Below are 54,184 nucleotides of genomic sequence, written 5' to 3'. Positions count from 1 at the left end.
CGGTCGCGGATTTCGCCCAGCCGGTTGAAGAACACGGCGCGGGCCAGCGCGTTGCGGGCTTCGCCCTTGTTCAGCCCAGCGTGCACGCGACGGCGCAGCTCCACGCTTTGCAACCAATCCAGGATGAACAGCGTGCGCTCGATACGCCCCAGCTCGCGCAGGGCCACGGCCAGGCCGTTCTGGCGCGGATAGCTGCCGAGCTTGCGCAGCATCAGCGAAGCCGTCACGGTGCCCTGCTTGATCGACGTGGCCAGCCGTAGAATTTCATCCCAATGGGCGCGAATAGCCTTGATGTTCAGTCTGTCGCTGCTAATCATCGGCTTGAGCGCGTCGTAGACAGTGTCGCCCTTGGGGATGAACAGCTTGGTGTCGCCCAGGTCGCGGATGCGCGGCGCAAAGCGGAAGCCCAGCAGGTGCATCAGGCCAAATACATGATCGGTGAATCCTGCCGTATCGGTGTAGTGCTCCTCGATGCGCAGGTCGGACTCGTGGTACAGCAAGCCGTCGAGCACATAGGTCGAGTCGCGCACGCCGACATTGACCACTTTGGTGTGGAATGGCGCGTACTGGTCGGAGATGTGGGTGTAGAAAGTCCGCCCAGGACTGCTGCCGTATTTCGGGTTGATGTGGCCAGTGCTCTCGGCCTTGCTGCCGGTTCGGAAATTCTGGCCGTCCGACGATGACGTGGTGCCGTCGCCCCAGTGCTCGGCGAAGGGATGCCGGAACTGCGCGTTGACCAGTTCGGCCAGCGCCGTCGAATAGGTTTCGTCGCGGGTATGCCAGGCTTGGAGCCAGGCGAGCTTGGCGTAGGTCGTTCCGGGGCAGGACTCCGCCATCTTGGTCAGGCCCAGGTTGATCGCGTCGGCCAGGATCGTGGTCAGCAGCAGGTTCTTGTCCTTGGCCAGGTCGCCCGATTTCAGGTGCGCGAAGTGCCGGGTGAAGCCTGTCCATTCGTCTACCTCCAGCAGCAGTTCGGTGATCTTGACGTGCGGCAGGATCATTGCTGTCTGGTCGATCAGCGCCTGCGCGGTGTCGGGCACCGCCGCATCGAGCGGCGTGATCTTCAGGCCCGACTCCGTGATGATGGCGTCCGGCAGCTCGTTGGCCAGCGCCATGCGGTTGACGGTGGCGAGCTGCGTTTCCAGCAGCGTCAGCCGGTCATGCAGGTACTGGTCGCAATCGGTGGCCACGGCCAGCGGCAATTCGCTGGCCTGCTTGAGGCTGGCGAATTTCGCGGGCGGCACCAAATAGTCCTCGAAGTCCTTGAACTGGCGCGAGCCTTGTACCCAAATGTCGCCGGAACGCAGCGCGTTCTTCATCTCCGACAGGGCACACAGTTCGTAGTAACGCCGGTCAATGCCGGTGTCGGTCATGACCAGTTTCTGCCAGCGCGGCTTGATGAAGTCGGTCGGCGCGTCCGCAGGCACCTTGCGGGCATTGTCGCTGTTCATGCCGCGCAGTACCTCGATGGCGTCGAGCACGTCCTTGGCGGCGGGCGCGGCCCGCAGCTTGAGCACGTCGAGGAATTCCGGCGCGTAGCGGCGCAGCGTGGCGTAGCTCTCGCCGATGCGGTGCAGGAAATCGAAATCCTCGGGCTGTGCGAGTTTCTGCGCCTCGGTGACGCTCTCGGCAAAGGCATCCCAGGACATGACGGCCTCGATGGCAGCGAACGGATCGCGGCCAGCTTGCTTGGCCTCGATCAGCGCCTGGCCGATGCGGCCGAACAGCCGCACCTTGGCGTTGATCGCCTTGCCGGACGCCTGGAACTGCTGCTGATGCTTGTTCTTGGCGGCGTTGAACAGCTTGCCCAGGATGCGGTCGTGCAGGTCAATGATTTCGTCGGTGACGGTGGCCATACCCTCGATGGCAAGCGCGACCAGGGTCGCGTAGCGGCGCGGCGCCTCGAACTTGGCCAGGTCGGCGGGCGTCATCTGGCCGCCCTCGCGGGCAATCTTGAGCAGCCGGTTCTGGTGAACCGACCGCTCGATGCCGGAAGGCAGGTCGAGCGCCTGCCACGCCTTGAGGCGTTCGATGTGTTCCAGCATGTGCCGCGAGTTCGGTTTGACGGGCGACTGGCGCAGCCAGGCCAGCCAGGTCGTTTTGCCGTTGTCCCGGCGCTTGAGCAGATCGTCGAGGCGGCGGCGATGCGCGTCCGATAGCGGTTCGGCCAGGGCATCGTAGATGCGCCGGTTGGCGCGGGTAATCGCTTCGGTGGTCGCTCGTTCGACGGCGTTGATGGCAGGCAGAATGACCGACTGCCGCCGCAGATGATCGACCAAGGCGCTGGCCAGCACGACGCCCTTGTCGGTTTGCATGGCCAGCTCGGTCAGCCACTGGACGGCCTGCCGGTAGTGGCTCATCGTGAAGGGCTGGAAGCCGAACACCGTTTGCAGTTCGACCAGGTGCTCGCGCCGGGTCTGTTCCCGCTGGCCATACTCGCCCCAGCGTTCGACGCCAACCTTGAGCTGGTCAGCGACCAGTTTCAGCAAAGGCGGAAACGGCGGCTCATCGACGCCAAGGATGACACCGGGAAAGCGCAGGTAGCAGAGCTGCACGGCGAAGCCCAGGCGGTTGGCCGGGCCGCGCCGCTGCCGAATGATGGACAGGTCGGTGTCGCTAAACGTGTACTGACGAATCAGTTCTTCCTTGGTATCTGGCAATGCCAGCAGGCTGTCACGCTCGGCAATGGACAGGATAGAACGGCGTGGCATGACAAGGCTTCCCTGAGTGCTTTTGATCACCTGATCCGAGCGTAAGGCCTGCAACTAATAACCCATGAGCAATCATGGGTTATTTTTGGCTGAGTGCTGCTACCGAAAGCCCGGACGCGACGAAGGTCAGTCCGGCGCCGACATTCAGGCCGTTGACAACTTTTGGCTTGCGCTGCAGCCAGGTCGACAGGCGCGTTGCAAAAATTCCCATGAGCGCAAAGCCCAGGGCGGTCAACGCGGCGAACCAGGTGCCGTAGACCAGCATCTGCACAGTGACCGAGCCCAATGATGGGTTGACGAACTGTGGAATGAACGCAAGCACAAACAGTCCCGGCTTAGGGTTAAGCGCCGCAGACAGGAAGCCGGTGAGGAAGATGCTTTTGAGCGATTGCCGTGCCGCCGGTTTGAAGTTGATCAGGCTGCGCGAACGCAAGACCTTGATACCCAGCCACACCAGGTAGCTGGCGCCGATCACTTTTACGACCCAGAAGGCCACGGCGGATGTCTGCATCAATAGGGTCAGGCCCAACGAGGCGGTGGCTACGTGAAACAGAATCCCGGTGCCCGACGCAACCCCCGAAATGGCCGCCGCCATGCGCCCCTGGCTCAGGCCCCTGGCGATGGCCAGCAGGTTGTCCGGCCCGGGGGAAAGCACCAGCAACAGGCAGGCGGCGGTATGCCCTAACCTGACGTCAGGACAGCCTACCCAGAAACGTCCGGATAGACTCCATCGCTTAATTTATTGACACAAGCTACGCAAGGTCATAGATTTATTCCTGACACTTTTCTGTTTGGGGGCATCTTGCAAGGTCAACGTATCGGCTACGTCCGGGTCAGCAGCTTCGACCAAAACCCGAAGCGGCAACTGGAACAGGTCGAAGTCGGAAAGGTATTCACCGACAAGGCATCGGGCAAGGACACCCAGCGCCCAGAACTTGACTCGCTGCTGGCCTTCGTGCGCGAAGGAGATACGGTGGTGGTGCACAGCATGGATCGCTTGGCCCGCAACCTCGATGACCTGCGCCGCCTTGTGCAAAAGCTGACCAGGCGCGGTGTGCGCATCGAGTTCGTCAAAGAATGCCTGACCTTCACCGGTGAGGATTCGCCGATGGCAAACTTGATGTTGTCGGTCATGGGCGCGTTCGCCGAGTTCGAGCGAGCATTGATCCGCGAGCGACAGAGGGAAGGCATCGCGCTCGCCAAACAGCGCGGAGCATACAGGGGCCGCAAGAAAGCGCTTTCGCCCGAACGCGCCGCTGAACTTCTGCAACGCGTCAAGGCCGGCGAGCAAAAGGCAAAGCTGGCCCGTGAATTTGGCATCAGCCGCGAAACGTTGTACCAGTACCTGCGCGAAATTGGAGCTTAACGTGCTTTATTTTCCGTTTTCTGAGACGACCCCGACGAGAACCAGGACACGGCAAATCCTCATACTGTACATGCGTACAGCTTGGATAGATTTTTAGGAATTGTCTACCGTGGTGTATCTGCACAAAGCACCGGTTATCAAAAAACTTTCCTTCAAGACTTCAGTTATCGGCCCCAACTTTTGGGGGCAAGGCTTGGGGTTCAGTTGAGTTTGCCGAGCCCGGTCAGCTCTTCCTGGAAGGCATCGAGCTGGGCCACTGTGGAGATGTCTGGCACAGCACCTGGCTCCATTGAAAGCTGCACAGCTGTGTAAGCTAGAGCCTTTATACGAGCCACTGGGATATCCAATTCGGCTGATAAGCGCTTTGCCGTACGCGTGTCGTTTAGCGCGAACTGGGCGGCTTCAAGCAGCTCTGCTAGCAGTTCATCATCGATTTGGGCGAGTGTGCTTTTGAGGTTGTTCATAATTCACCGGGTTTATTGGTGGGTTCAGAAAAAAATGCGCTCAAGCCATGCGGCGTCAGCGGTTTCTACAGTGGTTTTCCCGTCACCTGCTAGGATCGCTCTCATGATTTTCTTTGCCCAAACTTCGTTGGCAGCAATCTGTGCATGAGCTGTTTTAAGCGCTTTTTTCCCTTCAACAACGTTATTGCCGGGAAACATCCGCACTGCAGCACTAGCCTGTGCCTTGAGGCCTTCAAGCGCTGCGTAAGCACCTTCCGGCAACTTGATTTTTGCTTCCATGTTCACGCCCTCAAATCAACGGATACGAAAGCCGCATCGCTCTACTACTAGAGCCCAGCATTGCGCTGGGCCTCTGGTATACCTGGTGCGATTCTCCCTTAACTTTCGGTATGGTTCAGGTCAGTGGCCGATTCCTAGCAAACCCGCAACCTTCCTGCCTTCAGGCAGCAGACGCGCCATCACGCACACTGAGCCTGGAAACAAGGATCAGAGGATCGGGCATAGAGTTCTCATCCCGTATTAGAAGCGTTTTTTTCTGGGAGAATTCTGCCATTACCAGTTTCCGTTTTTTGAGCATCGACGTAATGCTGGACTGAGTAACTTGAATGGTTTTGCCATTGCAGGGAATCAGCAAAGACTCACCTGGCTGTAGCTCTGCGAGAGCTTGCGAAATATTGCTGCAAGGAATTTTTAAAGTCATGTAACGCTCCTAGACATTTCTGAACCGGGGTAGCCGCCCCGTCGCGCCGCCAATATGCGTACGTACGTACGTATACTAGGCTTTAGCCTTCAACTTGTCACCCCAAAAGATATCGATCAGCAGTTTGATTCCCAACGCAACAAAAACCCAATTCAGGGCCGATTCCATCAGGCCTTGCTCTAGCTCTTTGCCGCTGAATTGCAATGCCATTCCGTAGAAAATGAGCCCGAAAATGACAACGTAGGTCACAACCATACTAAGCCGACGAATACTGCGCAGAAAGTTCAACAACACTGGGTTCATAGCGACTTCATACCTCGTTTAAAAGTGAATTTGGCGGAAATTTGCGATCTGGCCTTTTTCAAGCATGCGTACCGCACCGCTTGTTTGAGGCCTAAGGTACTTCAAATCTTTGATATCGATCTTCAGTTTGCGTGCAGCCTCATCCCAGTCAGCAGTAGCGAGGTTGAGCAGCAAAAGCGTGCCGGCATTTTTGATGAAGTCGGAGCTGAAGTGCGCAGGGGACTGGCCGGCCAGAAGTATTGCAAGCCCAAATTTACGCATCTCAGTAACGACAACGTTGATTGGGTTCGAGGCGTCTTCGTCATTGAACTTCTTTGACTCATCCAAGACGATCAAGCGGCGAAGTTTTCCATGGGATTCCCCACGCTGCATCATCTCCCGGATGATTGCGCGCATCCGGAACCTGACGAACATCTTCAATTCATCTTCGGACTGGGCAAGAGGTTTGATGTTGTGCCGACGAATCCGAGCGTTCCCAAACGGCGGTGGATTGGGATTGAAAATCCCTGTCGCGATCAGGTTCTCCAGTCGAGTAATGACGCTCAGCATTACATCCTTGCTGTGATACTTCATTGCATCGTCAAACTCGCGCCCAGTCTGTAGATTGCTCAAAAACGTTTGGTGAGCATCTGCAGCTTTGGTTTTTGCCGTATCGAGCCGTTTTTCAAGAGCCTCAATGTCGGAGTCGTCATTCCGACCCTGATACTTGGCGAGATCCGCACGCCGTTTGTTCATTGCCGCCATAGCTCTGCAGTAGTCTTCAAAGCAGCTCAGGGCCTGTTTGCCGTCATCCTGATCATCAATTCCCATCCATAATGCGCGCAGCTTCCGTTTAGCCAGGCGCACAACGTCGGATAGGGTAGGGTAAACGGCCTTCAGATCTGCCCAGCGTTTGTGCTTAATAATCTCTTTGATTTCGTCATCCGACGCTTCCCGGCGCTGCCATGTGTGAGGCTTGTCCACATAAATTCCGCGGGCGGCGTAGGCGTCTGTTAAAAGGTGGCGCAGAACACCCTCCTGGCTCCCACCAAGCTTCCTGGAAGTACTGTTCATTGCTTCAATCACATCATTAACAGCCCTCCGAACACCACCATAATGAGGATCAGTATTCAGCACTAGCGGATTGAAACCGTAGCGTGTCGCTTCGCTGAAAAGGACTGTTTCTGCACCAGGTATCTCGATGTCGCCGTGATAGTCGAAGATATCGATCTCAACCTGTTCGTCCATGTTGGTGACGAACTCCCTGATCCAGTGCGTCTTGCCGGCACCGGAGGTTCCTGCAACTCCAACGTGGTGGTTCGACACTGCATCAGGACGCCAATAAATAGGCAGCTCGATCTGATCCTTGGTGAATTTCCAAAAGTCGTTGCCCAGCTTGATTGCTGTCATCGTGCCCCCTTATAAATCATATGCATCTTCTGGAATCTCATAATCCTCCCCATCGTCGCCGAGCATTTCCTCAGGCTCCCGATCAGGTTTAGGTTGATGAAAATATCCAGTGAGGCCCTGAGCTTCCGCTTCATGTAGTGCTTTTCTTGCTGCTTGAAATAACGCAATACCACGTTGCTCAGCAGGTACGTCGAAGCGCTGGATACTGTCCAGGTGTCGCGCTGTAGCTACAATCTGATCGAGGATCGGGTCATCCAAGGCTGGGTAGTAGGGTTTTTCAACCCTACGAAGTTGAGCCGATATGTAGTCAACTGAGTGGGTGTCCTGCTTACTGATCCGTTCAGCGCTTTGGGGCAAACGGCTGTACTCCGGCCGCTCGACCTGCAGGAATCGATTGATCCGGGCAGAAAGCTGACTGGTTTTTTTGTGATCGTCGGGGATGTAGAAGCTTGATGCTGGAATTACGGCGTCCTTGAAAATCAGCATTCCCTCGCCGGCCTGTAGCTTTTTCAGTTCACTAAGCTCGATCTTGTTACGACGCTCGATATTTGCCGCACCCTGCGCTTGGTATGCCCCACCGGTGTTCTGGTCGTACCCGGTAAGTACGCTGTAATAAGCCTCCCCGCCTGCTTTGCGAATGTAATCGTATGTATCTTCAGGGTCTTCCAAGGCCAGCACCCATTTCACTTTTGTGTTGGCTAGCATCGAGGGCGCTTCGTCGGCAGCTTCGCCGCGTTTGAGCCCCTGAATATCCTGCACGGCGGCGACCATCATGAAACCCAAACTTCGCGCTTGAGCAAACATGACAGCGATGCCTGCGGCAAAGTAGTAGGCCAGCTCATCACTGATGATCAGATACGGATTAGGGGCGGTGGTAGCCTTGGTATCCAGGACGTCTGCCCGAGTACCTTCTAAGCGGTAGCCAAGGTTCTGGGCCATCATCAAACGGATTGAAGAAATGTAAAGCTTGCCCAGCGACGCAGCCTCAGACGCTGATTTTTCGAGAGTCGGGATCATGACCGCAATCAGCCGGTCATTGAGGAGCACGTCGAGCATGTCAATTTCGGGGAATTTGTCCGCGAAAATATGACCGTACGTATCCATCATCATCGACAGAGTACGAGCAAACTGCCCGGTCAAATAACCGTGCTGGTTGAATACTTCTGCGTCCCACTTCGATGGGTCACCAGCGAGTTGCGGGTTGAAACCTGGTAAGCCAGTTTCAAAGTAGGCTTTGATCGGTAGGTAGGCCAGCTCAGGGATCAGCCCTTGCTGGCCCTCGATGTAAAACTGGACAAGGTTTTGTAGTGCGAGGTAGTGGCGGATCACCCCGATGGAGATTTCAAGCTCACCCTTTGCACGTTTGTAGCAGAGCGTACGTAGGAGGGCATCGATCATGTTGAGCGCTTTTTGCTGCCATTGAGCACCGTCACCGCTAGCGACTGGTAGTAATGAAGCCATCAACTGCAGGAGGAAGTCAGCCGCTGCGTCCCCGAACGGGTTCATGGAGTTCGATTGAGGCTGATTCATTGCATGAAGACCAGACTCCCTGGCCACCATGTGTTCGAAAGGATCCATACCACCTGTGAGGTAGTTGAGGATTAGGAAGTCGTCCTCTCGGCCATGCCTGCGAGCTAGCGACCAAAGACAGAACGCAAGATTGGAGTCAGCCTTCCCGTCCCCGTACGATGCTCCAGTCCCCCAGCAAATAGCGTTGTAGTACATGCCCATCAGGGTTTCACTTTTCCCCGAACCTGTGGTGCCTGGTAAAAATAGGTGGGTACGACAGTCTGAGTTATTTAGCCAAAGTTCACGGCCTTCGTCAGCGCTCGCAGCAATACCGTCTGTGTTTGGCGTACGGAGGAACCCGAGGTACATGATGCCCCCGGCTGCTAGCAGCTTGCGAAAAAGCCTTGATTTAGTGAGTAAGCCCCAAAGGAAGTTTTCCTCTACCAACTCCTCGTAATAATCAGTTCGATCCAATCCTCCGATGTCTTTAGGCATCCGGATAGGCATACGAAATTTCTGATCCTTGAAGGCCATGATCAGCATGGACAAGAACAAGATCCAGACGGGCCACAAGACTGGTTGATAGAACAGAAGACCCGCTATAGCTAAAAGTGCCAACTTGAAATTGTTCGGGCGATACAGTGCAACATTGAACCTGGTCCAAGAGCTGCGCACGTCCCTTGATATGCGGCCTGGCTTGATCTCGTGTTGTGAGTCGAGAGACATTTAATGATCTCCTAGGCGGGCAACGCCATACCGATCGTTCTTTCAAACTGAGCGGTAAGAGCCTGTTTATAGAGGGCTGCCTCACGTACGCGGGCGAGTATTTTGCGTGCCTTCTCAGCAGCGCGGACCTGCGATTCAGGTACGTCCATGTCCAGGCCGTGTTTGACGTAATCGGCTAAAAATCGGCTCAAGGGATACGCGGCATCCAAAGCATGGCTCCATGCATCCAAGCCATATGTCCTGATCAGTTGGTCGGGGTCACTGCCTTCGGGGAGAAACATAAATTGGACCGTTTTACCATCGCGCATCTCCTCAAGAACCACTGCAGAAGCTCGTAACGCAGCAGATCGGCCAGGCTTATCCCCATCAAAGGCAAATGTCACAGTATCGGCATGACTGAAAAGCCTTCTAGCCTGCGTATTTGTTAGGGCGGTCCCCATAGGGGCGACGACTCTGCAGTCTCCGGCTTGGTGAGCGGTAAGCACATCGAAATAGCCTTCAACCACGATAGCGTGACGGGCGCTGCGAATGGCCGGCTTGGCAACGTTCAATGCGTACAACTCGTTGCCTTTATGAAAAAGCTCTGTTTCAGGCGAATTCAGATACTTGGGTGTACGGTCGGGCTTTTCGATCATCGAGCGGCCTGCAAACCCAATCAAAGCGGCACTTTCGTTGTAGATTGGAATCATGATCCGGTTGCGGAATCGGTCAAAAAGACGGCCGTCTTCTGCACGGATGGCGAGTCCACTATCGATGAGTGTTTCTGGGTCGTGACGTTTCGCTAACAGCTCAACGATCCCCGTCGCGACGGTACCCAACTGGTAGGAAGTAATCGTTTCTACCGATAGCCCACGGGTGGTTGTGAGGTACTGGTGGCCGTTTGGACTGCGTTCGATCCCTCCCGCGTACAAGCGTGCAGCGTCTTGCAGGGCTTTATTGAGGGAAGCCAAGCGATTTCGGCGAATTTGCGCTTCGGCAGAATCGTCGATCTTGGATTCAGGGACTGAGATCCCTGAATCTGCCGCCACAGCTGCAACGGCTTCTTGGAAAGGGAGTTTGTGGAACTCCACCATCCACTTAATTGCATCGCCTTGCGCGGGGCACCCGAAGCACTTGTAGGTGTTCCGCTCAGCCGATACTTCAAAAGAGGGTGTTTTCTCTCCATGAAAAGGGCAGCAAGCCTTAAAGGCCTTTCCTGCCTTTTTGAGGGTTATGTCTCTTCCAATGATTCCCACCAGGTCTGCGTCCTCACGCACACGGGCAAGGAACTCATCGGTGTACCGGATGTACTTGCCCATGAATATCCTCACTGCGCCTTTGTTTGATCCAACCATTGCGAAATGGCCCGAGCGGTATTCGGAAGGGTCAGCGGAGTTTGTTCACCGTTGGTGTTCACCACTGTGGGGGTGCCCAAGAAATTCAGCTTGCGGAATATTTGGTCATTGGCCGCAACTGCTGCTTCGCCTTCGGGACAACTGACTGCGTCGAGGCGATCACCCTTAACGATTTTCTTCCAATAGTTGGCACGGTCTTCAGGCTTGGCGCAAAGCATCTGTGCAATCGCGGCGCTTGAGTCTGGCCCGCCTATTACCGATACCGGGAAAAGCTGGATGGTGTAGTCAGTAGCAAGCTTTTCAAGTTCTGGTTCAAAATTGCGGCAATGTGGGCATGACGGATCAGAGAATACGTAAACAGTCCCCTTCTCCCCCTGAGAAAGCTGTACAGCGTACTTACCAGCTTTCGTGCCTGCATTGATGGCTTGCTTAACGATTGATGGGTCAGCGGTTGGAGGAAGCCCGGGGATATTGCCAAGCTGCATATTCTGGAGGTTCTGAGCCTGTTGCGGTGGTGCCAAGCCAGGCTGCTTTGCACTTGGGTTGTAACCAGGCTGCTCATTCACCTGGCCCGGGGTACCAGATGCTTGAGAGGTGATACCGGTCATTCGGGCTGCGTACATGTTCAGGCCAAGGGCTAAAATCAAACCAAACGCCGGTAGTAACCCCCACTTAACAGCTCCTTTCACGCGGCTGAATATCACACGACGCCGCGAGAAGCGGTCGAGGGCATGTTGCATTGCCTCAAAAGCATTTCCAGCCAGCGCCTCAGTTCCGAACTCTTCAAGCAGGGACTCTTGATTTGCACCTTGGGCATAGTTGGACCAGAGCAGACGCTTTCCATCCAGGCGAACCTGAAGGCTATCGTTCAACGAGAGTGTTGTAACAGCGCGGCGCTCGCCGGTTGATCCAAAGTGGACGTGAAGAGAAGTATCGTACTGGCGAATTCTGTCGCGGTTTTTCATTGTGGTTCTCCTTGTTGGGTAACCAAACCAAGTTTGGCGAGATATTTTTCGACGCCATTTATCGCGTCTTCAATTAAAGGCTCAGTAAGGCGATAACCAACGTTTTCTGCATACTCTTCCCACTGCATCTGGGTAAAAACAGAACTCTGCTCAAGAAATGGAGCCTTGCGCAGGCCGATGTTCAAGGCATAGAAAAGACTACGGTCCATGCCCTTCAACCATCGGAACTGGGAGGAAGGCAATTTGCCGCTTTTGGACGCGAGCTTGTGCATGGCGAACAGCATCGTTCGGGGGTAGGGGTGACGGAGGAGAAATGCCTGGGCGTCAGGGTGAACCGAGTATTTTTTAAATGCCGCGTCAGTTAGACCGAGATTTGGATAACCTTTCTTCCCTTCGAACGTACCCGTGTGACAAGAGCGGTTGAGGTCGTCCAAGAGTTGCTGGGCAACGCTGATATCTTTTCCCTCTGATAGGAGGCGTGCGCCAAATACCGCGAACATGGCACGCTCCGTAGGGCTCAATTCGTTTAGTGATGCGACTGGCTTACCTAAAGATTCGATCATGAGTTGACCGCAGCGCTCGCGATCAAGCTTGTTATTAACGATAAGTCCATGCTCCAACGCCCACTCTTGTGGGTGCACAGCACTCCGATGCTCGACCGGATCATCATTTAGCAAAAGAGTCTGGGGGTTGCCGTAGTACAGGGAGGGAATAATAGCGGGGGAGTGCTTGGACATAATCCAAGGTAGAGTTTCAACCGTAACCTTTCGGCGCGTCTTGTTCATCGGGTGACGGTGAGCGGTAAGAAAGCCACGGACGATGATTACAAGCGGAATGATAATGTAGAAATACCCAGCTTTGTTGAGCATGCTCAAAAGCTCGGGGAAAGTAACTTTCGAAGGGTACATGGCCATGCTTGCGGCCTGAGCCCGCCACTCCCTAATTGCTTCAGGCATAAATGGCCAATCGAACATGGCAAGCTGGTACCAAACCCATTTCAAGGCCCAATAGCTGATAGTTCCGTGCCACCGATGCCAAAACATCCATCCGAATGCGATTGGTAGAGCGATCAATACAATCCACACAACCCCCATACCCTCGGATTGATTTTGTCCATGCCTAGCCATAAATCCTCCTAGAACTTGAGCGAGTTGTTGTAAACGCGCTGGATGTACGGGTATTTGTACTTCGGTGTCCTGGAGTGGTAATGCCCAACCCCATCCCAAAAGCTGCCATTTGCCTGATTTATCTCGTAGCGCAAAATGTATGCAGCGGCGCGCGCAGACCAGCAAAAGTTCTTCGTGATCATCTGAGGTGAAACGCCGAATTCGCCCTGTAATTTCTGGGCCCACACGGTGTTGATCTGAAAAGGACCGTGGTCGACCGTACCATTTGTATTTGGGCTCAAAGTCCCGGTACTGCCTCCCTCTGTCATCCAAAGCGCGATCATTACCCTTAGGGGCAAACTGTAATCTCGCGCCGCTTCAACCATACAGACCGGTACAGGCGGCTCAGCCACTGGTAATGGAATCATCGTTTCGTCCTTTCTCGATCCCTAGCAATGGGCTATAATTTTCCGTATGGTAGCCATTCTACGGAATCAAGGCAAGTTGAATCAGCCTTATGCAAATCCGCCAAATTGCGGATTTCAGCCTCGTTCAGGAAGGAGTTTTTAATGGAAAGGGTATTGTGGATTGCTGAGAAAGAATCTCAGCTTTCTCAGGGTATTTATTCGGCCATCCCGGGCACCACCGAAGATCGAGGACCAGGCTGGGCACGCAGAGGCGAGCAGTGGTTTATCTGGCTTGATGGCCATGCGTTTCAACAAGCTCCACCAGATCACTACCTTCCTGACAATGTGCCTTTGACGACTGGTAATAAAAAGGTCTGGCGGATGGCTGATTTGCCCATCATCCCGGCAGTTAGGGCTTGGAAGCTTTTACCAGACCCTCGCAAGAAGCCTCGTATCGCGAAGCTTAAAGAGTTATTGCAGTGGTGTGATGTAGTTCACCACCTCGGAGATCCGGACGAAGAGGGACAGTGCCTCGTTGATGAAGCGCTTGAGTATTTTCAGTTCGATAAGCCTGTGCGGAGGGTGCTGATCAACGACTACAATGCCAATAAAATCAAAGAGTCGCTCGCCAATATCCGTGAAAACACTGAGCCATTGTTCACAGGCTGGAGACGGTGGGGGTTGGCTCGTAGTCGCTACGATTGGTTGCTGGGCATGAATGGCACCCGAGCAATGACCTTGCGTGGCCGTGAAGTTGGGCAGCAGGGGTTACTGCCGGTTGGGAGCGTACAGACGCCACTGCTCTATATAGCCAGGGAGCGCGACAGGCTGATAGAAGAATTCCTGCCTCATGCCTATCAAGTAGTTACTGTGCAACTGCAACCAGATGAAGGAACGTCCTTTCAAGCTCGGTGGACACCTCGGTCAGATCAGTCTGGCCTGGATGGAGATGGACGTGTAGTAGACTCTAGAGTGGCACAATCAATTGCAGAACGGATGAAGGGCCGTAATGGCTCTGTTACCCAATGCGCTGTCACCGACAAAAGCAAGAAACCCCCACTACCGCTCTCAATGAACGAGCTGCAGATGGAAGGTTTCAGCCGGTATGATTATTCCGCTCAGGAAGTCATGGACGCAGCTCAGAAGCTGTATGACACATACAAAGTCATGACATATCCAAGGACGGATGTCCGGTACCTATCAGAAGCCCATCACGATGAAGCTGCTGCAGTGATCGCGGCTGTACTGCAAATTCGGCCTGACCTGAACCAAATCGCTGACCTCATTGATCCCTCCCATAAATCAGCAGCCTTCAATGATGCGAAAGTTCGCACGCCGACCGGCGAGCCGACTCCCCACCACGGGATAGTGCCTTCCATTCCGGAAAAAATGGTGAGCCCGGCAGAGTGGACAGAGTGTGAGCGAAACGTTTACGAGCTGGTCATTCGTGCATACCTGGCCCAATTTGCGAGCTACTACACATACCGGGCAGCATCTCTGCAGGTGGATATAGAGGGTGAAACTTTCTCGGCCAGCGGAACCACACCAGTGCAAATGGGTTGGAAAGCAATCTATCAAGAGCCGCCACCTTTGGACGGGGCAGAAGCTACAGAAGACAACCTTCCCACACTGACGCTACCTATGCTGAATGAGGGGGACAATGTTGCGTGCTTGTCTTGCGAACAAGTTGAGCACATGACCACGCCACCACCACGCCTCGATGACAATATGCTGCTGGATGCGATGAAGAACGTGCACAGGTACGTGGTCGATCCGGAACTTCGTAAACTGCTCAAAGAGGGGGAGGGGATAGGAACAACCTCGACACGTGCTGGCATTATTGCGGACATGAAAAAGCGTGAACTTTTCATACCTGCGCCGAAGGGCAAGAAAAAGCTCATGACAAGTGCGCAGGCCAGAAACCTCATCGACGCTCTACCGATGAAGGTGAAAGATCCTGCACAGGCGGGATACTTCAAGCAATCACTGGATCAGGTTGCAAGTGGCACACTCACTCATGCAGCCTTCATGGAGTATGCCGAGAGCTTCGTTCGTGACGTCGTTGAAGTTGCGAAAGTCGCTGAAATGTCAGCCCTACCACCTGCACCTGGTGAACAAATCCCTTGCCCCAACTGCGCAGGCGAACTACAAAACAAAGGTAAGCTTACTGCTTGCAGTCAGTGCAAATTTGTTCTTTGGCACGAAGCATTCGGTAAGCTGCTCGGAGCAAAGGATATTGAATCATTATTAAAAAAAGGTGAAACGCGCACTCTTCAAAATCTAGTGGGGCGTGAGAAGCAAAAGAAATTCTCGGCGCGTCTATCCCTGGATCGCATTACTGGAAAAACAAAGCCCCTATTTGATCAACCCGTAGTATCAACTTCTAAGGTGCAACCAGTAATTGCACCGCTTAACTGCCCTCGATGCCAGACTACTCTTGCCCTCACTGGGAGAATACTAGAATGCCCTTCGTGTCAATTCAAATTGTTTTCAGAATTGCTTGGCAGAACATTGAATGACGCTGAATTAAAAGCATTAGTTACAGATGGTATAACCGAAAATCTGAGCGGATTCACGAGCCAAAAAACCAAAAGAGCTTTTTCTGCAAAACTCAAATTGAATAGAGAAAGCTGGAAGGTGGAGTTCGAGTTTGAAAAGAAAGGTGCTGACCGTGCCTAAGTCCAAACATCCAAATCGACCACCTAGCTGGTGAGTAAGGAGCAATACATGTTTATACGTCTATTCCCTTTAGTTCTCGCTATTCTGATTGCAGGTTGCGATATGTCAGAAAAATCGCATGAACAAGAAGGTGTTCAGCGACAGCTAATTCAAGGTATGCACGCAGAATTCTTCAAAGTCACTGATGGGAAAACCAGCTGGTTTGAAGTTTCTATATCGGTCGACAGCAGTAAAACATTCAGGATGCCTGTTTTTTTCTCTCAGAATGGGAAGCTCGTCAAAGTTACTGATTCACAGGCTCAATCAATTTTTGACAGCTGGCTCAAAGAGCGCGCAAAAAATATTGCTGCATTCGGCTCGCTTGATGAGCAGAGTGGCATGAATGATCCATTCCTTGCGCTCGATGTGAAACGCTGGGAGAAGAAATGATGTTTAACGAAGATGACATGAAGTTTGTTCCTGCGTATTACGCAGCGAATGGAAAAGGAAAACTTGTACCCTTCATCGTGTCCTTGATGATGCTAGACGATCAGAATAAGCCTGCATTACCACCGGCCGTTACAGCCTCGATAGACAGAACCCTAAGCATCACCGGTACAGAAGGGGTGGCTTTCGCAAACGTCTACAACATCGAACGGCTTGAAGTGGTTGTACCGGCTCATATTGACCGGGCAATGAATATTCCAAGGGCTCTGGTGCTATTCCGTTGCGAAAGCCCTGAGACAGCCGAAAACCTGATGGGGGTTATGAATGAGGCCTACACACTTACGTTGGTCAAGGATCAGGGGGGCAAGCCTGATGAATAGTCAGAGGATTTGGCGTACAACCGTAGGGAGCGGCAGTTTACTAATCGGCCTTTCCTATGCAGTGTTGTCAGTCCGCCACGGGTTCAGTGTCGCCGGCGAACTGGTACACGCAGCTCTTTTTTTCGCAGCCGGTATTGCTCTGATTTGTCACACAGTTAAGCCACAGCGTGAGGGTTCGCAAATGCCAGGTCCATTGACTAGCCAGCAAGTCGCCGAATACGAATGCGCGATGGAAACCATCGGAAACGCACTCGCAGTACGATCTCAGGCAATCCATGAAGAGAGGGCCAAACCTGAGCCCAACAAAGAGCGCCTGGATCAATTGCGTCAGGAGCAAGCTGACATTGTTATTGAGAGAAGCAGAATTTCGATAGATGACGTAGACACCGTGCGCCGTGTCATTGCGAATTATGGCGCACAGGTACGGGCTCAGATTTAAGGACTGACCATGGATGATCAGAACATGGGTATGAGCGTTGATGAGGCACAAGAGGTCGTTGATCGCTTCTTGGCCGACTACAATGGAAATATCCCCCTGAGGAGTATTGTCAGGGCGAAACAGGAGGACATATATGGGCCGCAAGCATCTCGCGAAAAAATCGGAATCCGAATTGACGGAGCGTACCATCCAGGAAGTGGACTCATTGCCATTGTCGCTTCCAATATGGGTGACGAAGGGGCCATCCTCCGAACCTTGCGCCACGAGCTCCTCGGACATTATGGGCTCAACACCTTCAATCCCGAAGAAAAAAGGGCGCTCTTGGCTCGCGTTCTTGAAACGCGCAACGAACCAACGCTAAACCATATCTGGGCTTATGTTGACCGTAATTATGGTGACAAGAGTGAAATGTACCGGGCTGAGGAAGTATTTGCGTTCGTAGCCGAAGACGAACGATCGTTCCTAGGGTTGGCCTGGGACAGAACACGCGCAGCCATACAGAAAGTACTCAAAGTGACGGGGCTCGTCGACGACAAGTCCCTCACGATTCATGAGCTGCGTTTCGATGCCCTGGCCATCGCTAAAGGAATCAAAGCCGGCGAGAGGCTTCAACAGACATTCCCTAAAGACGATCAGTCTCAATTCAGGCTCGAAGAAGATGAGCATTGCCTTATTTTCGAGGATATCGCTAAGCACGCAATGATGCTGAGCAAACCAGTCCAGCAGCCGGTGGCAATCATCCTTGGTGGTCAACCTGGTGCTGGAAAAGCTGCACTCAGCAACTATGCAACCGCCGAGCTAGGTGGGAATGCAGTCAAAATTGATGCTGATGAACTGCGCAAGTATCACCCCCATCTCTTAAAGCTCATGCGCGAAAACGACCGCAGTGCAGCAGATCTGACACACCGTGATGCTGCAGGCTGGGCGGTGAAGCTTACAAACCTCGCAATTAAACAGCACCGGAACCTGGTTATCGATGGAACGATGCGCGATCCAGATAGCCTGGCCAAGCTCTGCAGCAAACTTCAATCCGCAGGATACCGCGTCGACGCCCGGGTACTGGCCGTCAATGACCTGGTGAGCTGTTTAAGCATCCACCATAGGTACGAGCTGCAGCACGAGGCTAATGGCTTTGGCCGTTGGTCCAACCGGGTCAACCACGACCTAGCCTTTGTCGGACTTCCCGTCACTGTTGACCGATTAGAAACCGGCAACTTGGTCGACCGAATGCACGTGACGAACCGCAGCGGTACAGACATTTATGATAACACCCGTATGGCTGCTGGCTGGCAGCAAACCCCCGTTCAAGGCCGATTGCGTGTAGACACTGAGCGTTCGAGAGCCTGGACGCAGGCCGAGCGTTCGTCCTTCGAGCTGACCCTTGATCTCGTGCAATCCAAAATGCATCGCCGTCATGCCGGTGAGGGGGATCTCGCGGAGCTTGCAGCTATCCGCGCGGACTACAACAGCACACTCACACCCTCCGTTCGCACCAATCTCACAAACCAAGTCAAACCACGATAAAACCATCAGTAGGGAATGTCATGAAAACAGACGAAACACTACCCAACCAAACTGTCACCTGGGCCAACCTCAGCGGTGTCGTTGAAGAGTTTTCAGACTGGCAGCTACGCACTGATCGGAAGTTTTCTGATGAACACACCGAGCTTCTGGCTTACCTGATGGACCAGTTGCAAGCGGAAAGCGAATCACTGACTGGCAGTCCACTTAACCATCCGGTACTCGGGCTGATCAGCCACATGAGCAGTAAAAATAATCGGATGAGGGAGCTTTTGTTCGCCTACCTCGCGATTGTGCTGTCTCAAGATCTTGAACCCGCCCGAAGGCTTACTGCTGGACAGCGACTACAGCTCTATCTACACCCGGAATATGTGACTGCGACCTGCTGCTACGGCGCCTCTTACAACGCTTAAATCCTCACTGAATTCGCGGACGGTCACCCTCAAATACCGGTAAGAATTGTACTCTGTTACGCATTTTGTATAATGACTATGATACGAACTAATCGGAGTGTTATACGATGCGTAGGAAAAGGCCGTCCAACGATCAAACCCAGTTGGGCTTTGATTTCGCCTTTCAAGAAACCGTAGACGCAATAGAAACCCTCGAAGCCGGTCTCAACATCGATGACGAACAAGGAGAGCACCATGATCACAAACCAAACCCAACCGTTGGAAATCGCAACCCGGGAACTGCGCCCGGAAACGATCAAGGCCATTCGTCAGTCTCCATCCTTCGGTCCACAGTCTTGGAAAATTCTGGATCGTTGGGCATTCAACAACCCGACGCAATTGAAGCAACTGGAGAGCGAGGGGGAACTGGTACTGTTGGGGAAAGTCTTGGAACAGCAGCGCTTGGAGCTGGAAGCACTGCACAGCCTTCCAACGGAGCACAAGGCCGGCCTGACCGAGCACGAAGTGCTGGTCCTGCAGGAAGTGAATACCGAGCTTTAACACCTACCAATTACACGATCAGTGCCGCCGACTCGCTGGGTTCGGGTGGAGCAAAAAGCAAGTTTCGGGAAAACGTAGCAGCGATCCATCTTCTGCAACACCTACGTGAGGAGAAGCGTGCAGCGGCACCCGAAGAACAGGCAATTCTGGTCAAATATGTTGGCTGGGGCGGCTTGCCTCAAGCCTTCGATCATCGCAACCAGGCATGGCAGCGTGAGTACCAGGAACTGGGCGCGCTTCTAAGCCAGGATGAATTTGAGAAAGCTCGACGCTCAACTCAAGATGCCCATTACACATCGGCTGTAGTCATTGGTGGGATCTACGAAGGCATGCAGCGGCTGGGATTCCCGGGCGGGAAGATCTTCGAACCAGCAGCCGGCACTGGAAACTTTATTGGCTTGATGCCCGAAGCCCTTCGGAAAGAAAGCCTGTTCACAGCTGTGGAGCTAGATCCTCTGACCGCTGAGATAGGGAAGCACCTTTACCCCACCGCCACCTATCTAAACCGCGGCCTGCAGGATGTAGTTGTTCCAAGCGGATACTTTGACGCTTGCGTGGCCAATCCTCCATTTGGCTCGCAATCGCTTTACGATCCCCACCACCGCGAACTTAGTGGATTCTCCATCCACAACTACTTTCTCGCAAAATCTCTCGACAAGCTCAAACCAGGCGGCGTAATGGGGGTTGTCGTCAGCCGCTACTTTCTGGATGCAGCGAACGGCAAAGCTCGTGAGCACATCGCTGAACAGTCGCACTTCCTTGGCGCAATTCGGTTGCCAAACACTGCTTTCAAAGAGAATGCGCTGACAGAAGTCACGACCGACATTGTGTTTTTCCAGAAAGCGCTACCAGGTGAGGAAACTGACAAGCGCTGGGTAGATGTCGGCGATATACGAGACCGTGAGACAGGTGCCCCCATCACCATCAACCAGTACTTCATTGAAAACCCGGGGCAAATGGCCGGTCGCATGGTCATTTCTCGAAACATGCATCGAGACACTGCTGATTTGATCGCGGAGCCTGGTCGAGATCTGGCCTCTGAGATCTCCGTTCGGTTGGAAGCACTACCTCGTGACGTTTACAGGGCCAATCCGTCTCCGGCCACGATTGAAGCAGAAGATGAAAAGCCTGAGCTGGTCCTTCCTGAGAACCTTAAAGTCGGTTCTTACTTCATTACCGAAGCGGGGCTAATCGCTCGACGCCTTCCTGACCAGTTGGCCAAGACTGATTATCAACTGATCACACCCAAAAACGAACGTGCAGGCGACCGCATCAAGGGAATGATTGAGGTCAGGAGCGCTCTTCGGATTTTGATGGCTGCGGAACAATCTGAGGATCTTAAAAGTGACCTAGATCTGCACCGCGCTCGACTCAACACGGTTTACGATCGGTTCATTCGCAAGCATGGCCATATCAGCAGCCAGGCTAACCGTTTGGCCATGTGCGACGATCCTGAATATCCACTGTTGAATGCACTGGAAAGCAATTACGACCGGGGCATTTCTGCTGACATGGCCCGTAAACACGAGGTGGCCGCACGACCACCAAACGCTGATAAAGCTTCCATTTTCAGCCGTCGGGTGATGACGCCTCGACAGGAAGTCCGGCACGTAGACTCAGCGAAGGATGCCTTAGTCGTGTCTATGAACCAGGTCGGCCGTGTGGACCTGGAACGCATGGTGCGCCTATGCGGTCGATCCGAAGAAGACATCATTGCTGACCTTCGTGGTTTGATTTATTTCAATCCAGGTAAAGATCGCTGGGAAACAGCGGACCAGTATTTAACCGGAAACGTGAAAGCTAAGCTTCGTGGTGCCATCAAGGCTGCAGAGCAAGACCCACGCTTTTCGCATAACGTTGACGCCTTACGTCCGGTTCAACCTGCCGACATCGATCCTGTCGATATCTCCGTCCAGCTGGGCTCAACCTGGGTACCAGATACCACCGTCGACAAATTCGTGGTGCACCTCCTTGGTGATGTACATCGACGGATCAGCTACCAGGCCGCGCTCGGGAAATGGATTGCTGATATTGGTCAGGGCGATAACACCACTTGTCGTGTGACTTGGGGTACCGAGGCGTACCCGGCAAACAAACTGATTGAAGCGGTACTGACCAACCGATCAATTCAGGTTAAAACCGAAGTTGGCCGTGATGAACGCGGCCAGCCCATCATGCAGGTAGACGAAACGCAAACCGCTGCAGCGAACCAGAAGGCGGATGAATTACGCCAGGCATTTGTAGACTGGATCTGGGAGGACAAAGAACAGCGAGTGGAGCTGGCCAGGCTTTACAACGACCGGTTCAATACCAACATTCCATCGCGGTACAACGGATCTCACCTCCAGTTGCCTGGTGCATCACTCGATATCACGCTGCGTCCACATCAGAAAGATGGGATCTGGCGAGGCATTCAAGACGGTACAGCGTTATTCGATCACGTCGTCGGCGCCGGCAAGACGCTGGTGTGCGTTGGGACCGTAAGCGGGGCTAGATTTCCGGTTGATCGATCCTGATTCTGACGACTTCATAGGCAGTAAGGTGAATGCCTGTGTGGAGAACGTACACCGCATCTGGGAGGCCTGGGACGCCCGACAAGGCACACAGTTGGTATTTTGCGACCTTTCTACTCCTAAAAGAAAAAAGCGACAGGAAACCACTCCAGAAGCCTCCCAAGATGACGATGAGGACGGAGATGTCATCTCTATGGACGAAATTTTGGCTGGTAGCGCATCCTTTAGCGTGTATGAGGAGATCCGAACCAAGCTCATCAACAAAGGCGTACCGGCGGATCAGGTGAGATTCATCCATGAAGCCAATACCGACCTGCAGAAGTCGAAACTCTTCGACGAAATGAACCGCGGCGAGATTCGGGTTCTGCTTGGCTCCACTACTAAGATGGGTGCAGGAACCAACGTCCAGCGCAGACTGGTTGCACTCCACCACGTCGACGCACCTTGGCGACCAAGCGATCTTGAGCAACGTGATGGTCGTATCGAGCGACAGGGCAACATGTTTTATGAGCAGGATCCAGACGGTTTTGAGATCGAGATCCTGCGATATGCAACTAAACAGACCTACGACAGCAGGATGTGGCAGACAATCGAGTACAAGGCTGCCGGCATCGAGCAATTCCGGAAAGGGGATGGCCTTCAGCGTGTCATAGACGACGTGGCCAGTGAAGCTGCGAACGCTGCAGAGATGAAAGCCGCTGCGACCGGCAATCCGCTTATTTTTCTCCAGGTCAAGCTCGCTGCTGACCTAAAGAAAGTTGAAGCGTTGTTCTCCAACTTCAAACGGAACCAACACGCCCTTGACAGCCGAATTGCATGGCTTGAGGAAGCAGATATACGTGCTGACAGATCGGTCGCACGTTGGAACGGCGAGATCGCGAATCGCAATGCCGGCACTGGTACAAGTTTCGTGTTCAAAACAACAGCAAAGACTTACGGTGAGGACAATAAAGATCAGCTCCTGGGCGCAATCCTGGGCAGCATGAAGGTAGCTGTTGACCGTAAGGCAGAGGACACTTTCCAACGTGCGGCAATCATTCGTGTGGGCACCTACAGGGGGTTTGAGATTGATGTCTCCTGCAACCGGCACAAGATTCAGTTCACGCTTACAGGCAACGATTCGTACGAACCAGATAACCTGATATATCGGACCGACGACAAGTTCAGCCTGCCAGGCTTCATCAACCGCATAGATAATTTCCTTGACCGGTTTGAAGGGTGGCGCACTGACGCTGAAAATTCGAGGACCAGTGAAAGGGATGAGTTGACCAAGGCCAAAATAGAGAAAGGGAAGCCATTCCAGCAGCAAAGCCGTTTGGAAAACCTCAGGGATGACTCACGTGATGTGATGACAGAGCTCAAGCTGATGCAAGCTGACGATAACCACATCTCGACTTGGACACCCAAGTCGACGGTTCTGCAGGCCAACGCTGCACCAGAAGCGAAAAAGATGCGCGCTTAAACAAAAAAACCCCACTCCAAGGAGGAGTGGGGTTTGTGCGGACACTTTGTGTTAAATGAGCTGTTCCTGATCGATCTGATCGGGTTCAACAAGGTGCTTAAACGGCGCTGTGAGCGTCATGTGTGTGCCGGTACTAAAAAACGTGCTGACCTGTACGTGACAATCAGGGGTATGGCATTCCGCGAGATAGATCGATTTTTCTATATCGACGTAACCAACATGGATCATGACTTCGCCATGTAACGGGCATTTACCAATCTCCAACCGCGCCAAACGCTCATGTTGCTCGCTCCATTGGACATAACGATCTGGATAGAGGTAATGCAGAACATCGTCAAAATTAGTTTTGCAGTAGTCCAGCAAGGCGCTTTTGGTTGAGTACGCAGGACTTACGAAATTCAGAAAGTCCTGTTGGTTTGGCTGCTCCCGAGCCAGTACGTACACCCCTTTGTCCACCTTGAAAACATCTACATCGAAATCAATGCGCAAAGCGGTGATGTCTGCTTTTAACTGCTTCATGCTTCAACTCCCTGTATTTCGTGGACGCGAAAATAGGCGTCCTTCTGCGTCCTCGGCCCCGGTGCTAGACCGGGGTTTTATGTGTACCTGGTGCTTTGGGATTTTCCTCGGTTGCCACCTGGTTACTTCCAGATGTCATTCCAAAATGCCGAGTCCGTCGAACCAGAGCTCTTAGTGTTCTGCACTGACGGACCGCTGATGTGAGTGTCGCCGCTTCCGATAACAGTCCCCATTCCAGTGTCGTTGACGCCGGTTCCATTGACTGCGTCGGTTACAGCACCGTTCACTTCAGACATGACACCATTAATTTCGCCCTGCACTTGGGATACCACACCGCGCACTTGAGAACTCGCGATTGAACACACCTTGTCTTTAATCATCTGCCAGATTGCAGAAAGATCCGGAAAGGCCGTTGTGCCGAAAATGCCGGTGATACCACCGATACATTTCCCCAAGATATCCGACGATAATTTCTCTGCTGTTTCGGTTGAGTCAGCAGCGTCCTGGTCACGAGCTAGACCTGCTTCGCCACCGCGCATTGCTGCTTCACCGCTGCGACAAGTAGCTGCATGTACGCCAACGGAAGAACACATAAGAAGCACAACAAGTAGTGTGCGAGTGAGTGATTTCATTACAGGTCCTCTCGTGACCAGGAAGCGGGCAAGCATTAAGCTCGGACTCGTTTTGTAGTAGGTAGCACTGCGGGGGTTGCCTTGTTTACGGGAGCAGCGCCCAGTGCTTCATCTTTTGGGGAGGAGGTAGGTTTCTCGCGTTCCTTGCGAGCCTCAAGGAACCCCAGCTTCTTGTGGAGATCCTCATCGGCATGTTTAGTCACCTTCGACCTAACAATGGTCCCTCCGACGTTGAAGAGGACCTCATCAAAATGGACGTCCTTACCGTCACCGCGGCGATTCACGGCATTGCCGTACCCGATTTGGGTCCACTTCGTTTCATCACCAGCGCCTGTAATGCTCGGTTCTGAAAGGGTAATGAAGTTGGGTTTTATCTCGCCTGTCTTTGGGTCTGGATGGCGTTCATTTATGAAAGCAAGAACCTGGTGCTTGATCCCGCCGACCTTCACAAAACCCTGCAAGTAATCACCTTTACCTTGGTAGAGCAGGACCGTGGTATCGAATGAGTCATCATTGAGTTTGGAAACACCACGCAGAATGAGTTTGGGTTCTTTCTCAGTATTGGAGTCTGACTCAGCCATATCGGCCTCCTTTGGATTGAGTTCAATCACACCGTCTGTGCTAGGGGATCTGCTTGCCGCGTCGCGCTCGCGCAACTGTGTGTTGTCGCCACTGACAAAACCATTGGACTCATCGTTCTGCGTGGCCATTGATGCCTGTTTCTCAATCCACACCAGTTCATCGATAGGCGCAGGCATTTGACGGCCAGACTTGTCGAACCAGATGATTTGATCCAGCTTGGGCTCCGTCCCAAGAATCTGAAGATCAGCCTCCATCTCCTCCAAAGACTTGCCCCAAGACTCGATGGCGATTCGTTGAACTGTCCACCAGGAATGGGCTTCGACAGGGACCAGATTATCTGCGTACTGCAGTTCCCGCTCAGAGAAGGGAACGCTTGAACTATCACTTGGGACCGCAGGTTCGTTGCTGATAAAGGGTAGGCATTCATGCGCTCCCGATAATTCAGTTACGGAGGGCTGCGAAAAGCGGCTGAGGTCGATTTCTGCTGGCTCACCGTTGTGGGTGAAGTACAGAGGCGATGCCGAATTAAGATGTTGCTCAGCAAGCGCATTGACCGGGTGCTCAACATCATCCGGAATGGCCGGCTGAGGCGCGTAACGGGTCAGATCAATCTCGGCTGGCTCACCATTGTGAATGAATTGCAACGGCTGCTCAGTCAGCGGAAGCTCTGATTCGATAGCTTTTTCTTCGACGTCAGCGACTGGTTCGACTGAAGGCTGGACCGATTCAGAAAACCCATCATTAACCGCATGGTGATCGTTGTTACTTTCAAGGGTTTGCCGGTGTTTTTCGAGTGATGACATGTATTGGCGATCGACTTCTTCAATACCTGCGATAACTGCGTCCAAATCGCCTATAGATAAGGCTTCTTGGATGAGAGCTTCGGCGTCGATCTCTGCCAAAGGGATCGCACCATATTTGCTTTCAGCATCAGTCAGTATCTCCTTTGCAACTGAGTACCCCTCAGAATCCGCAAGCTGCTTTTGGAAATGACTATTGTACCGTCCAAATTCAGACTCAAATGAAGCTGCGAACGCAGTCCTGTAAGGCATCTGAGCCATCAGTTTTTCGATAGTGGAAAAACCTTCAGCTGTGGTCTCAACTCCGTTGAGTAGTAGGACAGCATGATCCTCGCCACGCATAGAAAGCATTTTCGGATGGGTATCAAACGTTTCCGCAGGTATACCTATATCGTCCAGCCATTTGGCATCATGTGCCTTGATTGCAGATTCGCCATGCTCCAGTGGGGTAGGAATTTTTACATCAACCGATGCCGTGCCTATCACATCAATACCCCACTCATTACGGTGGGTTTTCCGTTCTTCATAGCTAAGAACTTGTCCTGATTTATCTCGGACAGGCACCTCAATCATCACGTCCTTGCGACCGAGGTTCTTAAGCTCCACTTGATCGCCACGGTTTACGCTCTGTTCTTCGATTACTCGCTCCAGATCCACACCCCAAGTGGTCCTCGATTCACCGTCGGAATTTTTGAGCGTGACGTAGAAGCTGCGGCTGTTTGAGATATCGAACTGATAAGGCGCAGAGCCAAACTCTAAGACTTCCCCCTGATAATGATTGACTGGTTCAGGTGCGGGCGCTTCAGCGGCAGGGGCATCAGCTGGTGGAGCTGATTCTGCTAAGTCTGATGTTCCTGCCTGGGATGACTGCTTGCTCGTGGCCGTTGAACCAGGTGCTGGGGCTGAGGCCTGTCCGGAAGATGCATCCCCGATAGGTGCTAGCCCCATCAACTCGCGGCGCAGTGCATCTTGAGCTGAATTCTTCAGTTCAACCTGCACGTTATGTTTGATCATTACCTCAAGAGCCCGGCGCTTAAATTCGTCTGAGCCAGTCAACTCTATGGATCCGAATTTTTGCTTTGCCATATGAAGCGCTGCAAGAATCGCCATCTCGTCATCCTGCGCGGACGCCTCCATGAGGATCTGCTGCCCGTGATCAACAAAAATTGGCTTTTCTTTGAGAAGGTAGAGAACGCTGCCATCACGTTGCTCCCGGTAGGTAATTTCTTTCAGCAGTTCACTGAGGATTACTCCAGGATCAGTTTGCGGGGGCTCCTCACCAGGGGCAGAAGCCGAACTGAACCCATTAATCGATTTAGCTACCTCAGAAAGCGAAATAATTTCGTTGTAAACCTCCCGGTGTAGTTCCTTTAGTAATTCCGCATATGTATCGTATGCAAAAACATTGCGATGCAATGCAGCGGCAGCATTTTCTGCTGTACTAGGATCTACTGAGCGCCAAGACGTGATGTCAGCGACGACCCAGTGCCTGAGTAAGGTATCGGGAATTGTGGAGGTTTCACCGTCAGCGTGGCTGCTCTGAAGCCATGTCTGATACGCCTCTGCACGATGCTGAATAGCGGCACCCGGAGTAGATTCCATCGCCGTCTGCGGCGAACTATGTTTTTCGTACACCGCGTGGTGAAACGCTTGCAATAAAGCTTCAGATTCAACGCTCATGGGCGCTCCTGCCTCGGTGGAGGTGATGGGGAGTCCTTTGCCCGCTTCGCCGGAAGCTAAGCTTGAGATTGCGAGCTTCCCATGGGTTGCTTTCGGGCTGGACCGCGGCTGTTTAAATTTCGTATTGTGTATACTATTCAAAATAACACAGTTTTGGAAGAACGGTGTATAGAGGCCGAGGCAGGCGCTTTACAGCTTCATTCGAGGGGAGCAAATGTCTATCGACACTAATGAGATTCACCCGATCTGTGGGACAGATTTAGAGCGGTGGCGGATCGAGAATGGTCTGACCAAAGTCGCAGCAGCGGATGCTTTTGGCCTACAAAAGGCCAAATGGGAGGAATTGACAAATCCTGAACATTCAGCAGAGCAAATTAGCGATCCTGTTATCGCAATGCTTCTGCATCTTTATCGTCAACATCCAGAATCGTCACCTGTTCAACCACCTCTGGATATCAAAGAGTTTTATGAATTTTTAGGATTACAGGATTCTCCGCAAGATCGAGACGCATTCGCGACTATGATCGGAAGATCACCACCCTCGGTTTATCGTTTAATGTTGCATGATGGGAAACCTGGTAGGCCGGTGATGAGATGGATCGAAGCGCTTAAAAGACTTGCGCTCACACCAAAGCAATGCAAACGCTTGATGCAGGATGTAGCAAGCAACGTAGGAGATCGCCAGAAGGTTGAAAAGGTCTTGATTCAGGGTTGGTCAAAACAAGGTGGCGCAGGTGAGCACGAGTGATAAGCCAGACTCACATATTATTGAGTTATCGAGCGTATATTTTTTCTCTGGGCCGGCCCCGAGAGCAATTGCTCTCAGGGATTGTGGCGTGCCCACTGACGCCCCGATTTCGGGAGCTTTTCCAGCACTTTACGGTTATCAAAGCAAGCAAGATGGTTTCATGGCTGCACGAGCATACGCGGACAAAAACAGGCTCCAATTCACGGTTGTTGATTTCCTAGTTGAACTGGATCAAAAACAGAACCCGAATATGATGCGGCCCGATGACATTCCGAAACACGATTTTATATCGTTCGCCAGAATGTCCAGAAGCATGATGGATAACATCCAAGCAGTGCTTCATGAGCGCCTTGCCAGTGAAGGGATTACCCCAAGTAAACTGGAGCTGGCCAAACCCCATTTATTGCTACAGCAACGACCGGATTTAGTGTCATCCCTAATTGAAGCCCCGGGGTGGGAGCATATGAAGGTGATTGCCTATCCAGCTAAACTAACTATTCGCGAAAAGCCTTTGACCGTGGGTATCGTCCCCCACTCTCATTGGGACTCGATCAAAGAGGCTTCATGCCGGCTGAATCCAGGTATCCGAATTACTCTGGAACCGCCGAATCCAAGCCAGGTGGATTCCGCTAGCGCATCGGTCGGCTCTCCGTCATTGAAAGATAGAGCCCCCCGGAGCAGGTGATATAAGTCCCCCACCCATTACAATAAAAAAAACCGCCCCAAAGAAGGGCGGTTTTTTTTAATCTCGAAAACGCTTCCTGAACCACCAGGGACGGGCGTAGATGATTCCTCCACGTAAAAACCCCAGCAGCTTGTTCCAGCAAACACTCAGGGTCCACCCGAGCTTGGCCAAAATCCCAAACATAATGATCACGCATACGGCCATATAGAACGTCGTCCAGCTCGGAAAATACATCCAACCGAACAACGGCAAGTACGCTGGAACCGGAATGCCAAATGCGGTCAAGGGTTCTGAGGCGGCTCTCCAACTGGAAGGCATATGTCTAATTCTCCTGCGCGCTTAGCGAGCGTTTTCTGAACTCTTTCATACCTGCAATGCCGATAAATTCGTCCTTCAGGATCTTTCCGTCTAGGAACAGCTTCCAAGCTTTGTCATCTAGAGTGGCTTCGGCCACCTCAAGCTTGGTGCGAATCAACATTGCCCATTCGTTATAGGGAAGGCTCTGCATCTCAGATCTGAATTCACGATCAAAGACCAGGTACTCACGGATCGCAGCGCGCTTACCATCAGTCGTTTTAAGCAGTCTTTGCACAATAATCACCCGCAACGCACCAGCGAGCCGCGAGGCAATCCCCGACTGTTGTTCGGGGGGGTAGGTCTGGATTGCCCGGTTAATCGTTTCTGCTACCGATTCAGTGTGCATAGTGGCGTAACACGTGTGGCCTGAGAGGCTAGCCTCAACCATTGCCTCGATAGACACACGGTCCCGCGCCTCACCGATACCAATGATGCTGGGTTTTCTTCGAACGGCATTACGCATAGCTTTAGGGAAGTCGGCAATATCGCGTCCAATTTGTGACTGGGCCGGTTGAGGCCCTTTCCAGTGAGCCCCCCCAAGCACAAACTCAATGGGGTCATCAAATGTGATTACCTTGCGATCAGGCATCACAGTCCCGATGTGCCCATACACGCCTGCTTGCAACGTTGTTTTTCCAGAACCTGTGGGCCCACAGACAATGACTAATCCAGACTCAGGAAAAAGCTCCTCGAAAAGATCAGGGTCAATATCCATTTTATGGATGTCCGGCAGATCAACCGGAATCACTCGCATGGTGATCGAATACGCTTCATCCAGGTTGCCGATTCGCGCCTGAACGAAGTTGGTACGAAAACGTAGCATCATGCCGCGCTCAAGCCCGATATCGCTTCCAGTAACTTCCAAAGGCCGGTCTACGCCTTCATCGCCACGCTTGATGAGGCTCTCTATCTCAGGGGACCACAGTGACGCAATCAGAACCGAAAGCTGCCCTTGTTTCACAGTAGAAACTGACGCTTTTAACTGCCTGCCATGCAGCTCGGCCCAAATGTAGTCGCCGCCTTGCACCAAGATGTCTGATACACCTTGATCCGCGCAGTACTTGAGGAATCTTCGGAAACTATGTGGACCGAGATCACCCTCAAAATTAAAGGGTTCCAGAAGCGGTTGTGTCATTGCGCGGGTACCGGGGAGGGGATCGCGGGTGCAAGTTTCGGTTTTGGCGTTTCCTTTTTAACGCTTGGCCGCCACTTTCCGGGGTCCGTAACGAACTTCGCTTTATCAGTAACCCGACGCAGCTTGTCACCCAACATCATCTGTTTGCTATCCCCCGTAACCGTCTGCTGAGATTCAGCAACAAGAGTCGTAGTGATCATGTCAGCCTGGAGCAAGGTTGAGTAAAGGTGCATGCCAGTATAATCGCGAGTGAGGCGATGAAAATTCGCTTCAAGGATCGCATCGGCTTGCTTGTACCCATCTGCCCAACCTTCTCGGACAGATTTTTTCCAGATCTGGTCCTCAGCATCGTCCTGCGGTCGCGCCTCGAAGGCGGGTAGCTCAACTGACTGACGTACAGGCAGACCTACATAAAGGTAGTCTCGCCACGTCGGAGGTACGCTGACAAAGCGCTCTTCGCGTTCAATTTTGTAAACGCGATTAGCTGTCCGAATCTGGTCCGGGGAGAAAGCAGCAAGGTCACGAGCCTCGACAATAACCGGTGGTAAAGTGCCGTTTTTCGCAATCATCGGGCCAAATTTGAACATGGCATCCAACGCTGATTCGCGACCGTTGAGGACATCAATAAGCTCATGACCCCGAGCAGCCATACCACCACGGAAGCCTACCGTGTGACCCACACCCGACAAAAGCTGCGAGCGAATATCTGTGACTTTGGTCGTGGCTTGGGATTGGGGATTTAGCAAAGCGTCTAGATTTGGAGGCGACGTTTCAATAGACGATTTTGCATTGTTACTCGACGGATCGAGCACAGGCTCCTCGGCTGCTTGCGCGGCCAAAGAAATCATCAACGGGAGCACAGCGAACATAAACCGTTTCATGTGAATCCCCCTGATCAGCCCTGGGGCCGGTTGTACTGAAGAACCAGTTTGCCTGGGGTCTCAGTAATGGCAGCGCGGTAGCCGATCTGTGCACGCAGCATGGACAGCACTGCTTGATACTGCACACCGTTTACCTTGATATTCACCGGCAGTGGCAGTCGTAAGCCCATGTATTCAAATCGCTCGCCACGGTCCTGTGCGAGTTTTGTGAGGAGTTGTACAGCATCACCTTGCCAATCGATCGTAACGAACTGTTTGTCGTCCAGATTAGTGTTGGGGTAACGCATAACAACGCGGCTATTAAGCGCGCCGGCCTGGTACAAATCGACCTGCGCAGCTTCAATTTTCTGAGAGGCTTCGAGAATCTGCTGATCGATCAATGCCTGGGCGCTGACATCAGGCTGTTTAGATGCACAACCTGTGAGAGCGATTGCAGCTAGCAACGCGACAAAAGGGTATCGGTTCAGGTCCATAGGAATTTCTCCGTTGATTTCGTATGCATACTACAATACGGAAATGAGCATAACAACGACTGTTATCCACGTGGACCGCGTTTAACAGGCCGAAGCTTCGTGGACGCCTGCTGCTCAGTAAGAGACTTGAGGCGCGCCATATGCGATGGATCAGCAAGGGTGCCGGTGTAGCCACGCTCAATCAGAGCGTTTAGTGCCGCATCGATAAACTCAGGCGTTCCCTTTAAATCCAAAGGACGTTCCCATCGAGAACGAGTTTCGTCGAGTGCGTGAGCTAGTAACTCGTCATCAAGGAGCCCGCCAGGAAACGAAATCTTTTCCCCGTGATCCACATATCCTGGGTCACCATCAGTTCGCCGAAATACCACTGCTCCATCACGGCGGACTGTACCTACTGAGAACCCATTAGAATTGAACTTAGGATCTATATCCCCAGCAAAAAGTATTGCATTGCCTTCAGTATTGCGTTTGCGTCTATCGCCATAAGAAAAACCACGCAATTGACTAATCGCACCAGGGTCGCCGATTGCTGCTTCACGCTCTACCCACTCGCGAAACGAAAGTTTATGATTAGTTGGATCTTCCTTTAATTCACGGCGCAAAACTTGAATTTTAGTTTTAAGTTCTTCACGTGACCTTAATGTTTCAAAAGCGAGAATACTGTAAAATGCTTTACGATCTGATGGATGACTAATACGAGATTTAATGTCAGCTCGCTGTAGGCGGGCCTGGTCACGAATAACCTTAAATTGTTGCTTAATCCACTCTTTATCAACTCGGCGATATACAAAGGCAGCACGATAGGCATCGAATCCTGCCCGTGTTGCTTTACGAAGCTGTGCACGCTCATCTCGACGCTTTTGACGCTCAAGAGGATCTCGCTTCGGTGCGGCATACTTATCGTATTTATGAACTCCAAGTATTTTATTAGGAAGTGCGCGATCTTCAAATCCGCCGAGGCGTTTGACCAATCTGGCTAGTGATAACTGCTCATGCATGTCACTGGCTTTAATCCCAGTAGCGGAAACATCATTGAAGTCAAATACCGAAAGCCCACGACCTTTCGGACGGATACCTAGACCGTACTTCGCTAAATTAGTGTGAAGCATTTGCCATGATAGATCTTTAACAGCCAGAAGCTTTATAATTTCTTTTCGAGGCGCTCCACGCGCATAAGTAAAGAGACTCTCCTGATCCGCATGTCTTTCCATGTCAGCCGCTTTAGTCGGGATCTTGCCTTGCATCTTAGGTTTCGAAGTGCTCCAGACAACAGAACGGACCCCTTCGACTTCTACTACTTTACTCGGGCCATTAACATGTCGCCACCCAAAACGCATTTCTAGTTCACGCATTGCGTAGTCTAATTTGAAGTAATCCCGATCAGGATATACAGAATTAAACGATTCAGGATGGACACGATTCACAGTCATATGTAGATGTACGCAATCAGTGTCATGATGGATTGCAAACACGTATTGGTGATCCCTCATCCCGACCGCTTCCATAGCATGTAACCCAGATGCAAAAGCTTGTCCGTCAGTGGGCGACTCATCAGGAGGCCAGCTTAGAATCACATGATAAACTGGATCTTTAACACGAACATTTTGATCTGCAACGGAACGCATTTCAGAAGCGGCAGTTTCTAAGCTCAAACAATTATGCTGGCAAGAAACTCCTGACTTTGATTTTACGTTAACTGAATCACCTAGTAATGACCCTAATTCGAGGTCGGCAACAGCGTCTCGCTCATCTGCTGCAACCCCTCGTTGAGCGGCTGAAGCATGAAACGTAACTGCGGCTCTACGGGCTCTGGCTCGTGTCTCAAAGTTAGGGTTAACTCGTGTAGCTTGTCTGAGATGTCTTGCTGCTGTTGCAAGATATTTTCGAGCACTGGTAAGACTTCTTTCATGTTCATCGATATCTACCCCTTCGGTGTTTCCACTACTAAGCTGGTCAGTGTCGTTTGGAAATCCATGTGTATCCTCGACATATCGACGCCCATCGGGATCAAGAGCCCTTCGAGCACCTCCAAGACGTTTTCGGATGGCATCTGCATCAAGAGAACTAATTCGTCCAGACGCTCGCAGATGGTCAGCTGCTCTTTCGAGATGCGCTCTAGCAGTCTCAAGAATTGCGTAGTCTCTTCGGTTGTAGCTTGGATCGAGCTCATCAGTAAGTACCTTTTTGTCGTCTTCACGTTTGGTGGCGTATTCAACAAGTTTGGCGAAACTCGACTTACCATCAGTTCTACGCGGCGGGACTTTGGCAATCATGAAGAACCGATCCTTGAAATCGCTGCTTTCAATTCCACAAGTACCTGGGCGTATTCCTTCGAAAGCTTGCCGCCACCTTCGTTGAAAAGGTATTTTTGAAGCCCCCCAAGTTTGCGCAACTCGTTAAGAATATGGCCCTCAACTCTGCTACGAGTAGGGCGATTTAAGGCAGCGGAAAGCATGAAAGCTCCCACACTCATTCCGCAGTCATAAGCTTTTTGCCTAACCGCCTCCTCCTCTTCCTCAAAACACCTTACAGATGGTAGGAATTTTGTTCGTCGCCGGTTTTCGCTATCACTCATAGATAAGCCTTTGCACGTTCAAGGGGTCTCGGGGCGAAGCCCTGAGCAAGGAGGTAGGCAGCGCAAGGGAGTGAAACGACTGCAGCGCTGCCGGTTGTGAGCACGCCATTTATGGCGGTAGCACAAACCCTACCTTGTCCCAAATTCTAGACCGCATTTCGTATGCAGGCTATCGTACGGAACTTGACTACGCAAGAGATGCCCATACAATCGACTCAAATGCACATTCTGAGGAAAGGCGAATGGCAATCAGCGTTTCGCAGATAGAGTCACTCCGGGAGAAGCTTGAGGTGATGCCTCAGGTAGAAGATCCAGATAGAAAGGTTTCAAAGATGGAGGCAGTTAGGATGATGGCTTCATCTATCCGAGACTTGCAGTCTCGGGGGTACAGCATCGAGAAAATTGCTGAAATCCTAGGGGATAGTGGATTGGACATCGCTCCTACAACGCTGAAAAGCTATCTCACGAAGGTGAAGGGGTCACTTGGGAAGTCAAATTATCGTACGAACAGTAAACCTCGTGGCCAATCAAATGGTGCAAGCCGAGGGGAAGTAAAAAAAGCATCAGAAAAACCCGCTTCGGCAGTCAGCACGAAACCAGCGAACACAAAGAATATTCCAACCGGAGTAACACCGGTTGCATCTAGCAGTTTCAAACCTAAGGATGATACTGATGAAATCTAAAGAAGCTAAACAAGGTGACATTTATGTCGTCGGCGGAGGCAAAGGCGGTGTAGGAAAGAGTTTCACTACAATTGCACTGGTTGACTCACTCGAACAAGCTGGGGTGAAGGCTCTTGTGATCGAATCAGACACATCAAATCCGGATGTTTGGAAGATGTATAAAGACCAAATTGAGACACGACTTATCGACTTAGATGACGCAAACGGTTGGATTGATTTGGTCAATGCTTGTGATGAATTCAAAGACCATGTTGTAGTTATCAACACGGCAGCACGAAATAATAAAGGCGTAGTTGCTTACGGTGAGACATTAAATAGTACTCTTGCAGAGTTAGGTCGAGAACTGAAAACGCTATGGGTGATCAATCGTCAAAGAGACAGCCTAGAGCTACTTAAAGAGTATCGCGACGCCCTACCAGGAACCAAAGTTCATGTAATCAGAAATGGATATTTCGGTGATGAACAAAAATTCGAACTCTACAATCATTCAAAAACGCGTGAGACCATTGAGAGTGAAGGTGGAAAATCACTGTTGCTTCCTGATCTAGCAGATAGAGTGAGTGATGATCTGTACAGTAAAAGATTGTCGATTTCACGAGCAATGACCGAACTCCCGATTGGCAACAGAGCTGAACTTGCACGGTGGCGCCGTGAGGCAGCACGGATGATTGGTGAGGTGATTAATGGATGACATTGAAAGCAGCTTCAAGGCATTACTAGGTCGTCAACCATCGGAAAAGGAGGTTGAAAGATTATACCGTGTTAAAAATGCGTTAAACATACGTGACAATGATGTCATGTGGTCGATTCTTATGGCTCTCGAATCGTATGACACGCTTTACAGCAAATACCCGGCGCAAATTGCGGGCCAGGTTGATGTAATCATCGAAAAACAAAGGCATCTTATTGCTGAAATAGTAGATGCCGAAAGCAAGAAAGCCCTTAGTACCCTCTCCATCGCTGTTGCTCAAACTAGTCAGAATGTTGCAACTAAAATGGCAAATACTGCACGATGGCAAGCATGGGGTTGGATTTGCGTTGGGCTAATTGCATTTGGTGCACTATGTCTAACTTCTGGTTTTATTCTTGGAAGCGGGAATATGCCATTCTGGGCTTTGACTCATGAGGCAAATAATCCCTTAGGTATTGTCGTATCAATCTTGTTGAAAGCTCCTGTAGGTTGGCTCTTACCGCTAATCAGCTCTGCGGTCGTAATCGTTACTCTGGCAAGTAACCGGCAACACCCAATTAAAAGGTCAGTCATCATCAGCCTAATATTGCTAGTTGTCCTTTCGATATATTGCATACACACAATTATCTAGGCCACGAGGGGCTTTTTTATTTAGCCCCTTAATTCCGTATAATACCAACAATACGAAAATCTTGCTATAATGGATCACCAACCTCGGAGGTGATCATGGATAGTTACAAAAATATTAAAGCATTTAGAGCTGCTGAAATTACACTTAAAGGTTACAGCGAATCTGAAAACAAACGCGGACTTGCATGGTCATGTAAGGTCTATAGCGATAATAAAAAGATTGGGGAGGTTAGCAATTCCGGGACTGGTGGTGCCACATTCAGTGACGTGCCTATCGAAAAGCAAAAGTTTATCGTAGAAAAACTAAAAGCTAATGGTTACGAACTCACTCTGGACTTTCTTGACGATGAAGGTAATGAACCAGACGAACCCTGCGAATGGTTTGTAGATGCTGTGACTCAAATGGTTGATGAAGTTGCACGCTTACGTCAGTTGAAGCGTCTAGTCAAAACACACTTAATCGTCCAACAACACTCATCTGTAAATGAATTTACGTTCTACAAAGTTGCTCCTAGCGACACTTCCATGGCAAATCTAGAAAGGCAGCTTGGGAGCGATCTCATCTGCTTCATGAACGCTGAAATTCAGAGTTTGTGACGTACCGTATGAACCCGCTTCGAAACCATTACAAGCGGGTTCTGCCTTACCTAACATTACCAGTCGTTTACGATAATACATGCCCATATTCATCCAATACGAGCGCGAGCCAATCGTCTAAGTTTGGACTGAATTCCTGGAGACTCTATGGCCATCAATCATCAGATTTGTGAAGCTAAGTTTGTCGACGTCGCCGATATCGAAGCGTGGGCATTCACTGGTTCACCTGCAGAAGTCCGTCTGAAACATGACGCAGCGACCGGGGAACTCAAAGGTACGATAGCTGTGGTTGCTATGGCTCGAATTGCACTCGGCGACCTGGAATTCGAAAAAGCATTTCCAGAGTACGGGCAAGAAAAACCCGACAACTATAACTGGACGGCGCTTACAAAATCTGATTGACCATCCTCCTCTTTAATGGTGATAAAATAGGTTATCACCAATTTTCACCGTTTATCAGAATCGTGTACGAAGCCGGCTTCTGGCGTTGCTTTAGTGACTATAACGGTGCCAGGTGATCAGTCTGAGTCGAATGAGAGGCAGTTATGCAGGAATTGACGAAGGTCGGCCCAAACGAACAGCGCAGACTCACGGCGGTCGAATTTCAAACGTTGGCTAGGGTACCGGCGGCCATCGAGTAGTTTGCCAACCTGGACAACCCTCGGACACGACGCGCCTACCAAAATGATCTGGAAGACTTCTGCGGATTTGTTGGTCTGGCTTCGGCCGATGAGTTTCGTGTGGTCACCCGGTCGCATGTCCTGGCCTGGCGCGCCCAGCTCGAGCAACGCGGTTTGGCTGGAGCCACGATCCGACGCAAACTCGCAGCGCTGGCCAGCCTCTTTGATCACCTCCTGGAAAGCAATGCGATCGCTGGGGGCAATCCCGTGCACGGGGTGAAACGACCCAAGATCGAAAGCAACGAAGGCAAGACGCCGGCACTGGGTGATCACCAGGCCAAAGCGCTGCTCGACGCGCCGGATGAAACCACACTCAAGGGACTACGCGACCGGGCCATATTGGCTGTGTTGCTGTACCACGGGCTGCGCCGCGAAGAAGCGGCGCTGCTGCAGGTAAGCGACATCCAGGAGCGCCGCGGGATTCAGCATTTGAAGGTTCACGGCAAAGGCGGCAAGGTGCGGTACCTGCCGCTGCATCCGGTGGCGGCCGGCCGCATACACCAGTACCTGGAAAGCTCAGGGCATCATTTAGCGGACAGGAAGGTATCGCTGTTTATACCGCTGCGCGGCAAATTGACAGGCGCCGGCATCACGGCCAATGGCATCTACACCGTGGTGACGGCCTACGCGAAAAAAGCCGGGATTCAAGTTGCCGGCCTGGGGGTCCACGGACTCAGAGCAACCGCAGCCACAAACGCTCTGGAGCATGAAGCCGATATCGCCAAGGTCCAGGCCTGGCTGGGCCATGCCAACATCAGCACAACCAAAATCTACGATCGGCGGGAGAACAGGCCTGAGGATTCACCGACATACAAAGTGAAGTATTAGCTGTTTATGGTGTTCAGCTTCGTGTTTGTTGTATCGCCGTAGCTTCGCAACCAGCCGATTGATAGCGCCCTTGTACGATGGACAAATGACAAAAAAAACCTGATGCGGCGTGGCGCATCAGGGAAATTGAAAGAAGCCTATTGTATTGTTTAATAAGGCTTTTTCCTTAAGGCTTAGTGGATACAACCCGAGAGGTTCCGACGGCGCATTAAGCTGTAGGCTGCCGGTATGACAAACAGGGAAAGCAAGGGAGCTGTGACCATCCCGCCGACCATTGGCGCGGCGATGCGACTCATCACTTCACTGCCGGTTCCGCTGCCCAACAGAATGGGCAGCAGGCCCGCAATGATGACGGACACCGTCATGGCCTTGGGGCGAACGCGCTGTACAGCGCCTTCACGGATCGCCGCCACCAGCCCACGTTCCGTGTTGTCGCCGAGGTCTACACGTTCGACCCAAGCGTTCTTGAGGTAGAGCAGCATGATCACGCCGAATTCGGCCGAAATTCCGGCCAGCGCGATAAAGCCGACCCCGGTTGCGACCGACAGGTTGTACCCCAATAGATAGAGGAACCATGCCCCGCCCGTGAGGGCGAACGGCAGAGTGGCCATGACCAAAAAGGCCTCATCGAAGCGGGCGAAAGTCATGTAGAGCAGCACGAAAATGATCAACAACGTGGCAGGCACAACTAGTTTTAGTCTTGCGTTGGCCCTTTCGAGAAATTCGAACTGCCCCGAGTAGCTCAGGCTCATGCCTGGCTGCAACTTGACCTGTTCACTGACGACCCGGCGCAGATCGGCGACGACTGAGGCAATGTCCCGGCCCCGCACGTCGATATAAACCCAGCCCGAAGGCCGAGCATTCTCGCTCTTGAGCATCGGCGGGCCGTCGCTGACCTTAATCTTCGCCACAGTACCCAGGGTGATCTGGCTGCCTAACGGGGTGTAGATAGGTAATTGCTCCAAAGCACCGAGCGAGTCACGCCACTCCCGTGGGTAACGCACGTTGATTGGAAACCGTGCCAACCCCTCAATGGTCTCCCCAACGTTCTCTCCACCGATAGCACCGGCCACGATGGATTGCACATCGGCGATATTCAGGCCGTAGCGGGCGGCGGCCTTGCGGTCTATATCCACATCGATATACCGGCCACCGGTCAGTCGCTCCGCCAGAGCCGAGCTGACACCAGGTACCCCCTTGGCCACGCGCTCGACCGTCTGAGTGACCGTATCAATTTCCATCAGATTGGTGCCGGCAACCTTCACACCGATGGGGCTCTTGATCCCCGTAGCCAGCATGTCGATACGGTTGCGAATCGGCGGTATCCAGATATTGGTCAGCCCCGGAACTCGCACCACTCGATCCAATTCTTCCACCAGTTTTTCAGGTGTCATACCTTGGCGCCATTGCTCGCGTGGTTTGAACTGAATGGTGGTTTCAAACATCTCCAGAGGGGCAGGATCGGTTGCGGTTTCGGCACGCCCTGCTTTACCGAAAACGTGTTCGACTTCAGGCACGGTCTTGATCAGGCGGTCGGTCTGCTGCAGCAGCTGCGCGGCTTTGTGTGCCGACAACCCCGGAAGAGCAGAAGGCATGTAGAGCAGATCGCCTTCGTCCAGCGGTGGAAGAAACTCGCCCCCCAGGCGAGACATTGGCCATAGTGCACTGCAAAATACCAAGAGCGCCACCACTAGCGTGATCTTGGGACGACGCAGTACCGCATCCAGGGCTGGCTGATAGAGTCGAATCAACCACCGGTTCAACGGGTTCTGTTGTTCATTGGGAATTCGACCTCGAATCCAGTAACCCATCAGCACTGGCACCAACGTCACTGACAGTCCCGCCGCTGCCGCCATGGCGTAGGTCTTGGTGAAAGCCAACGGGCCGAACAGCCGCCCTTCCTGGGCCTCAAGGGTAAATACCGGAATGAACGACAGGGTGATGATCAACAAGCAGAAGAACAGTGCCGGGCCTACCTCCGCAGCCGCTTCGGTCATCACGTGCCAATGACGCTCGCCGTTCAGTTCCTCCCCAGGGTTGGCAGCGTGCCAAGCCTCTATCTTCTTGTGGGCGTTCTCGATCATCACCACGGCGGCATCGACCATAGCGCCGATGGCGATGGCAATCCCGCCCAAGGACATGATGTTGGCGTTGATGCCTTGGTAGCGCATGACGATGAAGGCAATCAACACGCCCACCGGCAGCGAAATGATCGCCACTAGGGATGAGCGCAAGTGCCAGAGGAAGATCCCGCAGACCAGCGCGACGACGATGAACTCTTCGATGAGCTTGTGGCTGAGATTTTCCACCGCGCGATCGATCAGCTTGCTGCGGTCGTAGGTGGTGACGATTTCAACGCCGGCCGGCAAACTGGATTTCAGTTCGTCGAGTTTGGTCTTGACCGCCGCAATGGTCTCGCGGGCGTTCTTGCCGTTGCGCAAAATCACCACACCACCAACGGTCTCGCCTTCGCCGTCGAGTTCGGTGATGCCACGTCGCATTTCCGGGCCCAATTGGATGGTGGCGACATCGCCAAGGGTGACCGGCACTCCGGCCGCCCCCAGTTTTAGCGGGATGGCCCGAAAGTCATTGAGCGTCTTCAGGTAGCCGGAAGCTCGCACCATGTACTCAGTCTCGGCCATCTCCATCACGGCGCCGCCCGTCTCCTGGTTGGCCTTGCCGATAGCCTCGGTCACCTCCGCCTGTGTGATGCCCAGACTGGCCAACTTGAGCGGGTCAAGCTGCACCTGGTACTGCTTGACCATGCCTCCCACCGTAGCCACTTCAGCAACATTGGGCAGGGTCTTGAGTTCGAACTTGAGGAACCAGTCCTGAAGTGCGCGCAGCTGTGCCAAGTCGTGCCCACCCGTGCGATCCACCAGTGCGTACTGATAGATCCAGCCCACTCCCGTTGCATCCGGCCCCAACGCAGGTTTTGCACTGGCCGGCAATCGGTTTTGTATCTGACTCAGGTACTCCAGCACTCGCGAGCGGGCCCAGTACAAGTCCGTGCCGTCTTCGAACAGCACGTAAACGAAGCTGTCACCGAAGAAGGAATAACCACGTACCGTCTTGGCTCCCGGCACTGAGAGCATGGTGGTGGCCAGCGGATAGGTCACCTGGTTCTCGACAATCTGCGGCGCTTGTCCCGGATAAGGGGTGCGGATGATCACTTGCACATCTGAGAGATCCGGCAACGCATCGATCGGTGTGCTCTGTACCGACCAGATGCCCCAAGCAGTGACGAACAGCGTAGCCAGTAGCACCAGAAACCGGTTGGCCACCGACCAACGAATCAGTGCAGCAATCATGGCTGGCTCCCCGATTTGTCCAGGCGCTCGACACGCAAACCATCGTCAGTTTGGCTCACCGCGATCCGAACCTTGTCCCCCGCCTTGAGGCCCTGCATCAGCGCCGGACTGGCGAGAGGAAAAGTCATCGTCATGCCGGGCATGCCCAGCGTCTTGAAAGGACCATGGGCGAGCGTCACGTCTTTGTCGTTGATCTCAACAATCTGCCCATCGGCCTCATGAAAACTGGAGGCTGTTGCGCCGAGTGGTGAATCTTCCTCAGCGCTGGCAACAATGCCTTTAAGACTGGCTTCCGAGTCGAGCAGGAACTGGCCAGACGTAACCACTTTCTGTCCTTCTGTCAGACCTTTCACAATCGCCGTCTTGCCATCGCTTTCCTGCCCGAGTTGCACCTCCACCGGGCGATAGCGACCGGCGTCTTCAGCGAGCATCACCAGGGCGCGTCGGCCAGTGCGAATGACTGCTTCACTCGGCACCCACAACACACTTTCCCCGGTCGAATGACTCAGGCGCACCTGCGCCGTCAAACCGGGCCTGAGGTGCTCGTCCGGGTTGGGTAGTTCCACCCGCACCCGAAGAGTGCGGCTGTCCGGATTGGTCTCGGGCAAAATCGCGCTGACCTTGCCTCTGAACGTTGTCCCCGGGAAGGCTGGCAGACGCGCTTCGACCGCCTGCCCCACAGTGATGGCCCCGGCATCGGATTCTGGAACAGCCACGGCTAGCCATATACTGCTCAAGCCATTGACCCGTGCCAGAGTCTCGCCCGTCGCCACGGTCATGCCCGCGCGTACGTTCAGCTCTTGCAGCACACCGGCGATGGGACTGGTCAGGGTCAGATACGGTTGAACCTTACCGCTACGTTCAACCTGAGTAATCAGTGCTGCGGGCATCCCTGTGAGTCGCAGGCGCTGACGGGCCGCAACCAACAGATCGGCATCCCCGTTACGCCTCAGGGCCAGAAACTCTGTCTGAGCCGCGGCCCATTCCGGCACCAGAATATCCGCCAGGGCGGCATTGGCTTTGAGCACATCCCCTGGAGCAAGGGCATAGACCCGCTCCACAAAGCCGGCGGTACGGGCCTGAATCACCGCGACATCACGCTCGTTGAACGCCAAGACACCTGCCACATCTAGGCTGGAATCAAAGACTCCCCGGGTGACCGTCGCAAAACGCAAACCGAGGTTCTGGGTCAGGCTTGGATCGATACTGACGACCGCACGATCCCCTTCGCTGCTGGCGTATTGAGGCACCAACTGCATGTCCATAAAGGGGGACTTTCCGGGGTTATCAAACTTTTGCTGCGGGTACATGGGGTCGTACCAATACAGAGCCTTGCGTTCACCCGACGGGCTGACACCCCTCTCCTGGGCAGTACTGGATACTCCGTTCATCCGCTGCTGAGCGAACCAGTAACCACCGGCAACACCCAATGTCAGCGAGATGCCTACCAACAATGCCCCATTCCACTTTTTAAGGATCACTGGCTGGGCTCCCCATAGGCAAAGTACAGGCGCGCACTGGTCAGCGCCCGCTGCTCTTCCACCTCAATCTGTTTGAGACGCGCTTCGATGAGCTCACGCCGGGCCGCAACAACGGCATTTAAATCGCCTTTTCCGGCACGATAACTGGCCATGCTGAGTTCGACCTTTTCCTTGGCCAGAGGCAACAGACTGTCCTGGTTTCGGTGCACCGCACGATTCAGACGCTCATAGTCAGCCAGTTGGTTTTCCAGTTCCTGAGTGTGCTCGCGTGACAGGGCTTCACGCTCGGCCTCAAGCTGGCTGAGTTCAGCCTGCTTGGCTGCGATTTTGGGATTTTGGCGAGAGCCAGGAAACAGCGGCAGATCCCAGGAAAGCTGCACACTGACCATATCCCCAAACGCTCGGCCACGGTGCTGGTAATCCAGCTCCCAGCTCCAGTCTGACTGTTTCTCCGACACGGCTTCACGAACCTTGGCTTGCGCTTCTCGGGTCATCGGGGCAAACGCTGCCAGCTCGGGATGGTGCTGCAGGTTATGGGAGTAACCGGAGGTATCGACGGACCATTCAGGCAAGCGGCCCACAAGCTCGTCGTTGGCAGCGGGGCCAATCCAACGCTTGAGGGCAGCTCGGGCCTGCCTTCGCTGCTGAATCAGATCGTCCTGTTGCTCCGCTAGTCGAGCCGCTTCTTGCTTGGGTGTTACCGCATCGGCGGGTTGAGCCCGGCCACCGGCAATCTGAGCCAGGACGGTATTGCTCAGCAGGCGGTTCTCTTTGTAGAAGTCCTGGAACAGTGCATCTTTGCGCTCAACCGAGTAGCTACTGATCCAGGCCAACGCCGTGGATTGGCGTACGTTCAGACGTTCGACCCGCCGCTGCGCCGCGGCGCGTTCAACGGCCGCATCGGCGACCTCAATGCGCGCCTTGCGCTTGTCGCTGTTGGGCATTTCTTGCCTGACTCCAACCATTTGCATTGTCATGAAGTCTTGGTCGATGCTCCAGCGATCCGGGCCGCCAACAGGATAGTTCTGCACACCCAGCAGCAGTTTGGGGTCAGGCAACTCCCCCGCTGGAATGGCTGCGCTGCTGGCAGCCTGAATTTTGGCGTCTTGTGCGGTCAGCGACGGTGCATTGTTTTCGGCCAGCCGCAACGCTTCATCAAGCGTCAATCCACCCGCCAAGCTCGGCAATGCCAGAACGCTTACCGCCAGACCGGCCACGAGGGACCAGCCTATGCAATAGCACTTTGAGTTCATGTTTAGGATTCCTGTGATCATCCACTGCACGCATCAAAAGACATGCGCTCAGCTCTTGCATCCCGCCAATGCGGAATGAGGCTCAATATGGGACAGGAATCAAACGCGGGGCGGTCGCCACACCCTGGACGGGGTTTGTGCAGGCAAGGAATCACTAAAGAAGGAAAGTACTACGGGGCTAAACACGGCTACTGAAGGCTTGAAAGTCGAGACTTGCAATATGCCGCCTGCCTTGCATTCCTGTCCCGGTTTACATGGCTTTCCGTGCTCGGACAGGGTTTTCATATCGTTGCAGCAGTCCATGCCCATGTCGTCCATTATCGTCATGCCCATCGTCTTCATGGGGCACGGTTCTATCGATGCCTGAACTCCCGCCATCCCGCTGAGGGGAAGCGCCAAGCTAATCACGAAGATGATGCAAAACTGCACGTAGCGTTTCATTCGCTGGAGTGTAGTCGCTTCAAATGGTCGTTACAAATCGACTCATGTCATTAACACCCTGTCGCCAAGCTCCGACATATAGGTAATGAAGCCGACAAGGAATTAAGCCAACATTACGTTTAGAAAATAGACGCGGACGACGAGCTATCGATCCGCCTATATTTGAATTCATAGTGTTGATCTGAACTCAATCATGGATGAAATGGCTAGCCAACTGAGAAATCAAGCAGAAGCCGAGATGAAAAATTGGCGCGACAAAGACCTATCGGTCTACTAACATCTGATTCCGGGAAGTTTGGGTACAAATAATACGCGTATTCGCAGTACTGCTATTTTCTAGAGTGTGGGTGCCTTGGGGGAGCACAGGTCGCGTCCAAATAAGTGCTTTTCAGTTGCCTCTCTCCAAAACCGAAATCTCTTCTTGAGGAAGATTGACCCGTTGACGATCTTTTGAGTAGTTGCCGCATCCTTTCACCCGCATGGAGAGTCATATGAGCGCTGGTCATAGTCACGGTCAAGCTCGTGCAGGACACGAGAAAAAATTGTGGATCGCTCTGGCGTTAACGACAAGCTTCATGATCGCGGAGGTCATTGGGGCTTTCGTGACAGGCAGCTTGGCGTTGTTATCCGATGCGGCTCACATGCTAACTGATTCCACTGCCTTGGCTATTTCATTGATAGCTATTCAAATTGCCAAACGCGCTGCGGATAAAAAACGGACATTCGGCTATGCACGATTTGAGATCCTCGCAGCTGCTTTTAACGCGATTTTGTTGTTTATGGTGGCGGTGTACATCTTGTATGAAGCTTATCAGCGGTTTAAAGCCCCGACAGAAATCCAATCGACAGGGATGCTGATCGTCGCAGTGATCGGACTAGTTGTGAACCTTGTTTCAATGCGGTTGCTAATGTCTGCCAGTGCCGAAAGTCTTAACGTAAAAGGCGCGTACCTAGAAGTATGGAGCGACATGTTGGGCTCCATGGGCGTAATAGGGGCGGCATTGATCATTCGTTTTACCGGATTCACTTGGGTTGACTCGATCGTTGCCGCAGCTATCGGCCTGTGGGTGCTTCCCAGAACCTGGGTTTTGCTCAAAGAAAGCATGAACATCCTGTTGCAAGGGGTTCCGGATGGCATCGATATCGCTGAAGTGGAAGCGTGCATCAGGGCGGTTGAAGGCGTTGAGGATATCCATGACCTGCATATCTGGGCCCTGACCAGCGGCAAGAATGTCATGAGTGCTCACCTTGTAATCCTGCGTAGCTCCCGAACTGAGCAAGATATATTGGCTGAGGTGACTCGGCTGATGAGCGAGGTATTCCATATCAGCCATACGACTCTTCAATTGGAAAACTTACAGTTTCATGCAACGCTTGAAGAAAACGAAGGCATGCAGCACTAGAGCGGGATCTTGCAAACATCTCATGTCGGAGTAGGGGCTGCTGCGATGTACTCAGAACTCAGCGGACATTAAAAAACCTGACCACAGGCGCATATCCAGTGGTGCAGGGAGGGTTGCACAGGTTTGTTGCGGGAATTTACCCTTAAACCTTTCTAGCCTGTTGCCAAGTGGTCTGTCCGTCGAGGTTTGGGAAGCTCAGCCTGAAAACGGTCATGCTGCCAGGCATGCTTTGAACATCCGCAGTTCCCTGGTGGAGGCTCATGATCGATCGAACAATAGCTAAACCAAGACCAGTGCCACCCTCAGCACGCGAGCGACTTGTATCAATTCGATAAAAGCGGTCAAACAAGTGCAGCAGATGCTGAGGTTCGATTCCTGCTCCAGGGTTGCCTACAAGTAGCGATACCTGTTTGGCATAGTTTTCAATAACAATTGAAATAGATTGTCCCGCAGGGCAATGGCGTATTGCGTTGGACAATAGATTGGATATTGCTCGCTGTATCATTAACCTGTCGCCAATGGTCTTGCCATTTCCGGTAACATTCAGGGTGATACGTTTCTCTTCCGCAGACAGTGAAAACAGATCGACCACCTTAAATGCTTCATCTTCTAAGGTGATTATTTCGAACGGGACAAGTGCCGCGGGATGGCTGACCTGAGCTAAGAAGAGCATATCCGAGACAATTCGCGTGACACGGCCCAACTCCTCGGTGCATGACTCCAGCACAGCTTTGTATTCTTCTGCCGGACGCTCCCGAGAAAGGGTAACCTGGGCCTTGCCCATCAAATTGGTGATCGGGGATCGTAATTCATGGGCTAAGTCATCTGAAAATTGCGACAGCTGCTGAATACCGCTGTCGAGCCGGTGCAGCATGAAGTTGATGCCATGAGCCAACTCACTAAGCTCCTGAGGCATTTTAACAACAGAAAGTCGATGGTTGAGATCTTGAGCCGAGATCATGGCGGCGACCTTCCGGAACTCTCTCAGTGGAGAAAGTCCTTGTTGTACTACGGCCCAAGCACTTGCTCCGATGAGTATCAGTAAAAGCGGTAGTGCAATAACCGTCGACCTAAGGTACGCGCTGAGCAGCGCTTCATCGTTCGCACAATCCATCGACAGCAATACGGGAACACTTACACCATTCTTTAATGGGATGAGCTTGGATGCGGTAAGGAAGTGTCGACCTTCACCATCTGAATTGGTGGAATAGGAAACCTTGTCAACGGCAGCAGTCGCAGCTTTCAACTCAGTCCGCGGATCCGACAATCCAGGCCCAAATTTCAGTAAGGGCGCCCTGAGGTTTTTCAGGTCATAGATGGTCAGATTCAGATTGTCATGTCCCATGACTTGATCCAGTAACGAATGCGGTTTTGAATTTACGTCGGCCGTGTCATCGTATAGCGAGAGGCTATGTTCAACCTGCTCCATCTTATTGATCAGGCTGTTTTTTGCCAACTTATCCAGCTCATGCGTCAGCGCAAAAAAGGCCAAGACAGCCAAAAACACTACCAACAACGCCCCTAAAATACTTACTGTCAAGCCTAGTCGCATTGACAGGCTGACCGGCTTCATACACGCGCCTCTAATACGTAACCAACACCGCGAAGGGTGTGGATCAACTTGTTATCGAAGGGGTCATCTATTTTGGCCCTCAGCCTACGGATTGAAACCTCGACAACGTTAGTGTCGCAATCAAAATTCATATCCCAGACCAGTGAAATGATTTGGGTGCGAGAAAGCACTTCTCCAGTTTGGCGCATCAGCAAGTGCAGCAGCGCAAACTCCTTGGTCTGTCAGATCTATGCGCTGCTCACCGCGAAAAGCACGATGACGTCCTTGGTCTAGTTCCAGGTCGGCTACTTTTAGTACCTGCGGGACAGGTATGTGCTCACTGCGACGCATCAGGGTTCGTACCCGTGCAAGTAACTCAGGAAATTCAAACGGTTTAACCAGATAATCATCGGCACCCAAATCTAGTCCGCGTATCTTGTCCGCTAGGCGCCCTCGGGCCGTCAACATCATGACCCGGGCATTACTGCTTTGTCGTAGACGTTCAAGAACACCCCAGCCATCAAGTTCGGGAAGATTAACGTCAAGTATCACCAAATCATAAACATGTTGGCGCGCCAGATGTAGTCCATCCGCGCCAGTTATCGCACGATCAACAATGTAGCCACTTTCAGTCAGTCCCTGATGTAAGTATTCGGCAGTTTTGAGCTCGTCCTCAACTACAAGGATTCGCATGACATTTCACCTTCTTAATGACTAGAGTTAAAGGGGGCTCAGAAAAATAATAACCGTATTAGTGTGGTTTTCTGATTGGTGCTATCTTTTAATAGGATTTTCAATCCTCATATGGTTTGAATAACTTACGAGATGACAGCCCTCATTCTAAAGCCTGTAGCTGCTTCAGGGTCAAGCCAAAGCTGCGGTTTTGAGGCGCCAAAGCTAGGGTTGCGACAATCTGTCGCGGGAAATAATCCAGGGGCTATGTAGCACATCGTGTGCTCATATGAATACCCCAATTCGACAAGTGCGCTTCGGCAGATAATTGCTGAATTTTTGTTTCATCATATTGCTGCCTTAAGTTTTTTCTTTTTTAACACCTCCTATATTAGAGCAAAATCTACAGTAGTAGAGCTGGATAACATATTTGTAATTCTTCAGTCACCTTGTTGATAAGTGAAGAACTCTACAGTTACTACGTTGAGAAAATTCGCTTTAAAGGAAATATAAAATTGCGTTGGCTTAGAAAGTTCATTACCCCCTTGCGTATCATAAAATCCATGTTGGTAATAGGCCTAAGTTGCACGCTTGCACTATCAGGCACGGCTTTTTCCGCTGGTTCGGCTTCACAGGCGCTGACAATGGATCAAGTTCTTCAAATGGCGTTTGCCAACAATCCTGACCTAGCGGCAGCACAGTGGGAAATTGGTATCACTCAGGGAGATCGGCAGCAGGCGAGCTTGATTCCCAATCCTGAGTTGTCTTGGGAGGCTGAGGATACCCGGCGAAATTCGCGCACTACGACGGTGATGATCAATCAGCCGATCGAGCTTGGCGGTAAGCGAGGCGCTAGGATCGAAGTGGCAAGTCGAGCGCAAGATGCAGCCGAGATTGAATTGGAGCGCAAGCGTAATGCTCTACGTGCCGATGTCATTCAGGCGTTTTACAACACATCTACGGCTCAGCAAAGGTTGCTGTTATCACGTCAATCACTTGAGCTCGCACAGCGTGGCTTGCATGTAGCTCAAGGTCGCATCAGTAGTGGCAAGTCATCGCCTGTTGAAGGTACGCGAGCAGAAGTCCAGTTGTCGGAGGTACGCCTAGAGCTGAAACGGGCAGAGCGAGATGAGGCAAATGCCTATCAACAACTCGCTCGAGTCATGGGTGTGCCTTTGCCGGCGTTTGCGTCTGTAAGTGATTCAAGTCAGCCAATGCCAACTGTACCGGAACCTTCGCTGCTCCTTAATCGCATAGGTCAGACTGCGGAGTTACGGTTGGCAAAGCTGCAAATTGACCAGCGTGAAGCCTCACTTGGCTTGGAGAAAGCCCAGCGCATTCCTGACCTAACCGTAAGTTTAGGTAGCCAATACGATGAACGGGAGCGTGAGCGCGTGAATGTCGTAGGGCTGTCGATGCCCATCCCATTATTCAATCGTAACCAGGGCAATGTGTTGGCAGCCGCCCGCCGAACTGATCAGGCCCGCGACCTTCGCAATGCCAGCGAGTTACGCCTGCGCACAGAAATTCAGACCACTCTAGCTCAGTGGAATACAGCGAACACTGAAATCACGTCGTTCAATCAAACCATCCTACCTGCCGCGCAAAGTGCTGTAGATACCGCTACCCGTGGTTTCGAAATGGGGAAATTCAACTTCCTAGATGTGCTAGATGCCCAGCGCACCTTAATCAGCGCACGCGGTCAGTACATCCAGGCCATTGCTGAGGCGACAGACGCCTGGGTGCGTATCGAGCGAATTTTCGGTGATGTCGACAAGCTCACTCATACCCCTTGAATTTCATATAACACTTTTTTAACCGCTACTCAGCATCGCAGTGCCACGGTAATCCGTGACTGCCCACTGAGCTGCGTAGGGAGTCCCATGGATAAAAAACAAATCCTTGTCACCGCACTGACCCTCACGGTGGGCATATGTGTTGGTTCGCTCTGGATGGGTAGCACGTCAACAGCGTCCACCGGCGTACAGACGCAAGAAGAACAGGGCCACGATGCTGATCACAGCAACGAGGGTGCGGCCAAGGAGTCAGTTGATGGCGGGCATGCAGAAGGGGAAGCAGAAGAAGGTCACCTGACTCTGAGCGACGATCAGATCAGATCTGCCGGCATTCAGTTAATCGAAGCTAAGGAACAGAGCATCAGCCTCTCATTGCCGTTTCCTGGAGAAGTCCGTTTCGATGAAGACCGTACTGCGCATGTGGTACCCCGGGTTCCTGGTGTCGTCGAGTCGGTACATGTCAATCTTGGCCAAACAGTGAAAAAAGGTCAGCTACTAGCCGTGATTGCCAGTCAACAAATTTCTGATCAGCGCAGTGAGCAAGCCGCAGCGCAACGTCGTCTAGAGTTGGCGCGCACTACCTACGAGCGTGAACGCCAGTTATGGCAGGACAAAATCTCTGCCGAACAGGATTTCCTTCAAGCCCGTCAGGCTCTGCAAGAGGCCGAAATCGCTGTCAGTAATGCCCGACAAAAAATCAGCGTACTTAGTGGCAGCTCGGTGACCAGTGGTGGCAACCGGTATGAGCTGCGTGCACCGTTCGATGGCGTTGTGGTCGAAAAGCACTTGGGCCTTGGTGAGGTTGTCAGTGAAACCAGCAATGCGTTCACACTCTCGGACTTGTCGCATGTTTGGGTGACTTTTGGCGTTTCCCCTAAGGATTTGAGCAAAGTCCTGGTGGGCAAGTCTGTCACGGTTAGTGCCGCTGAGTTGAATGCGGAAGTTACGGGTGCCGTGGCCTACGTTGGGAGTTTACTGGGTGAGCAGACTCGTACCGCCACTGTCCGTGTGTCCATAGCGAATCCGCAAGGAGCTTGGCGTCCCGGGCTGTTCGTAACCGTACTGGTTGATACCGATACCCGGCTGGCGAAAGTCGCAGTACCAGAAGCAGCAATCCAGACGGTCGAGGATAGGCCAACAGTTTTCGTGCGAACTGATGACGGGTTTAAGGCGCAAGCAGTAGTAATAGGTAGTCGTGCAGCAGGTCTGGCTGAGATCACAGAGGGCCTGGAGCCCGGAGCTCAAGTCGCTGCTGCCGGCAGCTTCATTCTGAAATCAGAACTGGGTAAAGCCTCGGCTGAACACGCCCACTGATCCGCCACTTCCACGAGAAGGTTCTCATGTTCGAACGCCTAATCCAATTTGCCATCGAGCAACGCATAATCGTCCTGCTCGCGGTTCTCCTCATGGCCGGACTCGGCATTGCTAGCTACCAGAAGCTGCCGATCGACGCCGTGCCCGACATCACCAACGTCCAGGTGCAAATCAATACTGGTGCCGCAGGTTTCTCGCCACTGGAGACTGAGCAGCGCATCACTTTCCCTATTGAAACCGCCATGGCAGGTCTGCCGGCACTTGAGCAGACGCGTTCACTCTCACGCTCGGGTCTTTCACAAGTTACGGTGATTTTCAAGGAAGGCACCGACCTATTCTTCGCCCGGCAATTGGTCAATGAACGATTGCAGATGGCAAAGGAACAATTGCCCGAAGGCGTGGAAGCTGTCATGGGGCCGATTTCTACCGGTTTGGGTGAGATTTTTCTGTGGACTGTCGAGGCCCGAGAAGACGCCGTAAAAGAGGATGGTAGCCCCTATACGCCGACCGACCTGAGGGTAATCCAAGATTGGATTATTAAACCTCAGCTGCGCAACGTTCCTGGGGTCGCCGAAATTAACACCATTGGCGGATTCGCCAAGGAATACCAGATTGCTCCGGATCCAAAACGCTTGGCCGCTTACAAGCTGACCCTGACAGACATTGTGACCGCGCTGGAAAGCAACAACGCTAACGTAGGAGCCGGCTACATTGAGCGCAGTGGCGAACAACTACTGATTCGTGCCCCTGGCCAAGTGGCGACCACCGACGACATCGCCAATATCGTGATCGCCAACGTCGATGGCACTCCTATACGTATTAAAAATGTGGCGACCGTGGATATTGGGCGTGAAATGCGTACCGGTGCGGCGACCGAAAACGGTCGTGAAGTCGTACTCGGCACGGTGTTCATGCTGATAGGCGAGAACAGCCGTACCGTCTCTCAGGCCGTTGCAGTCAAGCTAGAGCAAATCAACCGTTCACTGCCCAAAGGGGTGGTTGCGATCACTGTTTACGACCGTACTAACTTGGTAGACAAGGCTATTGCCACGGTCAAGAAGAATCTGATTGAAGGTGCAATCCTAGTAATCGCGATTTTGTTCCTATTCCTAGGCAATATTCGCGCAGCACTGATCACTGCCATGGTCATTCCTTTAGCCATGCTCTTTACCTTCACAGGCATGTTCACCAACAAAGTCAGCGCCAACCTGATGAGCCTGGGGGCTCTGGACTTCGGTATTATCGTCGACGGTGCAGTGGTTATTGTCGAAAATGCTATACGGCGCCTCGCCAATGCGCAGCACCATCACGGGCGCCTCCTAACTCGCTCCGAGCGCTTTCACGAAGTGTTTGCAGCAGCCAAGGAAGCCCGTCGACCACTGATTTTCGGGCAGTTGATCATCATGGTCGTTTATCTACCTATTTTTGCCCTGACCGGTGTCGAAGGGAAAATGTTCCACCCCATGGCGTTCACCGTCGTGATCGCCTTGCTAGGCGCGATGCTGCTGTCCGTAACCTTTGTTCCTGCGGCAATTGCCATGTTCGTGACGGGCAAAGTCAAGGAAGAAGAGAACGTGGTAATGCGAGGAGCGCGACGGGCTTATGCCCCCGCGCTGGATTGGGTCATGAGTCATCGATCGCTGGCATTTGCCATGGCATTAGGTGTCATCGCTGCGAGTGGCGTGGTCGCCAGTCGAATGGGCAGTGAGTTTGTACCTAGTCTCAGCGAAGGCGATTTTGCACTGCAAGCATTACGAGTACCCGGTACAAGTCTGACGCAATCGGTGGAAATGCAGCAGCGCCTAGAAAAGCTTGTGCTGGAAAAAGTGCCTGAAGTCGAACGGATGTTTGCTCGAACCGGTACTGCAGAGATTGCTTCCGATCCAATGCCGCCGAACATCTCTGATAGTTATGTGATGCTCAAACCGAAGGATCAATGGCCTGATCCAAGTAAATCCCGGGAGACGTTGACAGAAGAGATCCAGAAAGCAGCGGCTGCTATGCCCGGTAGCAACTATGAGCTTTCCCAGCCTATCCAACTACGTTTCAACGAGTTGATTTCAGGCGTGCGAAGTGATGTGGCGGTCAAGGTCTTCGGTGATGACATGGCAGTGCTTAACAGTACCGCTGCGAAAATTGCCGCGTCAATGCAGGGGGTCGATGGCGCCTCCGAGGTCAAAGTCGAACAGACAACGGGGCTACCTGTACTGACCATAAACATAGACCGCGACAAAGCCGCACGTTACGGTCTGAACGTTGGAGACGTTCAAGACACCATTGCGGTGGCTGTCGGTGGCCGCCAGGCCGGGACGATGTATGAGGGAGATCGCCGCTTCGACATAGTGGTGCGTTTATCCGACGCCATGCGTAAGGACGTTGAGGGGTTGTCCACACTGCTGATTCCAGTCCCGGCGCTGCTCAATGGCAATGCC

At 52.6% G+C, this 54,184-nt stretch carries 47 protein-coding genes and 3 pseudogenes (1 of these 50 running past the window's edge); 23 read left to right on the top strand and 27 right to left on the bottom strand.

Annotated features, from left to right (window positions below):
- On the bottom strand, positions 1-2,711 hold a 2,711-nt coding region (locus RGV06_RS25710; RefSeq protein ID WP_322152142.1), incomplete at its 3' end, for a Tn3 family transposase.
- 79 nt (positions 2,712-2,790) lie between these two features.
- Complete coding sequence (locus RGV06_RS25705; RefSeq protein WP_322152146.1) at positions 2,791-3,450, bottom strand: LysE family translocator; 660 nt, start codon at positions 3,448-3,450, stop codon at positions 2,791-2,793.
- Between the two features lie 63 nt (positions 3,451-3,513).
- Here RGV06_RS25705 and RGV06_RS25700 point away from each other — a divergent pair, with 63 nt between their 5' ends.
- Complete coding sequence (locus RGV06_RS25700; RefSeq protein ID WP_019334898.1) at positions 3,514-4,077, top strand: recombinase family protein; 564 nt, start codon at positions 3,514-3,516, stop codon at positions 4,075-4,077.
- Between the two features lie 200 nt (positions 4,078-4,277).
- Here RGV06_RS25700 and RGV06_RS25695 read toward each other — a convergent pair whose 3' ends face one another.
- From RGV06_RS25695 to RGV06_RS25650, 10 genes are all read right to left on the bottom strand, one after another.
- Positions 4,278-4,541: a hypothetical protein gene (locus RGV06_RS25695; RefSeq protein ID WP_322152139.1), complete on the bottom strand. Its 264-nt coding sequence runs from the start codon at positions 4,539-4,541 to the stop codon at positions 4,278-4,280.
- 24 nt (positions 4,542-4,565) lie between these two features.
- A complete protein-coding gene (locus RGV06_RS25690; RefSeq protein ID WP_322152137.1) occupies positions 4,566-4,820 on the bottom strand; it encodes a hypothetical protein in 255 nt (84 codons plus the stop codon).
- 160 nt (positions 4,821-4,980) lie between these two features.
- Entirely contained in the window at positions 4,981-5,241 is a 261-nt protein-coding gene (locus tag RGV06_RS25685) for a hypothetical protein (RefSeq protein WP_322152135.1), read from the bottom strand.
- A 75-nt stretch (positions 5,242-5,316) separates the two neighbouring features.
- Positions 5,317-5,544: a hypothetical protein gene (locus tag RGV06_RS25680; protein WP_322152132.1), complete on the bottom strand. Its 228-nt coding sequence runs from the start codon at positions 5,542-5,544 to the stop codon at positions 5,317-5,319.
- Positions 5,545-5,562: 18 nt separating this feature from the next.
- Positions 5,563-6,933 carry a hypothetical protein gene (locus RGV06_RS25675; RefSeq protein ID WP_322152130.1) on the bottom strand — a complete coding sequence of 457 codons (1,371 nt, stop codon included), beginning with the start codon at positions 6,931-6,933 and terminating at the stop codon, positions 5,563-5,565.
- A 9-nt stretch (positions 6,934-6,942) separates the two neighbouring features.
- Positions 6,943-9,168, bottom strand: a complete 2,226-nt coding sequence (locus RGV06_RS25670) for a TraM recognition domain-containing protein (protein ID WP_322152128.1) — start codon at positions 9,166-9,168, stop codon at positions 6,943-6,945.
- 11 nt (positions 9,169-9,179) lie between these two features.
- Positions 9,180-10,466 (bottom strand): DNA primase, encoded by a 1,287-nt coding sequence (gene dnaG, locus RGV06_RS25665; protein ID WP_322152127.1) that lies wholly within the window; start codon positions 10,464-10,466, stop codon positions 9,180-9,182.
- A gap of 8 nt (positions 10,467-10,474) precedes the next feature.
- Positions 10,475-11,467 carry a DsbC family protein gene (locus RGV06_RS25660; RefSeq protein WP_322152125.1) on the bottom strand — a complete coding sequence of 331 codons (993 nt, stop codon included), beginning with the start codon at positions 11,465-11,467 and terminating at the stop codon, positions 10,475-10,477.
- The gene (locus RGV06_RS25655) at positions 11,464-12,594 is read right to left on the bottom strand and encodes a conjugal transfer protein TrbA (RefSeq protein ID WP_322152122.1); all 1,131 of its coding nucleotides are present in this window, start codon (positions 12,592-12,594) and stop codon (positions 11,464-11,466) included. Before RGV06_RS25655 ends, RGV06_RS25660 begins: the two co-directional genes overlap by 4 nt.
- Before the next feature lie 8 nt (positions 12,595-12,602).
- Complete coding sequence (locus RGV06_RS25650) at positions 12,603-13,001, bottom strand: lytic transglycosylase domain-containing protein (protein WP_322152120.1); 399 nt, start codon at positions 12,999-13,001, stop codon at positions 12,603-12,605.
- Positions 13,002-13,142: 141 nt separating this feature from the next.
- Here RGV06_RS25650 and RGV06_RS25645 point away from each other — a divergent pair, with 141 nt between their 5' ends.
- From RGV06_RS25645 to RGV06_RS25605, 9 genes are all read left to right on the top strand, one after another.
- Positions 13,143-15,659 (top strand): type IA DNA topoisomerase, encoded by a 2,517-nt coding sequence (locus RGV06_RS25645; protein ID WP_322152118.1) that lies wholly within the window; start codon positions 13,143-13,145, stop codon positions 15,657-15,659.
- 48 nt (positions 15,660-15,707) lie between these two features.
- Positions 15,708-16,088 (top strand): hypothetical protein, encoded by a 381-nt coding sequence (locus RGV06_RS25640; RefSeq protein WP_322152116.1) that lies wholly within the window; start codon positions 15,708-15,710, stop codon positions 16,086-16,088.
- Positions 16,085-16,465, top strand: a complete 381-nt coding sequence (locus tag RGV06_RS25635; protein ID WP_322152115.1) for a hypothetical protein — start codon at positions 16,085-16,087, stop codon at positions 16,463-16,465. Before RGV06_RS25640 ends, RGV06_RS25635 begins: the two co-directional genes overlap by 4 nt.
- A 181-nt stretch (positions 16,466-16,646) precedes the next feature.
- The gene (locus tag RGV06_RS25630) at positions 16,647-16,904 is read left to right on the top strand and encodes a hypothetical protein (RefSeq protein ID WP_322152113.1); all 258 of its coding nucleotides are present in this window, start codon (positions 16,647-16,649) and stop codon (positions 16,902-16,904) included.
- Positions 16,905-16,913: 9 nt separating this feature from the next.
- Positions 16,914-18,428 carry a zeta toxin family protein gene (locus tag RGV06_RS25625; RefSeq protein WP_322152111.1) on the top strand — a complete coding sequence of 505 codons (1,515 nt, stop codon included), beginning with the start codon at positions 16,914-16,916 and terminating at the stop codon, positions 18,426-18,428.
- 20 nt (positions 18,429-18,448) lie between these two features.
- Positions 18,449-18,838: a hypothetical protein gene (locus RGV06_RS25620; protein ID WP_322152109.1), complete on the top strand. Its 390-nt coding sequence runs from the start codon at positions 18,449-18,451 to the stop codon at positions 18,836-18,838.
- 234 nt (positions 18,839-19,072) lie between these two features.
- Complete coding sequence (locus tag RGV06_RS25615) at positions 19,073-19,378, top strand: hypothetical protein (protein ID WP_322152108.1); 306 nt, start codon at positions 19,073-19,075, stop codon at positions 19,376-19,378.
- A gap of 173 nt (positions 19,379-19,551) precedes the next feature.
- Positions 19,552-21,894, top strand: a complete 2,343-nt coding sequence (locus RGV06_RS25610; RefSeq protein WP_322152106.1) for an Eco57I restriction-modification methylase domain-containing protein — start codon at positions 19,552-19,554, stop codon at positions 21,892-21,894.
- Positions 21,881-23,353, top strand: a complete 1,473-nt coding sequence (locus tag RGV06_RS25605; protein WP_322152105.1) for a helicase C-terminal domain-containing protein — start codon at positions 21,881-21,883, stop codon at positions 23,351-23,353. The genes RGV06_RS25610 and RGV06_RS25605 overlap by 14 nt, the downstream gene beginning before the upstream one ends.
- A 51-nt stretch (positions 23,354-23,404) precedes the next feature.
- Here the strand turns inward: RGV06_RS25605 and RGV06_RS25600 are convergent, their stop codons facing one another.
- The 3 genes from RGV06_RS25600 to RGV06_RS25590 all read right to left on the bottom strand — a co-directional run bounded on the left by RGV06_RS25600 (position 23,405) and on the right by RGV06_RS25590 (position 27,566).
- Positions 23,405-23,872, bottom strand: coding sequence for a hypothetical protein (locus RGV06_RS25600; protein WP_322152103.1), 468 nt, complete (start codon positions 23,870-23,872; stop codon positions 23,405-23,407).
- Positions 23,873-23,994: 122 nt separating this feature from the next.
- Positions 23,995-24,504, bottom strand: a complete 510-nt coding sequence (locus RGV06_RS25595; protein ID WP_322152101.1) for a hypothetical protein — start codon at positions 24,502-24,504, stop codon at positions 23,995-23,997.
- Between the two features lie 35 nt (positions 24,505-24,539).
- On the bottom strand, positions 24,540-27,566 hold the full coding sequence (locus RGV06_RS25590) for an LPD7 domain-containing protein (RefSeq protein WP_322152099.1): 3,027 nt from the start codon (positions 27,564-27,566) through the stop codon (positions 24,540-24,542).
- A gap of 214 nt (positions 27,567-27,780) precedes the next feature.
- Between RGV06_RS25590 and RGV06_RS25585 the strand changes: the two genes are divergently transcribed.
- Both RGV06_RS25585 and RGV06_RS25580 read left to right on the top strand, forming a co-directional pair.
- Positions 27,781-28,314 (top strand): hypothetical protein, encoded by a 534-nt coding sequence (locus RGV06_RS25585; protein WP_322152097.1) that lies wholly within the window; start codon positions 27,781-27,783, stop codon positions 28,312-28,314.
- An 88-nt stretch (positions 28,315-28,402) separates the two neighbouring features.
- Entirely contained in the window at positions 28,403-28,999 is a 597-nt protein-coding gene (locus RGV06_RS25580; RefSeq protein WP_322152095.1) for a hypothetical protein, read from the top strand.
- Positions 29,000-29,056: 57 nt separating this feature from the next.
- Here the strand turns inward: RGV06_RS25580 and icmT are convergent, their stop codons facing one another.
- From icmT to mobA, 6 genes are all read right to left on the bottom strand, one after another.
- On the bottom strand, positions 29,057-29,317 hold the full coding sequence (icmT, locus tag RGV06_RS25575) for an IcmT/TraK family protein (RefSeq protein ID WP_322152094.1): 261 nt from the start codon (positions 29,315-29,317) through the stop codon (positions 29,057-29,059).
- Between the two features lie 4 nt (positions 29,318-29,321).
- On the bottom strand, positions 29,322-30,491 hold the full coding sequence (gene traJ, locus RGV06_RS25570) for a plasmid transfer ATPase TraJ (protein ID WP_322152092.1): 1,170 nt from the start codon (positions 30,489-30,491) through the stop codon (positions 29,322-29,324).
- Positions 30,488-31,372, bottom strand: coding sequence for a type IV secretory system conjugative DNA transfer family protein (locus RGV06_RS25565; RefSeq protein WP_322152090.1), 885 nt, complete (start codon positions 31,370-31,372; stop codon positions 30,488-30,490). Before RGV06_RS25565 ends, traJ begins: the two co-directional genes overlap by 4 nt.
- Before the next feature lie 14 nt (positions 31,373-31,386).
- Entirely contained in the window at positions 31,387-31,845 is a 459-nt protein-coding gene (locus RGV06_RS25560; RefSeq protein WP_322152088.1) for a DotD/TraH family lipoprotein, read from the bottom strand.
- Between the two features lie 62 nt (positions 31,846-31,907).
- Positions 31,908-34,118 carry a TraI/MobA(P) family conjugative relaxase gene (traI, locus tag RGV06_RS25555; RefSeq protein WP_322152086.1) on the bottom strand — a complete coding sequence of 737 codons (2,211 nt, stop codon included), beginning with the start codon at positions 34,116-34,118 and terminating at the stop codon, positions 31,908-31,910.
- The gene (mobA, locus tag RGV06_RS25550) at positions 34,115-34,420 is read right to left on the bottom strand and encodes a plasmid mobilization protein MobA (RefSeq protein WP_322152084.1); all 306 of its coding nucleotides are present in this window, start codon (positions 34,418-34,420) and stop codon (positions 34,115-34,117) included. The genes traI and mobA overlap by 4 nt, the downstream gene beginning before the upstream one ends.
- A gap of 242 nt (positions 34,421-34,662) precedes the next feature.
- Here mobA and RGV06_RS25545 point away from each other — a divergent pair, with 242 nt between their 5' ends.
- From RGV06_RS25545 to RGV06_RS25520, 6 genes and pseudogenes are all read left to right on the top strand, one after another.
- On the top strand, positions 34,663-35,103 hold the full coding sequence (locus tag RGV06_RS25545) for a hypothetical protein (RefSeq protein WP_322152082.1): 441 nt from the start codon (positions 34,663-34,665) through the stop codon (positions 35,101-35,103).
- On the top strand, positions 35,093-35,794 hold the full coding sequence (locus RGV06_RS25540; RefSeq protein WP_322152081.1) for a P-loop NTPase: 702 nt from the start codon (positions 35,093-35,095) through the stop codon (positions 35,792-35,794). Before RGV06_RS25545 ends, RGV06_RS25540 begins: the two co-directional genes overlap by 11 nt.
- Positions 35,787-36,425, top strand: coding sequence for a hypothetical protein (locus RGV06_RS25535; protein WP_322152079.1), 639 nt, complete (start codon positions 35,787-35,789; stop codon positions 36,423-36,425). The genes RGV06_RS25540 and RGV06_RS25535 overlap by 8 nt, the downstream gene beginning before the upstream one ends.
- A gap of 95 nt (positions 36,426-36,520) precedes the next feature.
- Positions 36,521-37,021 (top strand): hypothetical protein, encoded by a 501-nt coding sequence (locus tag RGV06_RS25530; RefSeq protein WP_322152077.1) that lies wholly within the window; start codon positions 36,521-36,523, stop codon positions 37,019-37,021.
- Positions 37,022-37,168: 147 nt separating this feature from the next.
- Entirely contained in the window at positions 37,169-37,423 is a 255-nt protein-coding gene (locus RGV06_RS25525; RefSeq protein WP_322152075.1) for a hypothetical protein, read from the top strand.
- 143 nt (positions 37,424-37,566) lie between these two features.
- Positions 37,567-38,529, top strand: a pseudogene (locus RGV06_RS25520) (tyrosine-type recombinase/integrase).
- A 173-nt stretch (positions 38,530-38,702) separates the two neighbouring features.
- Here RGV06_RS25520 and RGV06_RS25515 read toward each other — a convergent pair.
- The 4 genes from RGV06_RS25515 to RGV06_RS25500 all read right to left on the bottom strand — a co-directional run bounded on the left by RGV06_RS25515 (position 38,703) and on the right by RGV06_RS25500 (position 45,015).
- Positions 38,703-41,840 (bottom strand): efflux RND transporter permease subunit, encoded by a 3,138-nt coding sequence (locus tag RGV06_RS25515; protein ID WP_322152074.1) that lies wholly within the window; start codon positions 41,838-41,840, stop codon positions 38,703-38,705.
- Entirely contained in the window at positions 41,837-43,321 is a 1,485-nt protein-coding gene (locus RGV06_RS25510) for an efflux RND transporter periplasmic adaptor subunit (RefSeq protein WP_010655493.1), read from the bottom strand. Before RGV06_RS25510 ends, RGV06_RS25515 begins: the two co-directional genes overlap by 4 nt.
- Positions 43,318-44,574 carry a TolC family protein gene (locus RGV06_RS25505; protein WP_010655494.1) on the bottom strand — a complete coding sequence of 419 codons (1,257 nt, stop codon included), beginning with the start codon at positions 44,572-44,574 and terminating at the stop codon, positions 43,318-43,320. Before RGV06_RS25505 ends, RGV06_RS25510 begins: the two co-directional genes overlap by 4 nt.
- Positions 44,575-44,673: 99 nt before the next feature.
- Positions 44,674-45,015 carry a hypothetical protein gene (locus RGV06_RS25500; RefSeq protein WP_029612175.1) on the bottom strand — a complete coding sequence of 114 codons (342 nt, stop codon included), beginning with the start codon at positions 45,013-45,015 and terminating at the stop codon, positions 44,674-44,676.
- Positions 45,016-45,311: 296 nt separating this feature from the next.
- On the opposite strand from RGV06_RS25500, the pseudogene RGV06_RS25495 reads away from it, so the two are divergent.
- Both RGV06_RS25495 and RGV06_RS25490 read left to right on the top strand, forming a co-directional pair.
- A pseudogene (locus RGV06_RS25495) lies at positions 45,312-45,440 on the top strand (hypothetical protein); the annotation flags it as partial.
- 66 nt (positions 45,441-45,506) lie between these two features.
- Positions 45,507-46,418 carry a cation diffusion facilitator family transporter gene (locus RGV06_RS25490; protein WP_010655496.1) on the top strand — a complete coding sequence of 304 codons (912 nt, stop codon included), beginning with the start codon at positions 45,507-45,509 and terminating at the stop codon, positions 46,416-46,418.
- A 142-nt stretch (positions 46,419-46,560) separates the two neighbouring features.
- Here the strand turns inward: RGV06_RS25490 and RGV06_RS25485 are convergent, their stop codons facing one another.
- Complete coding sequence (locus RGV06_RS25485) at positions 46,561-47,991, bottom strand: heavy metal sensor histidine kinase (protein ID WP_010655497.1); 1,431 nt, start codon at positions 47,989-47,991, stop codon at positions 46,561-46,563.
- A pseudogene (locus RGV06_RS25480) lies at positions 47,988-48,663 on the bottom strand (heavy metal response regulator transcription factor). Before RGV06_RS25480 ends, RGV06_RS25485 begins: the two are co-directional and overlap by 4 nt.
- A 542-nt stretch (positions 48,664-49,205) precedes the next feature.
- On the opposite strand from RGV06_RS25480, the gene RGV06_RS25475 reads away from it, so the two are divergent.
- The 3 genes from RGV06_RS25475 to RGV06_RS25465 form a co-directional block, all read left to right on the top strand.
- Positions 49,206-50,438 carry a TolC family protein gene (locus tag RGV06_RS25475; RefSeq protein WP_131690204.1) on the top strand — a complete coding sequence of 411 codons (1,233 nt, stop codon included), beginning with the start codon at positions 49,206-49,208 and terminating at the stop codon, positions 50,436-50,438.
- Positions 50,439-50,525: 87 nt separating this feature from the next.
- Positions 50,526-51,752: an efflux RND transporter periplasmic adaptor subunit gene (locus RGV06_RS25470; protein WP_010655500.1), complete on the top strand. Its 1,227-nt coding sequence runs from the start codon at positions 50,526-50,528 to the stop codon at positions 51,750-51,752.
- Positions 51,753-51,778: 26 nt separating this feature from the next.
- Positions 51,779-54,184 carry the 5' portion of a CusA/CzcA family heavy metal efflux RND transporter gene (locus tag RGV06_RS25465; protein ID WP_019824158.1) on the top strand. It continues 759 nt past the right edge of the window, so only the first 2,406 of its 3,165 coding nucleotides appear in the window; the start codon lies at positions 51,779-51,781; the stop codon falls past the right edge of the window.

The organism is Pseudomonas sp. CCI3.1 (assembly GCF_034313985.1).
Taxonomy (GTDB): Bacteria; Pseudomonadota; Gammaproteobacteria; order Pseudomonadales; family Pseudomonadaceae; genus Aquipseudomonas; species Aquipseudomonas psychrophila.
This window is presented reverse-complemented; position numbering and strand designations above follow the sequence as displayed.

Bases quoted from the DNA above. Each gene is read 5' to 3' on its own strand.
- RGV06_RS25695 (WP_322152139.1), bottom strand. From the start codon at position 4,541: ATGAACAACCTCAAAAGCACACTCGCCCAAATCGATGATGAACTGCTA.
- RGV06_RS25690 (WP_322152137.1), bottom strand. From the start codon at position 4,820: ATGGAAGCAAAAATCAAGTTGCCGGAAGGTGCTTACGCAGCGCTTGAA.
- RGV06_RS25685 (WP_322152135.1), bottom strand. From the start codon at position 5,241: ATGACTTTAAAAATTCCTTGCAGCAATATTTCGCAAGCTCTCGCAGAG.
- RGV06_RS25680 (WP_322152132.1), bottom strand. From the start codon at position 5,544: ATGAACCCAGTGTTGTTGAACTTTCTGCGCAGTATTCGTCGGCTTAGT.
- RGV06_RS25675 (WP_322152130.1), bottom strand. From the start codon at position 6,933: ATGACAGCAATCAAGCTGGGCAACGACTTTTGGAAATTCACCAAGGAT.
- RGV06_RS25670 (WP_322152128.1), bottom strand. From the start codon at position 9,168: ATGTCTCTCGACTCACAACACGAGATCAAGCCAGGCCGCATATCAAGG.
- dnaG (WP_322152127.1), bottom strand. From the start codon at position 10,466: ATGGGCAAGTACATCCGGTACACCGATGAGTTCCTTGCCCGTGTGCGT.
- RGV06_RS25660 (WP_322152125.1), bottom strand. From the start codon at position 11,467: ATGAAAAACCGCGACAGAATTCGCCAGTACGATACTTCTCTTCACGTC.
- RGV06_RS25655 (WP_322152122.1), bottom strand. From the start codon at position 12,594: ATGGCTAGGCATGGACAAAATCAATCCGAGGGTATGGGGGTTGTGTGG.
- RGV06_RS25650 (WP_322152120.1), bottom strand. From the start codon at position 13,001: ATGATTCCATTACCAGTGGCTGAGCCGCCTGTACCGGTCTGTATGGTT.
- RGV06_RS25645 (WP_322152118.1), top strand. From the start codon at position 13,143: ATGGAAAGGGTATTGTGGATTGCTGAGAAAGAATCTCAGCTTTCTCAG.
- RGV06_RS25640 (WP_322152116.1), top strand. From the start codon at position 15,708: ATGTTTATACGTCTATTCCCTTTAGTTCTCGCTATTCTGATTGCAGGT.
- RGV06_RS25635 (WP_322152115.1), top strand. From the start codon at position 16,085: ATGATGTTTAACGAAGATGACATGAAGTTTGTTCCTGCGTATTACGCA.
- RGV06_RS25630 (WP_322152113.1), top strand. From the start codon at position 16,647: ATGCCAGGTCCATTGACTAGCCAGCAAGTCGCCGAATACGAATGCGCG.
- RGV06_RS25625 (WP_322152111.1), top strand. From the start codon at position 16,914: ATGGATGATCAGAACATGGGTATGAGCGTTGATGAGGCACAAGAGGTC.
- RGV06_RS25620 (WP_322152109.1), top strand. From the start codon at position 18,449: ATGAAAACAGACGAAACACTACCCAACCAAACTGTCACCTGGGCCAAC.
- RGV06_RS25615 (WP_322152108.1), top strand. From the start codon at position 19,073: ATGATCACAAACCAAACCCAACCGTTGGAAATCGCAACCCGGGAACTG.
- RGV06_RS25600 (WP_322152103.1), bottom strand. From the start codon at position 23,872: ATGAAGCAGTTAAAAGCAGACATCACCGCTTTGCGCATTGATTTCGAT.
- RGV06_RS25595 (WP_322152101.1), bottom strand. From the start codon at position 24,504: ATGAAATCACTCACTCGCACACTACTTGTTGTGCTTCTTATGTGTTCT.
- RGV06_RS25590 (WP_322152099.1), bottom strand. From the start codon at position 27,566: ATGAGCGTTGAATCTGAAGCTTTATTGCAAGCGTTTCACCACGCGGTG.
- RGV06_RS25585 (WP_322152097.1), top strand. From the start codon at position 27,781: ATGTCTATCGACACTAATGAGATTCACCCGATCTGTGGGACAGATTTA.
- icmT (WP_322152094.1), bottom strand. From the start codon at position 29,317: ATGCCTTCCAGTTGGAGAGCCGCCTCAGAACCCTTGACCGCATTTGGC.
- traJ (WP_322152092.1), bottom strand. From the start codon at position 30,491: ATGACACAACCGCTTCTGGAACCCTTTAATTTTGAGGGTGATCTCGGT.
- RGV06_RS25565 (WP_322152090.1), bottom strand. From the start codon at position 31,372: ATGAAACGGTTTATGTTCGCTGTGCTCCCGTTGATGATTTCTTTGGCC.
- RGV06_RS25560 (WP_322152088.1), bottom strand. From the start codon at position 31,845: ATGGACCTGAACCGATACCCTTTTGTCGCGTTGCTAGCTGCAATCGCT.
- traI (WP_322152086.1), bottom strand. From the start codon at position 34,118: ATGATTGCCAAAGTCCCGCCGCGTAGAACTGATGGTAAGTCGAGTTTC.
- mobA (WP_322152084.1), bottom strand. From the start codon at position 34,420: ATGAGTGATAGCGAAAACCGGCGACGAACAAAATTCCTACCATCTGTA.
- RGV06_RS25545 (WP_322152082.1), top strand. From the start codon at position 34,663: ATGGCAATCAGCGTTTCGCAGATAGAGTCACTCCGGGAGAAGCTTGAG.
- RGV06_RS25540 (WP_322152081.1), top strand. From the start codon at position 35,093: ATGAAATCTAAAGAAGCTAAACAAGGTGACATTTATGTCGTCGGCGGA.
- RGV06_RS25535 (WP_322152079.1), top strand. From the start codon at position 35,787: ATGGATGACATTGAAAGCAGCTTCAAGGCATTACTAGGTCGTCAACCA.
- RGV06_RS25530 (WP_322152077.1), top strand. From the start codon at position 36,521: ATGGATAGTTACAAAAATATTAAAGCATTTAGAGCTGCTGAAATTACA.
- RGV06_RS25525 (WP_322152075.1), top strand. From the start codon at position 37,169: ATGGCCATCAATCATCAGATTTGTGAAGCTAAGTTTGTCGACGTCGCC.
- RGV06_RS25515 (WP_322152074.1), bottom strand. From the start codon at position 41,840: ATGATTGCTGCACTGATTCGTTGGTCGGTGGCCAACCGGTTTCTGGTG.
- RGV06_RS25505 (WP_010655494.1), bottom strand. From the start codon at position 44,574: ATGAACTCAAAGTGCTATTGCATAGGCTGGTCCCTCGTGGCCGGTCTG.
- RGV06_RS25500 (WP_029612175.1), bottom strand. From the start codon at position 45,015: ATGAAACGCTACGTGCAGTTTTGCATCATCTTCGTGATTAGCTTGGCG.
- RGV06_RS25490 (WP_010655496.1), top strand. From the start codon at position 45,507: ATGAGCGCTGGTCATAGTCACGGTCAAGCTCGTGCAGGACACGAGAAA.
- RGV06_RS25485 (WP_010655497.1), bottom strand. From the start codon at position 47,991: ATGAAGCCGGTCAGCCTGTCAATGCGACTAGGCTTGACAGTAAGTATT.
- RGV06_RS25475 (WP_131690204.1), top strand. From the start codon at position 49,206: ATGTTGGTAATAGGCCTAAGTTGCACGCTTGCACTATCAGGCACGGCT.
- RGV06_RS25470 (WP_010655500.1), top strand. From the start codon at position 50,526: ATGGATAAAAAACAAATCCTTGTCACCGCACTGACCCTCACGGTGGGC.